The organism is Geodermatophilus sp. SYSU D00879, assembly GCF_054050375.1.
In genome coordinates this window covers 112,503-166,753 of sequence record NZ_JBJGZF010000001.1, presented here as the reverse complement: position 1 = coordinate 166,753, position 54,251 = coordinate 112,503, and the positions used below count along the sequence as shown (strand labels likewise).

Sequence of the window (54,251 nt, the reverse complement as noted above, 5' to 3'; positions counted from 1 at the left end):
CGAGATGCGCGGCGTCCTCACCCTGTTCGAGGGGGTGGCCACCGGCGCCGCCGACGGCTTCGCGCGGATGGCCGGCCGGCCCGCCGCCACGCTGCTGCACCTGGGCCCGGGCATGGGCAACGGCCTGGCCAACCTGCACAACGCCCGCCGCGGCCGGACGCCGGTGGTGAACGTCGTCGGCGACCACGGCCGCTCGCACAAGCGGCTGGACGCGCCGCTGGAGTCCGACATCGACGCCCTCGCCGGCACGGTGTCCGGCTGGGTGCGCCGCTCGCTGGCCCCCGAGGACCTCGCCGCCGACGCCGCGGACGCCGTCGCGGCCGCCGCGCGCGGCCAGATCGCCACGCTGGTGCTGCCGGCCGACGTGTCCTGGTCCGAGGGCGCGGCCGTCGCGGAGCCCCTGCCGGTGCGGCCGCGGCCGCACGTGGCGCCGTCGGTCGTGGACGACACCGCCGCGGTGGTGCAGGCCGGCGAGCCGACCGTGCTGCTGCTCGGCGACGACGTCGTCGCGTCGGAGGCGGGGCTGCTGGCCGCGGCGCGGGTGGCCGCCGGCACCGGCGTCCGGCTGGTGGCCGAGACGTTCCCGGCGCGGATGGTGCGCGGCGCGGGGCTGCCCGCCGTCGGCAAGCTGCCCTACCCGCCGGAAGTGGCGATCAAGGCGCTGGCCGGCACCCGGCACCTGGTGCTGGCCGGCGCGACCTCGCCGGTGCACTTCTTCGCCTACCCCGGCGTGCCGGGCACGCCGGTGCCGGAGGACTGCACGGTGCACGTGCTGTCGGCGCCCGGTGAGGACGGCGTCGCGGCGCTCGAGGAGCTGGCCGCGAAGGTGGCCGCCGGCGCCGAGCCGGAGCTGCGCGAGGCCTCCCGGCCGGAGCTGCCGACCGGGCGCCTGACGCCGCGGGGGATCTCCGCGGTGGTCGGCGCGCTGCTGCCCGAGCGGGCGATCGTGGTCGACGAGGCGATCACCTCCGGGATCGGCGTCGTCGAGCTGACCGCGGGCGCCCCGCAGCACGACTGGCTCGCCCTGACCGGCGGCGCGATCGGCGACGGCCTGCCGATGGCGGTCGGCGCGGCGGTGGCCTGCCCCGACCGGCCGGTGCTCGTCCTGCAGGCCGACGGCAGCGCGATGTACACGCTGCAGGCGCTGTGGACGATGGCCCGCGAGCAGCTCGACGTCACCGTCCTGCTCTACGACAACGCGTCCTACGCGATCCTGCAGGGGGAGCTGGCGCGGGTGGGGGCCGCCGGCGGCGGGGAGCGGGCCGGGCAGCTGCTCGACCTGGGCGGCCCGGCGCTGGACTTCGTCGCGCTGGCCACCGGGATGGGCGTGCCGGCCACCCGCGCGGAGACCGCCGAGGAGCTGGCCGAGGAGCTGGGCACGGCGCTGCGCGAGCCCGGTCCGCACCTGGTGCAGGCGGTGCTCCGGCCCGGGGAGTAGGTGCGGGCTCACCCCCGCGGGGGAAGCACTCGCCGAATCCGTTCCAGACCGGTTCGTTTCGCGTCGATGTCCGGCGTGTGTCGGAGTGGACCGGGGGCGTCGGCGTGGACGCCGGCGTCGTGGGCAGGCGGCCGGTGGCCGTCGTCGCGTGCACCCTCCTGCTCGCGGTGGTCGCGCTGCAGGGGCTGCTGCACGGGACGGCCGGCGGCGCCGCGCTGTACTTCCTCGTCATCGGGCTGACCGTCGTCGCGGCGTGGGCCGGGGCGCACCGCGCGGGGCGGCGACCGGTCGCCGTCCTGCTCGCCCTCGGCGTCGGCCTGTCCGCCCTCGGGGACGTGCTCTGGCAGGTCCAGGCGTCCCTGACCGGCGACGGCGCGGCCGTCGGCGTCGCCGACGCCGTCTACCTGGGCAGCTACGTGGCCCTCGGCACCGGCCTGGCGCTCATGGCCCGCCGCCGGCACGCCGACCGCGACCTGCGGACGGCCGGCTGGATCGACGCGCTCGTCGTGTTCGTCGCCGCGCTGCTCCTCGTCTGGGAGCTGTCGATCGCCGCGACCGTGGAGGACGCGTCCCTCGGCCTCGGGACCCGGGTCGTGCTCGCGCTCTACCCCGCCCTCGACGCCGCGCTGATCGGCCTGGTCGTGCGGCTGCTGGCCACCCGCCGGCAGGGGGAGCGGACGCCGCTGGCCGTCGCCGCCGCGTGCTCGTGCTGGCTGGTCTCCGACGTCGCCTACCTGCTCGACGCCGACGCTGTCACCTTCGGCGGGTGGCTGGACTCCGGCTGGCTGCTCGGCAGCGCGCTGCTCGCCGTGGCCACCTGGTCGACCGCCCGCGGTGCCGTAGCGGCGGGTCCGGGCGGCGAGGATGGCCGGTCGGGGATGGCCCGGCTGGCCGTGTGCCTCGGGGCGCTGCTGGTGCCGCCGGTGACCGAGCTGGCCACCGACCTCGGCGGCGTCGAGGACGCCTCGGGCGCGATGGTCGTCGCGATGGTCGTGCTGACCGCGCTGGTCTTCGTCCGCGCCGCGCTGCTGCTGCGCGGCGAGGCCGCCGCCCGGGCGCTGGTGCGCTCGCGGGAGCGGTTCGCCGCCAAGCTCATCGCGCACTCCTCCGACGCGGTCCTCGTCGTCTCCCGCGACGGGCGCCTGCTCAGCGACCCCGCGCCGCTGGCCGCGCTGCTCGGGACTGTGGCCGCCGGCGTCACCACCGCCGCGGACGCCGTCCGCCTGGCCGGGGTGGACCCCGAGCTGACCGCCGAGCTGTTCGCGCGGGCCCTGGCCGGCGGCGGCGTCGTCGACGCCGAGCTGCCCGCCCGCCACCGCGGCGAGGACCGCTGGATCGGCATCCGGCTGGTCGACCTCGGGGACGACCCCGACGTCGGCGGCGTCGTCGTGCACGTGACCGACGTGACCGGGCGCCGACGCGCCGAGGAGGCGCTGGCCCACTCGGTGCTGCACGACGGGCTGACCGGCCTGGCCAACCGCGCGCTGTTCATCGACCGCGTCGGCCAGGCGCTGCGCCGCACGGTGCGCGGCGGCGGCTCGGCCGCGGTGCTCTCCCTCGACCTCGACGGCTTCAAGGCCGTCAACGACTCCCTCGGCCACGCCGCCGGCGACGCGCTGCTGCGCGAGGTGGCGGCGCGGCTGCGCGGCGCCGTCCGCGCCGACGACACCGTGGCCCGCCTGGGCGGCGACGAGTTCGCCGTGCTGGTCGAGCAGGCCGGCGCCGCCGACGACGAGGCGATGGTGACCGCCGCCCGCGTGCTCGACGTGCTCGCCCGGCCGGTGGCGCTGCCCGGCGGCCCGGTGACCGTGTCGGCCGGCGTCGGCGTGGCCGTCGGCCGCGGCGCGGTGGCCGGCGACGCGCTGGTCGGCGACGCCGACCTGGCGCTGTACGCGGCCAAGCTCGACGGGCGCGACCGCGTGCAGCGGTTCGAGCCCGGCATGCGCAAGGCGGCGCAGGCCGCCCGCGAGCTGGAGCAGGAGCTGCGCGGCGCGGTGTCCCGCGGCGAGTTCCGGCTGGTCTACCAGCCGGTGGTCGCCCTGGACGGCCGCCGGGTGACCGGCTTCGAGGCCCTGCTGCGCTGGGACAGCCCGCGGCTGGGCCCGGTGGGCCCCGACCGGTTCGTGCCGGTGGCCGAGGCGGCGGGCCTGATCGACGAGATCGGCGCGTGGGTGCTGCGCGAGGCGTGCGCGACCGCGGCGGCCTGGCGGCACCTGGGCGACACCACGATGGCGGTCAACGTGTCGGCCACCCAGCTGACCTCGCCGGACCTCCCCGGCTCCGTCGCCGCGGCGCTGGCTGCGAGCGGGCTGCCGGCCGGCGCGCTGGTGCTCGAGGTGACCGAGACGGCGCTGGTGGGCGACCCCGCGCGGGCCGCCGCGTGCCTCACCGCGCTGCGGGCGCTGGGCGTGCGGCTGGCGCTGGACGACTTCGGCACCGGCTACTCGTCGCTGGCCCACCTGCGGCAGTTCACCGTGGACGTGCTCAAGATCGACCGCTCGTTCGTCGGCGCGATCGCCGAGGGCGAGCCGCTGCCGGCGATCGTGCGCGGCACCATCGACCTGGGCCGCACGCTGGGCCTGGAGGTCCTCGCCGAGGGCGTCGAGCACGAGCACCAGGCGCGGCTGCTGGCCGAGGGCCGCTGCGACACCGCGCAGGGCTACCTGTTCGCGCGGCCGCTGGAGCGCTGCGACGCCGAGGCGCTGCTCCTCGAGCAGGCTCCGGCCCGCGCCGGGGTGCCCGCGATCGTGCCGCTGCCCCGCGCCGCGGGCGCTGACGTCCCCGGTCTGACGCCGGGGGAGGTCAGCCGGCCGCCCCGGGCGCGGGCTCGAAGGTGACCGTGACGTCGTCGACGCCGAGGGACCGGGCCAGCGTGGTGAGCATGTCGCGGGTGCCGTCCTCGGCGCGGTCGAGCAGGTCGCTGTCCGCCGCGGCGGACTCCAGCCGGCGCTCGGCCAGCGCGAACAGCTCGCTCTCGTCGGTCGGGTCGTCGGCGAACGCGTCGCCCAGCCGCTCCACGAGGCCGCGGTCGCGGTCGAGCACCCGGCTCTCGTCCGGGTCGATCCGCGCCTCGCCCAGCTGCGGGGCGGGCAGGGTGATGGTGGCGGCCGTGCCGTCGGGCGAGAGGTCGACGCTGTCCTCGCCGAGGCCAGCGAAGTCCACGTAGGCGTCGACGTCGCCGGTGGCGAGGAACTGCACCCGCTCGCCGCTGATCGCCGAGGGCACCCAGGCAGTGTCGCGCTCCTGGTCGACGACGACCTGGAAGGTGCCGGTGGCGGCGTGGTACTCGTCCAGGTCGGCCATGGCCAGCAGCAGCGGCCTCGTGCTGCGGTCGACGGTCTCCTGCTCGAACGGCGCGGTCCAGTCGGCGACCCTGTCGGCCACGACCACCCCGACCGGGACGACGACGGCGACGGCGATGCCGGCCTTGAGCCACCCGCGGCGGCTGCGGCGCGCCGGCGCGGCGGAGGGGGCGGGGACACGGGACGGGAGCAGGACCGGCATGCGCGATCTCCTCGCGGTCGTCGGGTGTGCTCCGTACAGCACCCCGGACGCCGGCTCTGTTCCCGGCGCCCCGGGTGCGCCGGCGCCGCACCCGGGGCGCCGGGACGCTGCGTCAGCGCACCCGCTCGACGCCCGTCCGCGGGTCACCCGGCCGGGTGGCGTGCGGCCGCGACCGCGCACGCGCTGTCCACAGATCGGCTGACCGGCCTCCCGCGGAACGCCTCCGTCTCCCTATCGTCCCGACGTCCCGAACGGGGTCGGGGCAGGTGAACGGGGGTGCGGTGCCGACTGCGACGAGTGCCCTCGAGGTCGTCGACGGCGAGGTGCGCGAGCTCATCCGGCGCCGCGGGCTCGACCCGTTCAGCGACCCCGCGCCGGTCCGCGTGCTGGTGCGCGACGTCGTCGCCGACTACTCCGAGCGGTCACTGACCTCGGCGCTGCCGCCGATCGGCGACCCCGAGTCGGTGGTCCGCGACGTCCTCGACCGGGTGGCCGGGTTCGGGCCGCTGCAGCGGCACCTGGACGACCCCCAGGTCGAGGAGGTCTGGGTCAACGAGCCGGGCCGGGTGTTCGTCGCCCGCCGCGGCCGCAGCGAGCTGACGACGACGATCCTCGGCGCCGGCGAGCTGGCCGACCTGGTCGAGCGGATGCTGCGCAGCTCCGGGCGGCGGATCGACATGAGCCAGCCGTTCGTCGACGCGGTGCTGCCCGACGGCTCCCGGCTGCACGTGGTCATCCCGGACATCACCCGGCGGCACATGGCGGTCAACATCCGCAAGTTCGTGCTGCGCGCGCACGGCCTCGACGAGCTGGTCGCCGCCGGGACGCTGACGGCACAGGCCGCCCGGTTCCTCGAGGCCGCCGTCGCCGCGGGCCTGAACGTGCTGGTCTCCGGCGGCACCCAGGCGGGCAAGACGACGCTGCTCAACTGCCTGCTCGCGGCGATCCCGGCGCGGGAGCGGGTGATCACCTGCGAGGAGGTGTTCGAGCTCCGCGTCCCGCTGCCCGACGTCGTCGCGATGCAGACCCGCCAGCCCAACCTCGAGGGCGCCGGGGAGATCCCGCTGCGCCGGCTGGTCAAGGAGGCGCTGCGGATGCGGCCCTCGCGGATCGTCGTCGGCGAGGTGCGGCAGGAGGAGTGCCTGGACCTGCTCATCGCGCTCAACTCCGGCCTGCCCGGGATGTGCACGCTGCACGCCAACAGCGCCCGCGAGGCCGTGGTGAAGATGTGCACGCTGCCGCTGCTGGCCGGGGACAACATCGGGCACGCCTTCGTCGTCCCGACCGTCGCGGCCAGCGTCGACCTGGTGGTGCACGTGGCCACCGAGGCCTCCGGCCAGCGCCGGGTGCGGGAGGTCGTGGCGGTGCCCGGCCGCGCCGAGGACGGCGTGGTCGAGCTGGCCGACGTCTTCACCACCCGCGACGGGCGGCTGGTCCGCGCCGAGGGCTTCCCGCCGCACGCCGAGCGCTTCGCCGCCGCCGGGTACGACCTGGCCGCGCTCCTCGGGACGCCGGCGTGGAGCTGACCGGCGCGCTGCTCGGGCTGCTGCTCGGCGTCGGCCTGCTGCTCGTCTGGCGCAGCGGGCCGCGGGCGCCGCAGCGGAGGACGACGCCCCGCCGGCCCGGGCGGCGGGCGCGGCTGCTGGCCGAGGCGGGCCTCACCGGGATCAACCCGGCGCAGCTGGCCGCGCTGCAGCTCGGCCTGGGGCTGCTGGCGCTCGTCGTCGTGCTGCTGACCACCGGCGCGGTGACGGTCAGCCTCGCGTTCGGCGTGTTCGCCGCGGCCCTGCCGCACGTGCAGGTGCGCCGGCTGGCCGCCCGCCGCCGGGCCGACCTGCGCGAGGTGTGGCCCGAGGTGGTCGACAACCTGGCCTCGGCAGTGCGGGCGGGGCTGTCGCTGCCGGAGTCCCTGGCGGCGCTGGCCACCCGCGGCCCGGAGGTGCTGCGCCCGCCGTTCGCCCGGTTCGCGGCCGACCACCGCTCCACCGGCCGCTTCGGTGAGAGCCTCGACCGGCTCAAGGCCGACCTCGCCGACCCGGTGGGCGACCGGATCGTCGAGACGCTGCGGGTCGCCCGGGAGGTCGGCGGCAGCGACCTCGGCCGGGTGCTGCGCACGCTGGCCGGCTTCCTCCGCGAGGACGCCCGCGCCCGGGCCGAGCTGGAGACCCGGCAGGGCTGGGTCGTGCAGGCCGCGCGGCTCGCCGTCGCCGCGCCGTGGGCGGTGCTCCTGCTGCTGGCCACCCAGTCGACGACGCTGGCCGCCTACGACTCGCCGCTGGGCACCGCGCTGCTGCTCGGCGGGGGCGTGGTCTGCCTGGTGGCCTACCGGCTGATGATGCGGATCGGCCGGCTGCCGCAGGACGTGCGGGTGCTCCAGTGACGCTGCTCGGGATGCTGCTGGGCGGTGCGGCCGCCGCCGGCGTGCTGCTCGTCGTCACCTTCGCGCCGCCGTTCCGCTCGGTGCGGCTGGTCGACCGGCTGGCGCCCTACGTGCACGACACCCCGCCGCCGTCGCGGCTGCTCGGGACGGCGACCGAGCCGGGTCTGCTCACGGCCGCGCGCAGGGTGTTCGGCCCGGTGGTGACCGACGGCGCCCGGTTCGTCGACCGCGTGCTCGGCGGCCGCTCCGCCGTCCGGCGCCGGCTCGACGCGCTCGGGAGCGACCAGACGGTGGAGGACCTGCGCGTCGAGCAGGTCGTCTGGGGCGGGCTCGGCCTGCTCGGTGCGGCACTGCTCGCGGCGCTCGGTGCGCTGCTGGCCGGCAGCGTCAACGTGCTGTCGGTGGCGCTGCTGTGCCTGGCCGGGCTGCTCGGCGGGGTGCTCGGCCGCGACTGGTGGCTGACCCAGCAGGTGCGCCGGCGCGAGGACCTGCTGCTGGCCGAGTTCCCGGTCGTCGCCGAGCTGCTGGCACTGGCCGTGACGGCGGGGGAGGGGCCGGCCGCGGCGATCGCCCGGGTCACCCGGCTGTCGGGCGGCGAGCTGGCCCGCGAGCTCGGGGGCGCGCTCGGGCGGGCGCGGGCCGGTGTCCCGCTGACGACGGCGCTGCAGCAGGTGGCCGACCGGACCTCGGTCGACGCGCTCGCCCGCTTCGTCGACGGCCTGCTCGTGGCCATCGAGCGCGGCACCCCGCTGGCGGAGGTGCTGCGCGCGCAGGCGGCCGACGTCCGCGAGGCCGGGAAGCGCCGGCTGCTCGAGGCCGGCGGCCGCAAGGAGATCGCCATGATGGTGCCGGTCGTCTTCCTGGTGCTGCCGGTGACCGTCCTGTTCGCCCTGTTCCCGGGGCTGATCAGCATCGTCTCGCTGGCGCGGTGAGCGCCGGTGCACAACGGAGGAGGACCACGGATGCGGGCGCTGGCCTGGCTGCTCACCCTGACCACGGCCCTGAGCGGGGCGGTGGCCGCCCGGCTGCGGGACGAGGACCCCGAGCGGGGCGACGTCCCCGGCTGGGTGATGATCACCGTGATGACGGCGGCCCTGGTGCTGGCCATCCTCGTGCCGTTCCGCGAGGCGATCGTGTCGGCGGTGCAGAACGCGCTGGCCTCCGTCACGAACGGTGGATGAGGAAGGACCTCGCTGCCCCCCACCGCTCGCACGCTCGCGGCGGGCCCCTGCAGCGAGGCCGTTCCAGCCGGTCGCCGAGGAGCGCGGCAGCGCCGTCGTCGACTTCGTGCTGGTGTCGGTGCTCGTTGTCGTGCTGCTGCTGGCGGTGCTGCAGGTGGCCGTCTACGTGCACGTCCGCAACGTGGTGACGGCGAGCGCGCAGGAGGGCGCCCGGTACGCGGCCAACGCCGACGTGCCCGCCGAGGCCGCGACCGGCCGGGCGCTGGAGGCGGTGGCGCGGGCGACCACGGTCGGCACCGCCGAGGGGCTGGTGTGCACCGCGGCCGAGGAGGTCGACGCCACCGGGCTGGTGCTGGTGAGCGTGCGCTGCAGCGGCGCGGTGCCGACGCTGCTGGCCGGGCTGGGTGACCTGCTGCCGCTGGACGTCACCGGGCGCGCGGTGGAGGAGGCCGCGTGAGGTGGCTGCGCGCCCGGCTGGGGCCCGGGGAGCGCGGGTCGGCGGTCGTGGAGTTCGTCTTCGTCGCGCTGGTGGTGTTCGTGCCGCTGGTCTACGTCGTCGCCGGGTTCTCGGCGGTGCAGCGCGGGGTGTTCGCCGCGACCGCGGCCGCGCGGGAGGCCGGCCGCGCGCTGGCCACCGCCCCCGACGCGACCACCGGGCTCGCGCGGGCGGAGCGGGCGGCCCAGCTGGCGGTGCAGGACCAGTCGGTGGACGCCACCGACGTGCGGCTGTCCTTCGCCCCGGCGGGCGCCGAGTGCGGGGCGGCGACCTACGCGCCCACGCTCGCGCCGGGTGAGGAGTTCTCCGTCTGCGCCACGGTCACCGTGCGGATCCCCCTGCTGCCGGAGTTCGTCGACGCCAACACCGCCACCGGCCGGTTCGTCGTCGAGACCGACCGCTACGTCGACCGCTGAGGACCGACCCGGCGGGTCAGCCCATCGTCTTCTGGCCGTCGATCGACTCGCGCAGGATGTCGGCGTGGCCGGCGTGCTGCGCGGTCTCGGCGATGACGTGCAGGAACACCCGGCGGGCCGTCCACCGGGCGCCCGGCTCGAACCAGGGTGCCTCCGGGAGCTCGTGGTCGACGTCCAGGTCGGGCATCGAGGCGATCACCTCGTCGGTGTGCCGCGCCACCTCCTCGTAACCCGCCAGCACGCTCTCCAGCGTCTCCCCGCGCTCGAGGTGCCAGTGGCGGCTGACGACGTCCGGCCCCCAGTTGCGGTGCATCGCCTCGGCTCCGCCCTCGGCGAAGCGCACCCACGACGCCTCGGTGCCCGCCACGTGCTTGATGAGCCCGGCCAGGTCCAGCGCGCTGACGGTCGGCCGCCGGGTCGCCTGCTCGTCGGTCAGGCCGCGGACGGTGAACCGCAGGAAGGCCCGGTGCCGCCGCAGCGACTCGATCAGGTCGGCCCGCTCGCGCGTGAGGGTGGTCGAACCGGTCATGGGATCGCCTTCCGTCGTCCTCCGGGGGGTCGGTGGCGACGCTAGGGGGAGGGGGCGCCGGATGGGACGGATCGGCATCCGCCGGCGTTCTCGGGGCAACGGAACTGTCACACCCGCGCCCTAACGTGCAGCTCACAGGCACAGGACGCGGAGGTCGCGATGAGCCCGACCATCACCAGCATCGACCAGATCGACCTCGACATCTCGGTCGCCTACATCGCGCTCGGCGTCGCCCGCACCTCGTGGGACCGGTGCCCGAGCGGGGAGAACGCCCGTGCCGTCGACGAGGCGGAGGCCTGCGTCAACCGCCTGCTCGACGAGCGTTTCGCCGCCCAGCAGTGACCTGCCGCGACGCGGCCCCGCTCCTGGAGGTCACGGCGTGGGCTGTTGCGGCCGGGAGACCAGCTGGGTGAGGAAGGGCGCGGCGAGGTCGAACACCGTGGTCATCAGGGCCGGTGGCTGCGCGTTGAGCGTGTCCTCCGCCAGGAGTGCGGCGAAGTCGACGGGCTGGGTGGGGAGACCGGCCCGGGCGAGGATCGCGAGGACCTCCGTCGCGATGATGCCGTAGCCGGACGTCGTCGGGTGCACGCCGTCGAGCCCGAACAGGCCGCCCTGCAGCCGTCCGGTGGCGTCGGAGCGGAACCACCGGGTGTCGAGGTGGGCGATGGGCGCCGGCAGGGGGTACGGGCGCCAGTCGTTGCGGGCGGCCGCCTCGTCGTCGGTCACGAAGCGACGGAAGGCGAGACCGTCGAGGATCCCGCACAGGTCGAGGAGGAACCAGTCCCGGCCCTGCCTGCGTGCGGCGCGGACGGCGTCGGCGATCGTGCCGTTGTACTGGTCGATCGCCGCGTCGACGGCCCGCGCCTGCTGGTGGGTCAGGTGGCGGTGCTTGGCCGGCCGGAAGTCCTCCTCGTCGACCCAGGGGTCGGTGTAGTAGGGGAAGTAGCGCGAGCCGGGGCGCCACTTCTGCCCGGGTGCGCGGGGGTTGACCCCCTTGGCGATCGGGCTGATCGTCACGTGCGGGACGTTCGCGAGGACGACGCGGCGGGCGCTGATCGCCTCGATCCTCCGGACCAGGCGGCCGTACTCCACGGCGAAGTGCTCCGGCCGCCAGACGTTGTAGGGCCCCTTCCTCCCGATGTCGTCGAAGCCCGCGCCCGACCAGCGGACCTGCTTGTCGACCACCGACCGGAGGGCGTTGTTCGAGCCGAGGGCGACGACGAGCGTGCCGATGCCGCCGCGGCGCCCGTGCTCGGCCGCGGCGTCGATCTGGGTGGCCGTGGCCCCGAACGGCGCGAGGACCGACCGGGCCGCGATGTCGTTGTCGTTGGAGGGGACGGCGCCGAGCAGCTCGTCGCGCGGCGGGCGGGCCGCGATGCGCTCGGCAGCACGCCTGGCCGTGTACGACAGGCAGTCCCGGAGGTCCCAGCCGTAAATGCCGACGTTCTCGTAGCGGAGGTCCGTGCGGGGCGGCCGGCTCCCCGGGCCGCTCTCCCACCACTCCTCGTTCTGGTCGGCGAGCCGCTGCAGCGCGAGCGGGAGGGCCACCACCTCCAGACCGCGGACGTGCCTGCCGAACCGCCGCTCGAGAAGGCGCAGCGCGCCCTCGATGTTGAACGGCAGACCGCCCAGCGGGCCGCCGTAGGCGGGCACCGTCAACCGGGCGGCCAGGCACCGGGCGACGAGGGCGGGCCAGGAGAGCTCGGTCCGGTGCACGGCCCCGCTGATCATGCCGTGGGTGAGTGAGTCCCCGATCGTGACGAGGGCGTGGGCCGGCTCGCCGGACGGTGGTCCGGCCACCGGCTGGAGGGCCACCTCGATGCCCAGGGTGGGATCGCCGTCCGCCTCCTGACGACGGTCGCCGACGACGACGTCCGGCGGCGTGTCCGGGTCCAGGAGTTCCGCTGGGAGATCCGGCATCCGGCGACCTCTCGTCTCCCGGGGCGTCGGCCGGCGGCCCCGACGGCGCCGACCGCATCACGAGCACCCTGTCCCGGCCCGCCCGCCGGTGGACAGGGCCCGAGGACCCCTTCGGGACCACGCCGTCCGTCGTCGGGATCGCTGCGGCTTGCCGCCGGGTGTGTACTCCTGGGCAGCAACCGCCGTCCGGTCGAGGGGGACCCGTGGCGATCGTCTGGTGCACGGATCGGGACCGCCAGGCCATGGCCGACGCTTGCGAGGAGCGCCGCGTGCTGGACGAGCTGACCGAGAGGTACACGGTGTACCGAGAGGTCGAGGGACCGCCGGTGACCGAGACGCTGCTGCGGCTCTTCGAGCGCGGCCTGCCCCTCGACCGTTCGCCCCGCAGGAGGGCGGAGGGCGAGGAGCGGTGACGACGACGCGCGGCGCCGTCCGCCTGGGGGCCGTCGCGCTCGGCGCCGTCCTCGTCTACGTGCTCGGCGTCGTCGTCCCGTACGTCGCCAACGGCCTGCACCACCTGCCGCTGGCCGAGGTCGCGGCCGGCCACCACGACCCGAAGGACCTGTGGCCGGCGACCCTGCCCTACGTCGGCGGGTGGATCCGCCTGGCCGGGGTGCTGTCCATGGCCCTCGTGCCGCTGATCCTGGCGTGCGTGCTGGTGGCGTGCGGCTTCGGTGTCGGCCGGACGCTCCGCTCGGCACCGCGCACGGCGCTCGCGCACGCCGCCGTCGCCGTGGCGTGCGTCGCCGTCCTGGCGTGGTTCCTCGGACCGACGGCGCAGGCGCTGGCAGGCTGGCAGATGGACTGACCGGCTACGCCGGGGGCTCGTAGCAGTCGAAGGTCTCGTGGTCGACGACCCGGCCGTCCCGGACGGTGAGCAGCGCGGCCACGTGCGCGAGGAGCTGCTGGCCGGCGCGGTAGGGGCCGGCGTCGACGCCGACGGTGCCGCGCCAGGTGGCCCGGACGGCGGCGCGGTCGCCGACGGTGAGCACCTCGTGCACGTCGAAGACCTGCTCCCGCAGCAGCCGCTTGCCCGCCCCGAACCCGGCCAGCGTCCCCTCCAGGTCGCGGACGGCGCCGCGCGGCGTGACGGCGTTCGGGTGCTCCACCACCCGCAGCCGCGCGTCGAGCAGCGGGCGCAGGTCGTCCTCTGTCGCGGCGAGGTCGGCGACGGTGGCGTAGTAGCGGCGGACGACCGTGGCGACGTCCGTGTCAGGAGTCGTGGTTGTCATGGCCGCAAGGTTGCACAACCATGGTTGTGTGTCCAGGCCCCCGGAGCTCGACCTCGCCTCCGTCCTCTCGCTGCTCGGCGCGGCCGTCGACGACGCCGTCCTGCAGGCGCTCGCCGGCACCGGGCTGCGGCGGGGACACGGCTACCTCGTGCAGCGCCTGCTGGCCGGGCCGGCCACCGCGACGGAGGTGGCCGCCGAGCTCGGCGTCAGCCAGCAGGCGGTGTCGAAGACGCTGGGGGAGCTGGCCGACCTGGGCTACGTCGGGCCGGCGGAGGACACGGGGGACCGGCGGCGGCGCCCGGTGGCGCTGACGCCGGCCGGGCGGCAGGTGGTGCGGGTGGCCCGGGAGACCCGCGCCGACGTCGACGCGCGGGTGCGCGCAGCGGTCGGTGACGAGCGGTTCGCGGCCTGCCGGGACGTGCTGCTCGACGCGCTCGACGTCCTCGGCCTGGGCGAGCAGGTGCGCCGCCGGGCGGTGCGGCCGCCCGACGGCGCGCTGTCGGGGTGAGGGCGGTCAGCCGCCCCAGGGCGCGTAGTCCGTGCCGCCTCCCAGCGCGGTGAGCACGAGCATCCCGGCGAAGGCGAGCACGATGAAGGTGATCACGATCGCGAAGAGCAGCCAGCCGCGCTCCTCGATGCCGCGCTTCTCCGGGGTGAGCGGGGTGGCCGGGTCGTCGGAGGGCCGCTGGGCCTGCTCGGCCGCGGCGGGCGGTCCGGCGACGGCGGGCTGCTCGACCGCGGCGGGCGGTCGCTCGACGGGGACGGTCATGGCGACTCCCAGGGGTGCGCCTCGGGCGCCGCGTGATCGGCGTCCGGACCGACGCTAGGACCGCCACCCGGCGCCGCGGAGGGTCCTTCGGCCCTGCTGCGGGGCCGTTCGGTCAGTACGGGTAGCCCGGACCGCCGGCCAGCTCGGTGAGCACGACCATGGCGCCGAAGACGACCGCGCCGAACAGGACGACCAGCAGCGCCCACACCGAGCCGCGCTCCCAGAAGGAGACCTCGGGGGTGCGGGCCGCGGGCCGGGCCTGCTGCTCGGCGACGACGGGACGCTCCTGCGCCAGGACGCTCATGACCACTCTCCGGTCGGCCGGCTGCGGGGCCGGGGCCCGGGCGCCTCGGGTGGCGCCCGTCCCGATACTCGGCCGGGCCGGTACGGCGGGACCGGGGTCGGAGGTCCCGATCCCGCGGGCCCGAGGACCCGGAACGGATCAGGCCCGCAACGCCGAGTCCCGCGCCGGGACATCGCCGCCGGCAGCTGACCCACATCTCCCGACACGTCCGCTCGTTGTGTTCCACGAGCGCGTGACCGGTGCGCGCCCGAACTGCGAGGAGACGCGACCGCCGATGACGAGGTCCCGACTGCTGACCGCCCTGACGGCGGCGCTCGCCACCGCCGCCGTCCTGCTGGGCACCGGCACCGCGAGCGCCGCCCCCGCGTCCACACCCGCCGGCGACACCGGCGAGTTCGCCCCGCTCGACCGGCCCGGTCCGCGGCTGTTGGTGCCGGGGGCCGACCTCGACGCGAGCCTGTCCTGCAACGGCTCCCTGCGCGGCCTGGCGCAGGACCCGATCCTGCTGGTGCCCGGCACGACCATGGACCCGCAGGTCGGCTTCGGCTGGAACTACACGCGCGCCTTCGACCGCAACGGCTGGCGCTGGTGCACGGTCACGCTGCCCTTCGACGCCACCGGCGACGTCCAGGTCGCCGGCGAGTACCTGGTGCACGCCATCCGCACGATGGCCCAGCAGTCCCGCCGCGACGTCGACGTCGTCGGCTGGAGCCAGGGCGGGATGGTGCCGCGCTGGGCGCTGCGGTTCTGGCCCGACACCCGCGCCCTCGTCGACGACCTCGTGGGCCTGTCGCCGTCCAACCACGGCACCGTGCTCTCCGGCGTCACCTGCGGGGACTGCAACCCGTCGTTCCACCAGCAGGCGATCGGCTCGCGCTTCCTGCAGGCGCTCAACAGCGGCGCGGAGACCTTCGCCGGCGTCGACTACACCGTCGCCTACACGCTGGCCGACGAGGTCGTCGTCCCCAACCTCCTGGCGCCGAGCTCGGCGCTGCGCACCGGCGACGGCGCGATCGCGAACATCGCCGTCCAGGAGGTCTGCCCCGCGAACGCGGCCGACCACTTCGCCATCGGCAGCTACGACGCCGTCGGCTACGCGATCGTCGCCGACGCGCTCACCCACGACGGGCCGGCGGTGCGCGCGCGGATCCCGCTGACCACCTGCCTGCAGCCGTTCCAGCCCGGCGTCGACCCGCTGACCTTCGCCACCGACCACGCCCGCTTCCTGGCCTACGCCGCCGACAGCGCGGGCAACGCGCCCGACGTCCCGGAGGAGCCGGCGCTCGCGCCCTACGCGTACCGCTGACCGGGACGGCCGCCCGGGGGACCGGGCGGCCGCCCCGCACGGGGTCAGCCGCCGCGCTCGACCTCGGCCTGGACGATGCCGCCGATCGCGGTGCGCAGCGCCTCGTTGGAGGTGTCGCCCTCGGCGAGCGCGGCGCGGGCGTCCTCGGGCAGCAGGGCCGCGTCGACGTCGTCGAGCCAGCTGACGTCGTCGCCGTTGCGGCGGCCCACCTGCAGCCCCTCCTCGCCCTGCCGCAGCACGTACGTCTCGCTGTCGATCCGGAGTGTCAGGTCGTCGCTCATGGGCGGGCCCCTACCCGGCGCGCGGCGGCGCACGCACCCGGAGGATGGCCGCCGTGGACGTCGTCGAGGTGGTCGTCACCGGGCCGGACGCCGACTGGCTGGCCGGCTACACGCGGACCCTGGTGGAGGAGCGGCTGGCCGCCTGCGGGCACCAGCTGAGCGCGATCCGGTCGGTCTACCGGTGGGCGGGGGAGGTGCACGACGAGCCGGAGGCCCGCGTGGCGCTGCACACCCGCGCCTCCCTGGTGCCGGCGATCGTCGCCCGCACCGCCGAGCTGCACCCCTACGACGTCCCGTGCGTCATCGCGCTGCCGCTGCTCGGCGGCGGCCCCGACTACCTGCGCTGGGTGGTAGCCGAGACACGCGAGCCCTAGGGCACGAGGACGAGCTTGCCGCGGACGTGGCCCTCGCGGCTGCGCCGGTACGCCTCGGCCGCCCGCTCGAACGGGTAGGCGCCGGCGACCGGCAGCTGCAGCCGGCCCTGCCGCACCAGCCCGGCGACCTGGGCCAGGCGGGGCGCCGCGCCGGCGCTGGACGTCGTCACGTGCACGCCGAGCTCACCGGCGCCGAAGTCGGCGATGGTGACCACCTTGCCGGGGTCGCCGGTGACCGCGACCAGCTCGCGCACCGACCCCCGCCCGGCGGTGTCGACCGCGCCGTCCACGCCGTCGGGGGCGAGCTCGCGCACGCGGTCGGCCAGGCCGGGGCCGTAGGTGGTCGGCAGCGCGCCGAGCGAGCGGACGAACTCGGCGTTGGCCGGCGACGACGTCCCGATGACGCCGAGCCCGCGGCTGACGGCGACCTGCACGGTGACGATGCCGACACCCCCGCTCGCGCCGTCGACGACCACCGTGCGGCCGGCGTCCAGCCCGAGCAGGTCGAGCACCCGGACGGCGGTCTCCCCGGACACGCCCAGCCCGGCGGCGACCTCGAAGGACACCTCCGGCGGCCGGGGCGCCCACGCGGTGAGGACGGCGTGCGCGGCGGCGGTCCGCCGGCCCAGGCCGAACACCGCGTCGCCGACCCGCACGCCGGTCACGCCCTCGCCGACCTCGTCCACCACCCCGGCGGCGTCCGCGCCGGGCACGGTCGGCCCGGGCGGCCGGTCGCCGCGGGCCAGCAGCCCGGTGACCAGCTTCCAGTCGATCGGGTTCACGCCGGCCGCGCGGACGGCGACCCGGACCTGCCCCGGCCCGGCGTGCGGCTCCTCCACCTCGGCGACGTGCAGGACCTCGGGCTCCCCGTACTCCTCGTACACGACGGCGCGCATCCCGCGCTCCTCCCGCTCGGCGGTCGACGTCGCGCTGCAACCGCCGTGACCGCGCGCACGTTCCCGCCGTCAGCCCGGCTCCCCCCGGAGCTCGCGCCGGGCGACGCCTCGCGGCTGCGCCGGCGCCGCGGCTCGCTCGTGCGGGGGGAGGTGCCCGGTGCCGGACCGGTCACCCGGGCGGCCGCTGCGAGGATGGCGGGCGTGACCCCGCCCGCCCGCGACACCACCGCCGTCCTCCGCGACCTCGGCGCCGCCCTGCTGGCCGCCGTGCCGGCCGACGCGGCCCGCGTCCGCTACCGCGCCACGGTGGTCGGCGACGTCCGGCGCGACCTGCTCACCGCCGGGCCCGCCGACGGGGAGCCGGTGCCGGTGCCGGCGACCGCCGCCGTCCGGACCGCCGTCGAGGAGCTCAAGCGGGTCATGTGGACGCCGGAGCGCGGCACCTGGCTGCAGACCGACATGACCCTCGACCGGGCCACCAGCCGGCTGCTGCCGATCTTCAACGCCGAGGCCGAGCCCGACGGCCCGCCGCTGCCGCGGGAGGCGCTGGTCGCCGAGCTGCGCGACCACCCGCGGCCGGCGGACGCCGTCCCCCGGTGGATGGCCGAGCGGATCGGCTGACCGCGCGCCCGGCGCCGCCGCCCGGCGGCGCACTACCCTGGATCGACGTGGCCGCTGACTTCTCCGTCGTCCTCGACGAACTCGACACGACCCTCTCGAGCATCGAGTCCGTCCTCGACGTCGACCGGCTCCGCCGCGAGGTGGCCGAGCTCGAGGAGCAGGCCGCCGCGCCGGACCTCTGGAACGACGTCGAGGCCGCCCAGGCGCTGACCTCCCGGCTGTCCTACCTGCAGGGCGACCTGCGGCGGGTCGAGGAGCTGCGCCGCCGGCTCGACGACGTCGGCGTGCTGCACGAGATGGCCGAGGAGGAGTCCGACGAGGCCACCGCGGCCGAGGCCGAGCGCGAGCTGGCCGCGCTGCGCAAGGAGATCGACGAGCTCGAGGTCCGCACGCTGCTCAACGGCGAGTACGACGCCCGCGAGGCGCTGGTGACCATCCGCTCGGAGGCCGGCGGCGTCGACGCCGCGGACTTCGCCGAGATGCTCATGCGGATGTACCTGCGCTGGGCGGAGCGGCACCGCTACCCGGTCGAGGTCTACGACACCTCCTACGCCGAGGAGGCCGGCATCAAGTCGGCCACCTTCGCGGTCAAGCAGCCCTACGCCTACGGCACGCTCTCGGTCGAGCAGGGCACCCACCGGCTGGTGCGGATCTCGCCGTTCGACAACCAGGGCCGCCGGCAGACGTCGTTCGCCGGCGTCGAGGTGCTGCCGGTCGTCGAGCAGACCGACCACGTCGACATCCCGGAGAACGAGATCCGCATCGACGTCTTCCGGTCCTCGGGCCCCGGCGGGCAGAGCGTGAACACCACCGACTCCGCCGTCCGGATCACCCACCTGCCCACCGGCATCGTGGTGTCCTGCCAGAACGAGAAGTCGCAGATCCAGAACCGGGCGGCGGCGATGCGCGTGCTCCAGGCGCGGCTGCTGGCCAAGCGGCAGGAGGAGCAGCGCGCCGCCATGGACGCGCTCAAGGGCGAGGGCTCCAGCTGGGGCAATCAGATGCGCTCCTACGTGCTGCACCCGTACCAGATGGTCAAGGACCTGCGGACCGAGCAGGAGACCGGCAACACCTCGGCGGTGCTCGACGGCGACATCGACTCGTTCATCGAGGCCGGCATCCGCTGGCGCCGTCAGCAGGAGACCGTCGCCGCCGGCTGAGGCGTCAGGTCGGTCACACCGCGGAGCGGTTCGCCGGGCGATCCCGCTGGGTAGGGCCGCGGATCAGGGAAACTGCTCCCGGTGCGTCTCCGCGCGAACCGACCATGGTGGGTCGCCGGGCAGGTACCGTGGCGCCTCGTGATCGAATTGCAACACGTCACCAAGCTCTACCCGGCCAGCTCCCGGCCGGCCCTCGATGACGTGTCGACGGAGATCGACAAGGGCGAGTTCGTCTTCCTCATCGGCTCGTCCGGCTCCGGCAAGTCGACGTTCCTCCGGCTGCTGCTCAAGGAGGACGACCCCACCCGCGGCACGGTCACCGTCAACGGCAAGACCCTCAACGGCATGAGCAAGTGGCAGGTGCCCAAGCTCCGCCGCACCATGGGCTGCGTCTTCCAGGACTTCCGGCTCCTGCGCAACCGCACCGTGGCCGAGAACGTGGCCTTCGCCCTCGAGGTGATCAACAAGCCGCACCGCACGATCAAGCGGGTCGTGCCCGAGGTGCTGGAGATGGTCGGCCTCGACGGCAAGGCCAGCCGGCTGCCGCACGAGCTCTCCGGTGGTGAGCAGCAGCGGGTCGCGATCGCCCGCGCGTTCGTCAACCGGCCGCTGGTGCTGCTCGCCGACGAGCCCACCGGCAACCTCGACCCGGAGACCAGCGAGGGGATCATGCTGCTGCTGGAGCGGATCAACCGCACCGGCACCACCGTGATCATGGCGACGCACGACTACCACATCGTCGACTCCATGCGCCGTCGCGTCATCGAGCTCAACGGCGGCCAGATCACCCGCGACCAGTCGCGCGGCGTCTACGGCGTCGGCCGCTGACGGTCGTCCCCCTCTACGACCTGCACCTCACGACAGGGAACCCATGCGCGTCAACTTCGTCCTCTCCGAGGTGGCCACCGGGCTGCGTCGCAACCTGACCATGACGGTCGCGATGATCCTGACCACGGCCATCTCGCTCGGTCTCATGGGCACCGGCCTGCTCATCGCCGGGATGATCTCCGACATGAAGGAGATCTACTACGACAAGGTGCAGGTCTCCATCTTCCTGGCCGACGGCGTCACCGACGAGCAGCGCAGCGCGATCGAGCAGCAGCTGTCGGACTCGTCGGAGGTGCAGAGCTTCATCTACGAGTCCAAGGAGGAGGCCTACGAGCGCTTCCGGCAGCAGTTCTCCCAGCAGCCCGAGCTGGTCGAGAACACCCCGCCGGACGCGCTGCCGGAGAGCTTCCGGGTGGAGCTGGTCAACCCCGAGCGCTACGAGGTCATCGCCGCGGAGTTCCCGAACGGGCAGAACGGCGTCGACCAGGTGCGCGACGAGGGCGACTTCCTCGACCGCCTGTTCAGCCTGCTCAACGGCGCCCGCAACGCCACGATCGCCGTGGCGGTGGTCCAGGCGCTGGCGGCGCTGCTGCTGATCTCCAACACGATCCAGCTGGCCGCGTTCAACCGCCGCAACGAGACCAACATCATGCGGCTGGTCGGCGCCTCCCGCTGGTACACCCAGCTGCCGTTCATCCTCGAGGCGGCGCTGGCCGGGCTCATCGGTGCGCTGCTCGCCGTCGGCGGCCTGGTGCTGACCAAGGTGCTGTTCGTCGACAAGACGCTGGCCGGGCCGATCAAGGCCGGGATCATCCCACCGGTCGACTGGGGTGCGATCGCCACGATCAGCCCGGTCATCGCCGCCGCCGGCGTCGGCCTGGCCGCGATCGCCGCCTACGTGACGCTGCGCCTGTACGTCCGGCTGTAGCGCGCACCCTCCCCGTCGAGATGCCGTCGTCTCGCACGCCCGCGGACCCCGGGGCGTACGAGATGGCGGCATCTCGCGCGTCGCGGGCCGGTGGCGGGTAGGGACGGGCCATGACGACGACGAGCGAGGCGCTGGGGCGGGCCGCGGATGTCGACGCCGGACGGGCCGACGTGCGGCCGGCGCTGCGGCGGCTGGGCGCGATCGGGGCGTTCGAGCGGGACGGCGACGACCCGACCGAGGCGCTGCTGGCCTCGGTGCGGATGGTCCGCGAGCTCGCGTCGGTGTCGCTGGCCACCGCGTTCGCCGCCTGGTCGCAGCGGATGGTGCTCGAGTACCTGCGCTGCTGCCCGCCGCCGGAGCCGCAGCCCGACCTGGTCGCGGGGCTGCGGGCGGGCACCGTCCCGGGGGCCACCGCCCTCGCCCCGGCGGTCGCCGACCTCGCCGGCACCGGCACGCTGCCGGTCACCGCCACCCGCGACGGCGCCGGCTGGCGGCTGTCGGGCACCGTCGGCTGGGCGTCCAACCTCTTCGACGACGCCGTCGTCGTCGCCCCCGCGCGCACCCCGGACGAGGGCCGCGTCGTCGTGCTGTTCCGGCTGACCGATCCCGGCGTGACGCCGACCGGGCACTTCGACCTGCTCGGCCTCAACGGCACCGGCACCGGCGGGCTGCACCTCGCCGGCGTCGCCGTCGGGCCGGGACGGGTGCTCACCGACGACCTCGCCTCCTTCATGGCGGTGTGCCGGCCGGCGATGCTGCTGCTGCAGACCTCGCTCGCCCTCGGCGTCGCCGACGCCGCGCTGGCCGCGGCGGCCGAGCACGTCCCCGGCGTCCTGCGGGCCGACGCCGACGCGCTGTCCGAGCGCCGCGACGACGCCGCCCGGCGGCTGGAGGACCTCGCCGGCGACCGGGTGGGCGTGGGCCCCGGCGACCTCGCCCGGCTGCGGCTGGCCGCCCTCGACGTCGCCGCCGAGGCGGTGCGGCTGGAGTCGGCCGTCAGCGGCGGGCCGGGCTACCTGGCCGCCAGCGACACCGCCCGGCGGGTGCGCGAGGTGGCGTTCCTGCCGGTGCAGGCGCCCACGTACGCGCAGCTCCGCCGCGAGATCACCGTGGCCGGGCACCGGCAGTAACCTGGGGACATGCCGCGTGAACAGGGGCGCAAGCTCATTGCCCAGAACAAGAAGGCGCGGCACGACTACTCGATCCTCGACACCTACGAGGTCGGCCTGGTGCTCACCGGCACCGAGGTGAAGAGCCTCCGCGCCGGCCGGGCGTCGCTGGTCGACGGCTTCGCCACCGTCGACGACGGCGAGGTGTGGCTCCAGCACGTGCACATCCCCGAGTACACGCAGGGGACCTGGACCAACCACGCCCCGCGCCGCAAGCGCAAGGTGCTCATGCACCGCGAGGAGATCGACAAGCTGATCGGCAAGACCCGCGAGGGCGGCCTGACGCTCGTGCCGCTGGACCTGTACTTCAAGGACGGGAAGGTCAAGGCCACGCTCGCGCTGGCCAAGGGCAAGAAGTCCTACGACAAGCGCCAGGACCTGGCCGAGCGCGACTCGCGCCGGGAGATCCAGAAGGCGTTCGGCCGCTACGTGAAGGGACGCCGTTGAGGGGCATCGCCTACGACCGGTTCGGCGGGTCGGAGGTCCTGACCCTGCGCGACGACCTGCCGGAGCCGCCGGTCGGCCCGGACACCGTGCTCGTCCGCACGCACGCCGCGGGGGTCAACCCGGTCGACGTCGGCATCCGCGAGGGGCACCTGGCCGGGGCCTTCCCGCACCACTTCCCGATCGTGCCCGGCTGGGACCTGGCCGGGACCGTCGAGGCGGTCGGGCCCGCGGTCCACGACCTCGCCCCCGGCGACGAGGTGTTCGGCTACCTGCGCCGCGACGACGTGCAGTGGGGGACCGCCGCCGAGCTGGTGCCCGCGCCGCAGCGCTGCGTGGCGCGCAAGCCGGAGTCGCTGTCGTTCGCCGAGGCCGGGGCGCTCCCGCTCGCCGGGCTGACCGCCTACCAGGCGCTCACCGAGGCGCTCGACGTCGGCGAGGGGGACCGCGTCCTGGTGCACCGCGCGGCGGGCGGGGTCGGCTTCTTCGCCGTCCAGATCGCCGTCGCGCTCGGCGCGCACGTCATCGGCACCGCCGGCCCGCGCAACCACGGCTTCCTCCGCGACGCCGGCGCCGCCGAGGTGCTCGACTACTCGGCCGGGCCGATCAGCGCGCAGCTGTCCGAGCCGGTCGACGCGGTGCTGGACCTCAACGGCGGCGACGCGCTCACCGACGCCCCGAAGCAGGTCCGCGACGTCGCCCGGCTCGTGAGCGTCGTCGACCCCGCGGTCAACGAGATGGGCGGGCGCTACGTGTTCGTCCGGCCCGAGCGGCACGACCTCGAGGAGCTCGGCCGGATGGCCGACGCCGGCCAGCTGCGGGTGTCCATCGCCCGGGCGTTCCCGCTGGAGCGCACCGCCGAGGCCCAGGACCTGGTGGCCGGCGGGCACGTGCGCGGCAAGGTGGTCGTGACCCTCCGATGAGCGTCCCGCCGCCGGTCGACGACGACGACGTCCCGCGGTTCTGGCGCGAGCTCGGCCTGCCCGGGCTGGTCGACGTGCACGTGCACTTCCTGCCGCCGCGGGTGCAGGCCAAGGTGTGGGCGTACTTCGAGGCGGCGGACACGCACTACGGCACCGGCTGGCCGGTGCACTACCGGCTGCGCGAGGAGGAGCGGCTCGCGGTCCTGGAGCGGCTCGGCGTGCGCGCCTTCCCGACGCTGCCCTACCCGCACAAGCCCGGCATGGCCACCTGGCTCAACGACTGGTCCTCCGACTTCGCCGACGCCCACCCGCAGGTGCTGCGCTCGGCCACGTTCTTCCCCGAGCCGGAGGCGCCGCACTACGTCGCCGAGGCGCTCGACCGGGGCGTGCGGGTGTTCAAGGTGCACGTGCAGGTGGGCGCCTTCGACCCGCGGGACCCGCTGCTGGACGCGGTCTGGGCGCGGCTGGAGGCAACCGGCACCCCGGTGGTCATCCACTGCGGCTCCGGCCCGCTGCGCGGCGAGCACACCGGCCCCGGGCCCGCGGCCGGCCTGCTCGAGCGCCACCCGCGGCTGCAGCTGGTCATCGCGCACCTGGGCATGCCCGAGTACCGGGACTTCCTCGACCTCGCCGAGCGGTACGAGCGGGTGCACCTGGACACCACGATGTTCGCCACCGCGTTCACCGAGCGGCTCATGCCGTTCGACCGCGCCGACCTGCCGCGGCTGGCCGCGCTGCGGGACAAGGTGCTGCTCGGCAGCGACTTCCCGTCCATCCCGTACCCCTACGCCGAGCAGCTGGCCGCGCTGGCCCGCCTCGACCTCGGCGACGACTGGCTGCGCGCGGTGCTGCACGACAACGGCGCCCGGCTGTTCGGGATCGGTGCCCGGTGATCCGGCTGACCGCCCCCGTCCTCGGCACGCCGGACCCGCGCGGGCTGGCCCGCTTCTACCAGCGGCTGCTCGGCTGGCCGATCCGCGACGACGGCGCCGAGTGGGCCACGCTGCGCCCCGACGACGGGAGCACCGGCCTGTCCTTCCAGCTCGAGCGCGACCACGTCCCGCCGGTGTGGCCGCCGGAGCCGGGCACCCAGCAGATGCAGGTCCACCTCGACCTGGAGGTCGACGACCTCGACGCGGGCTGCGCGCTCGCCGAGGAGGCCGGCGCTCGGCAGATCGGCGGCTACGACGACCCGCACGAGCGGGTGCGGGTCTACGCCGATCCCGCCGGCCACCCGTTCTGCCTGTTCGTGCGGGTCTGAAACCCGGTCGCCACCGGCGGGGGAGCCCGCCTAGCCTGACCGCCCGTGACCGACGTGCTCCCCGCCGACGTGACCGGCCTGCCCGGCGGGCTGACCGCCCGCCCGCTCACCCTCGACGACGCCCCCGCCGCGGCCGACCTGCTGGCGGCCGCCGAGGCCGTCGACGACACCGGCGAGCACGAGGACGCCGGCGACCTGGCCGAGTGGTGGGGCCGCGAGCTGGTCGACCTGCCCTCCGACGGCCGGGCCGTGGTCACCGGGGACGGCCGGCTCGTGGCCTGGGCGACGTCGATCTCCCAGCGCGGCGGCCGCGAGGCGTTGCGCGTCTGGACCGAGGGCCGGGTGCACCCGGACTGGCGCGGACGCGGCATCGGCCGGGCGCTGCTCGACTGGCAGGTGCGCCGCGGCACCGCGCAGCACGCGGCGTTCGCCCCGCCCGGGCTGCCCGGCCGGCTCGTCGCCAGCGCCTGGCCCGCGATGACCTCGCTGGAGCGGCTGCTGGAGCGCCGGGGCTTCGCGGTCGAGCGGCTGTTCGCCACCATGGAGCGCCCGCTCGACGCGCTGCCCTCCGTCGACGTGCCCGCCGGGATCGAGCTGGCGCCCTTCACCTGGGACCGCGACGACGAGGTGCGCCGCGCGCACAACGCCGCGTTCACCGAGCACCACGGCTCCACCGAGCGCGACGGGACCGCCTGGCGCACCTGGTTCACCGGCGTGAAGGCGTTCCGGCCCGACCTCTCGGTGCTGGCGCTGGCCGACGGCGCCGTCGCCGGCTACGTCCTCGCCTACGTGTACGAGGCCGACACCCGCGCCACCGGCATCCCCACCGTCCACTTCGGCCAGATCGGCGTGCTCCCCGGCGCCCGCGGGCGCGGCGTCGCGGGCACGGCCATCGCCGCCGCGCTCGCCCGCGCCGCGGCCGACGGCTGCCGCGCGGCCCGCCTCGACGTCGACACCGAGAACACCACCGGCGCGTTCGCCCTCTACGAGCGGGTCGGCTTCCGGGTCGCCCGCACCCACCACGCCTGGGCGTTCCCGGTCCCGCCGGTCGCCGGGTGAGGCGCCCGGCGCGGGAGGCGGACCTGCCGCTGGTCGAGGCGGCGGAGCGGGCGTACGTCCGGGACGTCGAGCCGGCGCAGGAGGCGGCCTGGACCGCCGCGCTGGACCGCAACCGGGCGCTGTGGCGGGAGAACCTGGCCCGCACCACCGTGCTCGAGGTGGAGGGGGAGCCCGCGGGGTTCGTCATGTGGACCCCGGACGACGGGGCCGCGCTGGTGGTGACCGTGCAGGTGCTGCCGCCGTTCCGCCGGCGCGGCCACGGGCGGCGGCTGCTCGAGGCGTGCGCCGCCGACGCCGCGGCCGCCGGCCTCGCCGAGGTCCGGCTCGGCGTGCACCGGGACAACCCGGCCCGCGCCCTCTACGAGTCCGCGGGCTTCGCGCCGGCGGGGGAGGACGGCGACAACCTGCTGTACCGCCGGGCGGCCCGGGCCGCTCGCTAGGGTCGCCGGCATGGTCACCGCCGATCAGCCCGTCCTGGACCCCGCCCTCGTCGGCCGCGCGCACCGCGCCGTCGAGCCGCTGCACAACCACGTGTACTTCGTGCCGGAGACCGACCAGCACCTGACGGCGATCGGCCTGCGGCCCGGGCGGATGGTCTACTTCGCCGGCCGCGCGGCGCCGATGGGCGCCGTCGGCCCGGGCGTGGTGACGGCGACCTTCTCCAACTTCTCCCCGGCGATCGTGGCGCGGCACGTCCCGCGGGCGTGGACGCTGGCCTCGCCCGCGCAGGTGGTGGAGGCCCGCTTCGCCTCCGCCCGCGCCTCGCTGACCCGGCTGCTCGGCGGCGAGGAGGCCGCGGCCGCGCCGGAGGTCGCCGAGCTCGGCGACCTGCTCGCCGACGCCTGCTCGGTGCTCACCGCCCAGGGGCGCCCGCTGTACGCCGGCCACGCCGACCTGCCCTGGCCGGAGGAGCCGGTCACCCGGCTCTGGCACGCCGCCACGCTGCTGCGCGAGTGGCGCGGCGACGGGCACGTGGCCGTCCTCGTCCGCCACGACCTGTCGGGCCTGGAGGCGCTGGTCACCCACACCGCCACCGGCCGCGGCTTCCTGCCCGCGTCGGCGAAGGCCACCCGCGGCTGGAGCGACGAGGACTGGGCCGCCGCCGCCGCGCGGCTGGCCGACCGCGGCCTGCTCGACGGCGACCGGCTCACCGAGGCCGGGCAGCGGCTGCGCGCCGACCTCGAGTCCGAGACCGACGCCCTGGGCACCACGCCGTGGGCGCACCTGGGCCCGGAGCGGACGACGCGGGTCGTCGAGCTCGGCAAGCGGCTGTCGGCCACGATCGTCGCCAACGGCGCCTACCCCTCCGGCGTCTTCGCCGGCCGGTGACCCCGCGACTGCCCGAGGCGCCCGGCGAGGGGCCGACGGCGGACCTGCTGCGCGCCCGGCGCGGCGGCGTCCTGTCCACCCTCGACCGGCTGCTGCTGCACAGCCCGCCGGTGGCCGAGGGCTGGAACGCGCTGCTCGGCGCGCTGCGCGGCGGCACCACGCTCCCCGCCGACCTGCGGGAGCTGGTGGTCCTGCGGGTCGCCGTCCTCGCCGGCGCGGCGTTCGAGTGGGCCGCGCACGAGCCGATCGCCCGCCGCGCCGGGCTGACCGACCTGCACCTGCGCGTGCTGCGCGCCGACGACGCCACCGCCGAGCCGGTGTGGACGCCGGCGCAGGCCGCCGTGCTGGCGTTCACCGACGCCTCGGCCCGCGCCGTCACCGTCCCCGACCCGGTGTTCGCCGCGGTGCGCGCGCACCTCGACGACCGCGGGGTCGTCGAGCTCACCGCCCTGGTGGGCGGCTACGCGATGGTCGCCCGGTTCCTCGTCGCGCTGCAGGTGCCACCGCCGGACGGGGAGGTTCCGGGCTGACCCCGTTCTCCCTATGGTGTGGCACAGGTCACGTCCCCGGGAGCTGTCATGACCACGACCGACCGTCCTCCGCAGCGCACCGACGTCGACGCCGCCTTCCGCGGCACGGCCACCTACCGCAGCCTGGGGGAGCAGCAGCTCAGCCCCGCCGAGGAGCGCTTCGAGAAGGGCCGCCGGACCGTCGGGCTGTTCCTCGCCCCGGTCGTGACGATCGTCTTCGCGCTGCTGCCGCTGGACCTGCCCCGTGACCAGCACCTGCTCGCCGCGATCCTGCTGGGCGTCATCGTCCTGTGGATCACCGAGCCGGTGCCCATCCCGGTGGGCGGCCTCATCGGCGTGGGCGCGATCGTCGTCCTCGGGGTGGTGCCGGCCGACGACGCGGTGGCGCCGCTCGGCTCGACGACGGTGTTCACCTTCATCGGCGCGTTCATCCTCGCCGCCGCGATGCTCAAGCACGGCGTCGCCCGGCGGTTCGCGATGGCGATCCTGTCGATGCAGTGGGTCGGCGCCTCGACCGCCCGGGTGATCATCGCGTTCGGGTTGATCACGGCGCTGCTGTCGGCGTTCGTCTCCAACACCGCCACCGTGGCGATGCTGCTGCCCACGGCGATCGGCATCCTCTCGGTGATCGCCAAGCTCATGCAGGACAAGGGTCTGGTCCGGCCGGACTTCGACCCGCTGCGGCTGCGGGTCGGCGTCGCGCTGATGCTCATGCTGGCCTACGGCGCGAGCGTCGGCGGGCTGATCACCCCGGTCGGCACGCCGCCGAACCTGATCGGCCGCGGGCTGATCGAGGAGGCGACGGGGGAGCGGATCGGGTTCCTCGACTGGATGCTCATGGCGCTGCCGATCTGCGCGCTCATGTTCGTCGCGCTGGCCGCGGTCCTGCTGCTGCTGAACCGGCCCGAGATCAAGCGGATCGAGGGCGTGCACGAGTACGTGCGGCAGGAGCGTGCCCAGCTCGGCCCGATCTCGCGGGCGGAGAAGAACACGCTGACCGCCTTCGGCATCACCGTCGCGTGCTGGATCTTCCCCGGCGTCATCGCGCTGGTTGCCGGCACCGACTCCGACGTCTACACGACGATCAGCGACCGGATGGACGAGGGCGTCATCGCCGTCCTCGGGGCGTCGCTGCTGTTCCTGCTCCCCACCGACTGGAAGCGGCGGGAGTTCACCCTCAACTGGTCCGACGCCGCGAAGATCGACTGGGGCACGATCCTGCTGTTCGGCACCGGGATCATCTTCGGCTCGCTGCTCGCCGACACCGGCCTGGCCGAGACGATCGGCAACAGCTCCGCCGACTGGCTCGGCCTGACCAGCACGTTCGCGATCACCGTGTTCGCGGTGATCCTGGCGATCGTCATCAGCGAGACGACGTCGAACACCGCCTCGGCCGCGGTCGTCGTGCCGATCATCATCCCGGTGGCGGTGGCGGCGAGCATCAACCCGTTCGTGCCCGCGCTGGCGGCGACCTTCGCGGCGTCGTTCGGGTTCATGCTGCCGGTGTCGACGCCGCAGAACGCCATCGTCTACGGCTCCGGCGTCGTGCCGATCACCAAGATGATCCGGTCGGGGATCTCCTTCGACGTCCTGGGCGCCCTGCTGATCGTGGTCCTGCTGCCGGTGATGGTGGACCTCGTCCTCAACGTCTGACGAGTGAACGGAGAGGGAAGTCTCCCTCTCCGGCGAGCCCGGGCACGCGGGGACGTGTCACGATGGACGACGGCCCGCGTGCTGGCGGGTGCCGGTCGACGGGGAGGAGGGCGAGCCGTGCGCAGCGAGCCCCCCAGTCCCAGTCCCGAGGCCCTCCCCGCCTAGGTACCGGTCGCGCCACGCGCGCCGGGCAGCGCTCGCGTGGAGGGCCTCCGCTGAGTCCCGCCACCCAGCGTCCCCCGGGAGCCCGTCATGGCCGACCGTCGCCTCGCGCCCCTCACCGCCCTGTCCACCCTCGGCCGCCGTCCGCGGCCGCAGGTGCTCCGGCCGGTGCCCACCCCGCCGCCGGCGCCGCCGCAGCCCGAGCGCCTGTCGCGCCTGGTCGACAACGCCGTCTACGCGAGCGGCCGGCGCATCGCCACCCCGCCCTCGGCGGAGGAGAGCCACGACTGGCTGACCGAGGGCTTCGACGACCGGCTGGTGTGGCTGGGCCTCTACCGGCCCGAGCCCGCCGAGCTGGGGGAGCTGGCCGAGCAGTACGACCTGCCCGAGCTCGCCGTCGAGGACGCCATCCAGGCCCACCAGCGGCCCAAGTTCGAGCGCTACGGCGACACGCTGTTCGTCGTCCTCAAGGCCGCGCGGTACCTGGACGCGGCCGAGGAGGTCGAGTTCGGCGAGCTGCACCTGTTCCTCGGCCGGCAGTTCGCGATCACCGTCCGGCACGCCGAGTCGCCGGACCTGGCCCGCGTGCGGCGGCGGCTGGAGAGCGAGCCGGCGCTGCTGGCCAAGGGCAGCGAGGCGGTGCTGTACGCGATCCTCGACGCCGTCGTCGACGGGTACTCGCCGGTGGTCGCGGGCCTGGCCAACGACATCGACGAGATCGAGACCGAGGTCTTCCGCGGGGACCCCGGCGTCTCGCGGCGCATCTACGAGCTGTCGCAGGAGGTGCTGGAGTTCCAGCGGGCCGCCCAGCCGCTGACCGGGATCCTCGCCGCCATCACCGCCGGGTTCGACAAGTACGGCGTCGACGAGGAGCTGCGCAGCTACCTGCGCGACGTCGCCGACCACGTCACGCAGGTCAACGAGCGCATCGAGGCCTTCCGGCTGCAGCTGCGGGACATCCTCACGGTGAACGCGACCCTGGTGGCGCAGCGGCAGAACGACGAGATCCGCGAGCTGACCGAGGCCTCGATCGCGCAGGGCGAGGAGGTCAAGAAGATCTCCGCGTGGGCGGCCATCCTGTTCGCGCCGACGCTGGTGGGCACGGTCTACGGGATGAACTTCGACGACATGCCCGAGCTGTCGTGGCACCTGGGCTACCCGTTCGCGCTGGTGCTGATGCTGGGCGTGAGCCTGACGCTGTACGCCGTCTTCAAGCGGCGCGACTGGATCTGAGGACCGGCACCGGCTGTCGATCATCGGCTGCGTGCACGACGCCACGCCGTCGCCCGGCGTGTCGAGCGGCAGGGACCCGATGATCAACGCGCCAGGACGCCGAGGGAACAACACGGTGGCCGGCCCGGTTACGATGGGTGCACAACTACACAGGGGGTGAATGGTCTCGACTGCGGTCGGGTGACCAGGGGAAGCGAGCCGAGGAAGCCGACGATGAGCTCGTTAACCACGCGTCGGAAACAACACAAGCGCCGACAAGAGTCAGCGCGCGTACGCCCTCGCTGCCTGATCAGCGAAGGTGACGCTGTCAGCCCGGGTTCCGTCATCGGCTCGGGGTCTGGCATCAGCTAGATGACTCACCGTGCGTGCCGGTCGCGGGCGTGCACGGGACACCTCACAGCGACTGGGCCCGTCATCCCGACGTGTTCGTGCGATCGGGAGGGTCGAGCAGAGGCAGAGCGGACTGCGCTCGGAGAAGCCCTGGTGATGCGTCGCAGGACGCGGGTTCGATTCCCGCCACCTCCACCCACCCCCCGAGGCCCTGGCGAGGTGCCGGGACCCCGGTCGGCGAAGAGGCCGAGGGCCACCGCGACAGCGGTGGCCCTCGGCCTCTTCGCCTCCACTCACGTACTGGACCACCCGCTCCAGCGTTCGACGCTGACGACGACCAGCGGGCCGGCCGGTGGCTGGGCGCGGTACTGGGGATACCGCTCCGCGAGTGCGGCCAGGCCCGGGTGGCCGGTGGCCGGATCGTCGACGACGACGCCGACCCCGTCGGCGCGCACCCACCACAGCCGGCTCCACTCCTCCTCGTAGTGGTCGACCAGCAGGGCGCACCGGGGCTCACGGCGCAGGTTGGTCAACCGCTGCAGCCGTGTCGTCCGCTTGGGTTTGGCGTCGACGGCCAGCCAGACGGTGTCGCCGGACGCCGCGAACACGACCGGGACGAGGTGAGGAGCACCGTCGGGGCGGACGGTCGCCAGGCGGGCGACAGCGGCGGACGCGAAACGCTCGCGGAGCTCCGCCGTCCCCACCGGTGGGTCAGGTGCCGACGGCAGTCGTGGCGCGACTGGCGACCTCGAAGAACGTCTCGAGCTCACGGCGGACGTCCGGTCCGCACGGCTGGAAGACGATCTCGGTGACGCCGCGGTCGGCGAGCTCGCCGAGCCTGCCGCGGACCTCCTCCCGCGTCCCGCTGAGCGTGGCCGATCCGAGCAACGAGGAGCCCCCCGCGTCCCACGCCGCCCGGTCGGCCTCGTTGAGCTCGACGCAGTGACCCGTGTGCACGGCGATGTGCCGGAGCTCCTCCGGGGTCCGGTCCACCACCTCGTTCCAGGCCTCCCCGCCTGCCAGGCCGGCCACGGCCGCCTGCCCGCCGAACTCGTACGCGCCGTGCCACGCGAGTGCGGTGCCGGGACCGCCCGCGAGGCGGACCCGTTCGGAGGTCGGGTCCTCGCCCTCGTCGAGGACGGTGCCCCAGGCCAGGTACGAGACCCTCGAGAACTCCCGGGCGAAGTCGGGGAGCTGCAGTGTCGCGTACAGGCCGTCAGCCAGCTCCCGGGCGACCCCGGCGCCCTTCGGGCCCAGGGCGCTGATCAGGACGGGCACGTCGATCGGTCGCGCCGGCGCGTGACCGGCCGGGTGGAGCATCTGCATCCGGGCGCCCTCCCACTCGACGACCTCACCGCGCAGCAGCCCCCGGTAGGCCCGGATGTACTCCGCCATGAACGCCCACGTGATGGCTCCGTAGCCCATGGCCCGACGCCCGGAGAAGCCGGTCCCGAAGGCGACCTCGACCCGGCCGGGTGCCAGCGCCGCGAGCATCGCCGTCGCGGCGGCGTTCACCATGGGATGCCGCAGCGAGGGGACCAGGACGCCGGGCCCGAGGCCGATGCGGGTGGTGCGCTCCGCGGCGAGCGCCAGGCACATCCACACGTCGGGACTGTTCTGCGGGGTGTCGTAGAGCCACGCCCGCGCGTAGCCGAGTTCCTCCGCGAGGGCGATGTTCTCGTGCGAGTCCAACGCGGTCGGAAAGGCGACCGAGACGTCCATGCTCTTCCCCCTGTGCTGACGACGGTGTCGCGGACTTCCGAGGTCCGGAACGTGTTCTCTGCCTACGGGCGGCCGGCGTGCGGCACCTCGACCCGGCAGGAGCGCAGCTGCGCCTCGCGCGCGGCACTCCGCGCGGTGCGGTCGAAGTCCGGCGCGGTGCAGAGGAACAGCGTGCGGCCGTCGTTGCCGCCGAGCATGCAGGCGAACACGCCGGTGCCGACGGGCAGCTCCTCCAGGACCTCGCCGCCTTCCCGGATGCGCAGCACCCGGCCGGCGAGCGCGTCGGCGACCCACAGCGCGCCCTCGGCGTCCAGGCCGCAACCGTCCGGCGCGACGGCCAGTTGCCCGAGTGCCGCCTGCAGGTCGCGGTCGGTCGGTAGCTCCCCGAACGACGCCCACACCCGCCGGTTCCCCAACGTGCCGTCGGCACCGACGTCGAACGCGGTGATCCGGTTGCCGAACGTCTCGTCCACCAGCAGGACGCCGTCGTCGGTGATCACGCTGCCGTTGGGGAACCACACGTCGTCGGCCACCTGGGTCACGGCCCCGTCGGGGTCGACGCGCAGCAGGACGGCCGGTGCGACCGGTGCGCCGGCCATCAGGTCGAAGCCGAAGTTGCCGACGAACGCGCGGCCCTGCTCGTCGACGACCATGTCGTTGGGCTCGCCGGTGACGTGTGCGGACAGGTCCGCGTGTGTCACGAGCGATCCGTCGGGCTCGCGGCACAGCAGCCGCGCGTCGTGCTGGGAGACGACCAGCAGCCGGCCGTCGGGCAGCCACCCGAGTCCGGACGGCTGGCCCGGCACCTCCGCCTCGACCCGGAGGTCGCTGCCGTCCTCGCGGGCCGAGAGCACCTGGTGGGTGTAGAAGTCCGACACCCAGATCCGGCCCTCGTGCCAGCGCGGGCACTCCAGGTAGGACAGACCGTCCAGGACGGTGCTGATCTCCCGCATGGCTCACCTCGCCGCCCTCGGTGCGCGGGAGCCTAGCCCCGGGGCCGACCTCTCCGGGGCGCCGGGCCACGCGGGTGTCGGCTGCCGGCCCTCGACAGCCGGGCGCGGCGCGACGGCGTGCGCGGATCCGCGGCGCTCCTGTCGACGCCTGGACGGGGGAGGTCAGGCGGCCCCGTTCCACGCCCGCGCCCGCGGGATCCACCCCCGGACGTTGCGCCGGTACTCCCGGTACTCGTCGCCGTACTCGAGCTCCAGCGTCGGCTCCTCGTAGCCCCGCACGAACAGCACCACCGCGAGGAGCACGACGCCCGCGTAGAGCAGGGCGCCCACGCTCCCGAACAGCAGCGCCTGCCCGAGGACGATCGCGAGCACCGCCAGGTACATCGGGTTGCGCACGTACCGGTACGGCCCGACGACGACGAGGTGGCCGGTCGGCACCAGTGGTGCGGGCGTCCCGTCGGCACGGGCGAAACGGACGAACGCGTCGAGCAGCACGAGGACCCCGCTCAGGATCACGACGGCCGCCACGATCGCGACCGGGGAGGCCCAAACGCCCGTCCACGGGATCCGCCACCCGGTGATCAATCCCGGGACCAGTCCGGCCACCACGCCGGGTGTGAGCACGAGGAACACGAGCGTGCCGGCCCAGGCCCGGACGCGCACGCGCTCCACGTGCGGAGCGTAGCCACCGCGCCCGGCACGCGGTCCGGTCCCGATTCCGCCCCGGTGCCGCGCGCGCGATGGCCTGTCGGGGCGGCGGGGGCGCTCCCATACTCGGCTCGTGGCCCGGCCAGACGTGCCACCCGGGCGCGTCCGTCGGTCGCCAGGCGGAACTGCCGGTCTGGCCGACCCCTGGACCGTGCGGGACGCGCGGGTCACGTGTCCGTCGCCCCGGCCCCGGCGCCGGCCGCCGCCGGGACGGCTCCCGAGTGTCCAGGGAGGCAGAGATGGCACACAGAGTTCCGCGGAGCAGGACGGCGCTGGCTGTGGGCCTCGGCGCGCTGCTCGCACCCGTGCTGTTCACGGGCGCCGCAGCCGCCCACCCCGGCGACGGTGGAGGGGACCGGATCGCGCCGATCCCGCCGGTCGCCCCCGTGCAGTCCACGCTCCTGGCGAGGGGCTCGGCGGGGGAGTTCGCGATCTCGGACGAGCGGACCGGCTTCCACCTGCGGGCGGAGCGGCCGACGGACCTGGCGATGGTCCGGGTCACCGTGCCGCCACACAGCTCCACCGGCTGGCACACCCACGCCGGGCCGTCCACGGCCGTCGTGGCGAGCGGGGCGGTGCGGCTGATCGAGCCCGAGGACGGCCACGGCTGCACGGACGAGACCCACCGCGCCGGGACCGCCTGGGTGCACCCGGCGCACGTCCACGACGTCGCCAACGACGGCGCGCAGCCCGCCATCGTCTACCTCACCTACTACCTGCCGGCCGGGGCGAGCCCGGCCCTGGTTCCCGCCGACCGGCCGCACGGCTGCTGATCGCGGGAACGGACGGGGTCCGGGAGGCGTCGCGCCTCCCGGACCCCGTGCCCGCCGGGCAGGACGCCCGGCCCTGTCCGGCAGGCCGGGGAGCGAGGACAGTGGCCCCTGCGGCGATGCCGCAGGGGCGCCGCCGCCTGCTCGAGAGAGGAGTGGTGGCATGTACGCCCGCACCACCACCGTCCGCGGCGAGCCGCAGCGCGTCGACCACGGCATCGCCTACGTGCGCAACGAGGTGCTGCCCGTCATCCGGCTCATGGACGGGTTCGTCGGCCTCTCGATGCTCGTCGACCGGGACGCCGGCCGCTGCATCGTCACCTCCGCCTGGGAGGACGGGAGGGCGATGCGCTCCAGTGCCGCGCGCGTGCACCCGATGCGTGTGCAGCTGGTCGGGATCTTCGGCGGGGAGCCGGAGGTCCAGGAGTGGGAGATCGCGCTGGTGCACCGCGCGCACGAGACCCACGACGGCGCCTGGGCCCGGCTCACCTGGACCCGGGGCGACGCCGCGGACACCGACCGGACGCTCGACCTCTTCCGCACGACCACGCTGCCGCGGATCGAGCGGATGCCGGGCTTCTGCAGCGTCAGCGTCCTCGCCGACCGCGACAGCGGCCTGTCCGTCGGCACCGTCACCTTCGACGACCGCGGCGCGCTGGAGGCCTCGCGGGAGCAGGCCCGGTCGATCCGCGAGGACGCCGTCCGGGCGATGGGTCGGGACGTCGTCGACGTCGCCGAGATGGAGCTCGTCCTCGCCCACCTGCGGGTGCCCGAGACCGTCTGACCGGCCCGCCGCGCGGGCCGGGAACGAGTTCCCCGGCCGGGAGGCGCCGGGCGGCGCCGGGCGGCGTAGCGTGGACCCGTGCCCGGATCGGGTCACGCCGGCTCCCCCCGGAGCCGTGGTGCACGAGGTCACGTCTGCGTCCTCCACGACGACGTCGCGGAGTTCCGACGCCGCGTCGTCGCCTTCTTCGCCGAGGGGCTGCGCGAGGGCCTGCGCGTGGTCTACGTCGGCTCCGGGTCCCCCGAGGGAGCGGCGGAGGACCTCGCCGGGCTCGGGGACCTCGACCGGCTGCAGCGCGACGGCGCCCTCCAGGTCCTGACGTTCGGCGACGTGTACGGATCCGGCGGTCCGGTCCGGGCCGACGAGGTGGTGCGGCACTGGGCGGCGGCGACCGAGCGGGCTCTGGCCGACGGCTTCCGGGGGCTGCGGGTCAGCGCGGAGGGCTCCGAGCTGCTCCGCCCTCCGCGCCAGCGGGACGCCTTCGCCCGGTACGAGTTCCTCGTGGGGCGGTACATGGCCGACCACCCGATGTCGGCCCTGTGCGGGTTCTCGACCGACCTCGGGATCGACCTCGTGACCGAGTTCGCCGCGCTGCACGCCCCTGATCCGTCCGGGCAGCCGGCCCTGGGGGTCTGCGCCCACACCGACGGCGCGCTCGGCCTCACCGGGGAGACCGACCCGGTCGCCGTCACCGCGCTCGGGCGGGTGCTGGCCCGCCTGGGGCCGGGGGCCGACACCGGGACGCTGGTCGTCGACATGGGCGACGTCGAGTACGTCGACCACCGGTTGCTGCGGGCCCTCGACGACTACGTCCGGAGTACCGGGGTACGGCTGACCATCAGATCGACCCCGCCGTTCGCGGCCCGGCTGATGGACCTGTTGCCGGCGTCCTACCTGCGGCCCGCAGACGTGGGAGCGGAGTCATGAGAACGGGTGCCGCACACGGCGTGACCGGGAACTTCCACGAGGCCGGCTTCTACTCGTCGGACGAGGAGTTCCTGGCGCTCATCGTGCCCTTCGTGACCCAGGGGACCGCCGTCGGCGAACCGGTCGTCATCGGGTACGACACCCGCAAGTGCGACCTCCTCCGGGCGGCGCTGCCCGGGCTGGACGGGGTCACCTTCATCCAGGACGCGAGCCTCTACGCCTCGCCCGCGCGCGCCATCGAGGCGTACCGGCAGCAGTTCGAGCAGCACGTGGCCGCCGGCGCGGGGCAGGTCCGGATCGCCGGCGACGTCCCGCACGAGGGCAACGGCGGGCGGTTCGAGGGCTGGGACCGGTACGAGTCGGCGGTCAACGTCGTCTGGCAGGACTACCCGGTCTGGAGCCGCTGCCTGTACGACGCCACCACCGTGCCGGACGCCGTGCGCGAGGTCGTCGGCCGCACCCACCCCCGCCTGGTCACCCCGGACGGCGGCGCCGGCGCCAGCCCGCGGTACCAGGACGTCGCCGTGTTCGAGGGACTGCCGCCGGCCGCCGACCCGCTCGAGCGCACGGCGCCGGTCGTCGACCTGACCGACGTCTCGCTGAAGCAGACCCGGCGCCGCGTCCGCGACGCCGCGCAGGGCCTGGTCGGCGCCACGGCGCTCGACGAGCTGCTGTTCGCGCTGTCCGAGGCCGTCGTCAACGCGCAGCTGTACGGCCGGCCGCCCACCACCGTCCGGGCCTGGACCGGGGGCGGCCGCGTCGTCGTGCGCGTGCACGACACCGGCCCCGGGCCCGCCGACCCCCTGACCGGTCTCGTCCCCGCCCCCGACAGCGCGGCCGGCTCCGGGCTCGGCCTGTGGCTCAGCTGCCGGCTCACCGAGGTCGACGTCGCGCTCCTCACCACCGACGGCTGCACCGTCCGGCTGCGCACCGGCCCGCCGCCGCCCGCCGCGGAGGAGGCCGACGACGGGCCGGTGCTGCGCCCCGGCACGGCGCGCGGCAGGCCCCACGGCCCGGGCGCCGTCCACGCCGTCGACGGCGACGGATCGTCGTTCTGCGGGGACGTCCCCGCGACCCGGCTCGACCGGGTCGGCGACCGCTCCTGGTCCGACGTGCCGCCCGGCGAGCGGTGCCGGCAGTGCGAGCTGCTGCTGGACCACCACGGCCTCGTCTAGCCGCGCCCGGGGGACAAGGGCCCTGGTGGGTGCCGGGGAGCCGCCCTACGTTCGGGGCGGCCGAGGAGGCGGCCACCGAGCGCGGCCGAGGAGGCGTCCCATGGACAGCCCCTACCGAGGTCAGGCCGACGTCCACGTCCTGCCCACCAACCTCTCCCTGCCGGGGATCGGCGTCCTCCCGATCAACGCCTACCTGATCACGGCCGAGGAGCCGGTCCTCGTCGACAGCGGCATCGCCGTCGACGCGGACCAGTTCCTCGACGCGGTCAGCTCGATCGTCGACCTGCGGACCCTGAAGTGGGTCTGGCTCACCCACGACGACGCCGACCACACCGGCAGCGTCCAGCGGATCATGGAGGCGGCGCCGAACGCCACGCTGGTCACCCACGCGTTCTCCGCGCTGCGGATGTCGACGTGGTGGCCGGTGCCGATGGAGCGGGTGCACGCCATCCGGGCCGGCGACGAGATCCACGTGGGGGACCGCACGCTCACCGCCGTCGCCCCGCCGCTGTTCGACAACCCGATGTCCCTCGGCGTCCTGGACCGCTCCACCGGGGCGCTGTTCACCGTCGACGCCTTCGGGGCGCTGCTCCCGGAGCCCACGCAGGACGCGGCCGACGTGTCCCCGGAGGCCCTCGCCGGCGGCATGATCGGCTGGGCCACCTCGGACTCGCCCTGGGTGCACCTCACGGACGAGGCCGAGTTCGGCCGGGTCCTCGACCGCGTCCGGCAGATCCAGCCCCGGCGGATCTTCTCCTCGCACCTCCCCGTCGCCAGCGGGACGGAGCTGGAGGAGTTCCTCCACGTGCTGGCCCAGGTCCCCACCGCCGAGCGGTTCGTGCCGCCGGACTCCGAGCAGTTCGCCGACATGATCAAGGCGATGGCGGAGGCGCAGCGCGCCGGCGGGCAGGCCCCCGCGACCGCGGCGGCGACCGCCCCGCAGGGATCGGGCGTGTCCCCGCCGACGCCGCGACGGCCCAGCTCGCCGGCGGGCGAGACCGTCCCAAGCCGGTAGCCGCACCCGAGGGGGGCCCGTGGCCGCGGGACCCCCGGGCGGCCCCGGCCGGCGGCCGGGTCCCTCGCGCCCGGCCCGGTACCGCGGGACCATGCGCGGCGTGGGCCGGGAGGTGGACGTCCGTACCGAGACGGTCATCGGCCGTCCCCGGGCAGAGGTGGCCGCCTACGCCGGGGACCCCACGAACGCCCCCGGGTGGTACGCGAACATCGACTCGGTCGACTGGCGGACCGCGCCACCGGTGGCGGTCGGGTCCCGGATGGACTTCGTCGCCCGCTTCCTCGGCCGCCGGCTCGCCTACACCTACGAGGTCACCGAGCTGGTGCCCGGTGAGCGGCTGGTCATGCGGACGGCGCAGGGGCCCTTCCCCATGGAGACGACCTACACCTGGGAGGCGCTGGACGACGGCCGGACCCGGATGACGCTGCGCAACCGCGGCCGGCCGCACGGGTTCTCCCGCTGGGCGGCGCCGCTCCTGGCCGGGGCCGTCCGCCGGGCCAACCGCGCCGACCTCGCCCGGCTGCGGGCGGTGCTGGAGGCGCGCTGACCGAGGTCAGGCCGGGACCGGTACCGGCAGGGCGGACCCGGGCCGCGCGGGGGACGCCGGCTGCCGGAAGCCCCGGGCGATCAGGTACACGGCGAGACCCGTCTCCCAGACGGTGACCGGGACGGCGCAGAGGAACCCCCACACCGAGACCTGCTCGTAGACGCCGAACAGCACGGCGGTCGACGAGAGGAACACCAGCGGCCCGCCGACCAGGCCGGTCGCCGCGATCCACCGCGGCGCCAGGCCGCCCCGGTGCACCAGCACGGCCAGCAGCAGCGTGTTGACGCCGATGACCAGGCCGGGGCCGACGAGGAACGTCGCGTCGTGCAGCGCCACCAGCCCGCGGGCGACGGGGACCGGCGACGCGTCGTCGTCGGCCGACCTGAGCGTGACCACCGCCAGCACGCTGACGATCCCCACGACGATCACCGCCGCCTCGAGCAGCCGCCCGCAGACGTAGCCGAGGGCCAGCGCCCGGCCGTGCCGCTCGACGACCGGGTGGGCCGCGACCGCGGTGCCGATGCAGGACGCGGCGAGCAGGACCTCCAGCAGCGCCCCCCAGCGCACCTGCGTGTCCGCGCCCGCGCCCAGCACGTACCCCGGGTCGCCGAGCAGCGGCTGGTACAGCGCCAGCGCCGCGACCGCGCTGACCGCGGCGACCAGGAAGAACACGCCCGTGACGACGGCGGCTCCGCGGGACTCCCTCATGACTGCTGCTCCCTCCCTTGGTGGTGTACGGCGTACACCGACGGCGGGAACGTTATGGTGTACGGCGTACACCCGTCAAGCAGGGGAGGTCGGATGGCGCGGGAGCCGCTCAACCGGGCGCGGGTCCTCGCGGCCGCGGTGGCGCTGGCCGACGAGGCCGGCCTGGGCGCGGTGAGCATGCGGCGGCTGGCCCAGGAGCTCGGCGTCGTCCCCATGGCGCTGTACAAGCACGTCGCGGACAAGGACGAGCTGCTCGACGGGATGGTCGACGCCGTGATCGGGGAGTTCGAGGAGCCCGCCCCGGGCTCGGCCTGGCGGACCGCGGTGCGGCAGCGGCTGCTCTCCGCCCGCCGGGCCGTGCTGCGGCACGCCTGGGCGCGGCAGGCGATCGAGTCGCGCACCCACCGGACGCCCGCCGTCCTCGGCCACATGGACGCCGTCGCCGGCACCTTCCGCGCCGGCGGGTTCTCCGTGGACCTCACCCACCACCTCATGCACGCTCTCGGCAACCGCATCTGGGGCTTCAGCCCCGAGCTGTTCGAGGAGCCGCGCGACGACGCCGCGCCCGAGCCCACGCCGGAGGAGCGGCAGGCGATGGCGGCGGAGTTCGCGCGGCGGTTCCCGCACGTGCTGGAGATCGCCACGGCGGCCGCCGGCGGCGACCTGTCCGGCGTCGGGCAGGGCTGCGACGAGGACTTCGAGTTCGCCTTCGCCCTGGACCTGCTGCTCGACGGCGCGGAGCGGCTGCACGCGCGCGGCTGGCGCAGCTCGCCGTCCTGACGGGTGCGCGGCGGCTCAGGCGGCGAGCAGCTGGTGGACCAGCCGGATCGCGATCGAGCCCTCGCCGACGGCGGAGGCCACACGCTTGACCGACCCGTGCCGGACGTCGCCGGCCGCGAGGACGCCGGGGAGGCTGGTCTCCAGCGGCAGCGGGGGACGGCCGAGGGCGCGGACGGCGCCGGCGCTCACGTCCGGCCCGGTCATGACGAAGCCCGCGGGATCGCGCTCGACGGCCGGCGGCAGCCAGTCGGTGTGCGGCCGGGCGCCGATCATGAGGAACAGCGCCTGGGCGTCCACCGTCTCCTCTGCGCCGCTCGCGCGGTCCCGCAGCACGAGGTGGTCCAGCCGGCCGTCGCCGCCCCCGCCGACGACCTCGGTGCCGGTCCGCACCTCGACGCCGGGGGTCCCCTCGACCTGGCGCACGAGGTAGTGCGACATCCCGGCGTCCAGCGACGCCGCCCGCACCACGAGCGTGACCCGCTTCGCGAACCGCGCCAGGTACAGGGCCGCCTGCCCGGCCGAGTTGGCGCCCCCGACGACGTAGACCTCCTCGCCCGCCACCAGCGGGGCCTCCGACGCCGCGGCGCCGTAGGAGACGCCGGCCCCGCGCAGCGCCTCCAGCGACTCCACCCCGAGGCGGCGGTAGCTGGCGCCGGGCGCGAGGACCACCGCGCGGGCCACCACGACCCCGCCGGTGTCGAGCGTGACGACGATGCCGTCGGACTCCCGCGCCAGGTCGGTGACCTCCTGCATGAAGGCGAACCGGGCGCCGAACAGCCAGGCCTGCTCGTAGGCGCGGCGCGCCAGCTCCCCGCCGGTCACGCCGCGGGGGAAGCCCAGGTAGTTGCGGATCGCGGAGCTGGAGGTGGCCTGACCGCCGATGCTGCCGGAGTCGACGACGATCGTGCGCAGCCCCTCGGAGGCGCCGTAGACGCCGGCGGACAGGCCGGCGGGCCCGCACCCGACGATCACCAGGTCGTACCGGTCGCCGGACGGGTCGATCGCCGTCCCCGCCGACCGCGCGATGTCGAGGTCGGTGGGGTCCTCGAGGACCGTCCCGTCGGGCATGACCAGCAGCGGCAGCCGGCGCTCCCGTGCGTCGGCGAGCAGGACGCGACCCTCCGCGGAGTCGGCCAGGCAGAAGCGGTGCGGCATGGCGCAGCGGCCGAGCACCTCCCGCAGCTCGTACGCCCGGCCGGTCCAGGTCTCGCCGACGACGTCGATGGTGTGCGGCGCGCGGCGCCGCGCCTGCGCCCACGCGAGCAGGAAACTCGACACCGCCTGGTGGAACTGCTCGTCCGGCGGCGGCGCCGGGCGCACCACGTAGTGGTCGATGCGCCCCCGGGCGATCGCCTCGAGGACCGCGTCCCCGGTCCCCGGGTCCCCGACGTGCGCCCACGGGACGAGCAGGGCGCGCTCGGCGTGCGGGAACCGGCCGCGCACCTCCGCCAGCAGCTCCGTGCCGGAGGCGCCCCCGACCGTCTCGCCCGCGAGCACCAGGGCGACCTCCTCGCCGGCGCCCGCGAGCTCGTCGAGCAGGGCGAGCGCCTCGCCCGCCGACCCCCGGCACAGCACGCGGTAGTCCCGCTCGTACCGGCTGCACAGCTCCCGCTCGACGGCGCCCAGCAGGGCCGGGTCGTCGACGGCGATCAGCACCGGACCGCTCATGCGCGCGCAGCGTAGGGAGCCGGCACCCGCGCGGCCCAGGGTCGAGGGACCCGGGACCGGCCGGAGTCAGTCGTGCGGCGCGCTGAGCCGGCGCGGCAGGCAGGCGTTGGTCAGCTCCGCGCCGTGCAACTGGGGGTAGGTGGCCGAGCACCAGGCCTCGACGTCGGCCCGCCCGGCGAACGCGGCGTCGACCACGGTGATCCAGTACGGGTCGCCGTCGGGTGCGGTGGAGCGCCGGCCGAAGTCGGTGCCCTGCAGCACGTACAGCGCCGACGGGTCGGTCACCGTCGCGAGCCCCGCCTGGCTCTCGGCGAGGACGTCGACGGCGGAGAAGGTGTGCGAGCCGTCCTGCGCGGTCTGCAGCGGATCGGTGATACCGACGTCCTTGGACGCGAGCTGGGCGACCCACCGGCCGTCGAGCGGCACCCGGGCCAGCGACTCGTCCCGCAGCGCCGCGAGCTCGGCCAGCGCGCGGGTCTCGGCGTCGGGTTCGCCGGCGTCCTCCCGCGGCTCGGCGGCCGCGGCGGTGCTCGGCGCGGGCTGCTGGGCGCCGGGGGCGCACGGCGGCAGGTCGCCGGGCACCGGGGCGGGGGTGCACGGGCCGGTGTCGACGCGGGCGGCGACGCCGGTCCACCACGAGGTGGCGCGAATCGCGCCGGCCCACGACAGCGAGACGTGCACGTGGTCGGTGTGCGGGCTGGCGCCGTCGTAGGGCCGCCACCCCCTGGCCGGCGACCAGATCTCGTGGTCCCAGATGACGTACATGACGCCGAGCCGCCGCGCCGCGTAGGCGGGCTCCCCGTCGGGTCCGGGCGCCGTCAGCCACGCCAGGAACTCCGCGGCGACGGCTCGCTGCGCCGGCACGCCCGCATCGAGCATCCAGTCGAGCGCACGGCCCTCCTTGTGCTCGCTGGGCCCGCCGACGGCGCACTCGCGGGAGATCCCGACGCTGCCGGCGCCGTAGTGGGCCAGCAGCGCGTCGGCCAGGTCGAGAGTGCCGGGCTTGGGCGCGGGGTCGCAGACCGCCTGGGCGACGTAGGGGGCCGGCGCCTCGACCGCCGGCGGTGCGGCCGCCGGGGGCGTCGGCCCCGTCGCGGCCGCGGAGGCAGGGGACGCGGGCAGCAGCGCCGCCAGGCCGGATGCGAGGACGGCGCCGACCAGGGTGCGGCGCCAGGGGATCGGGGTCGGGTACACAGCGTCCTCCACAGTCTCGGGAGTCCGGCGCGGCTCATCCCAGGGGGCGGCGCGGCGGCGGTCCAGCCCCCAGCCGCCCCGGTCCCGGCTCGGCGGCGTGGCGGCACGCCCCGCACGCGCCACGCGCACCAGGAAGCGGCCGCTCTGCGCCGGGGCGTCCGTGAGCACCACGGCCGGCACCCCCGTGAGGTGGTTGTGCACCATGCCCCGGAGGGCGCCCGCGCGGTCGTGGTGCCGCGCCCGGCCCGCGAGGGGTGGGCGACTCGTCCCGGCCGACGTCCGCCTGCTCCACGTGCACCGCGTTGCACAGCGGCTCGAAGACCCGATCGGGAAAGCGCAGCGCGACGATCCTCCGGACCGGCTCGTCGGACGGGAAGCGGTCGATCCGGCAGGTCCGCGGCCTCGGCAGCCGGGTCCGCAGCAGCTCGTCGGGCTCCCGCGCCGAGGACGGGTCGGTGCCGAACGGTTTCTCCACCGCCAGGGCGTCCGAGCCGCGCGGACCCGCGCCGGCCAGGGCGGTCAGCACGGCCGGGGAGCAGGCCCGGCGGGAGGGCAAGCTGCACCGGCGTGTCCGGGTGCCCGTCGGCGACCAGCCGCCGGATGTCCGCGGGGTCGGTCGCTTCCGCGGCGCAGTGGTCCAGCCCCGGGGGCGATGCGTGCGTGGGACTCCGCGCTGGACGGGTCGGTGCCGGCCGGGCCGAGACCGTCAGCCGCGGGCCAGCCGCCCGGGCGCCGGCGAGCTCCGCGCCAGCCGGCTGGTGAGGTCACTGGAGGCTCCGAGGACCACCATCCGCCCGATCACGTCGCCAACGCCGCGGCCTCAGCCGCCCAGATGCCCTCGACCAGCCGGTCGGCCGCGCGCAGCCCGTCCAGCCAGGCGCGGGCATTGCCCGGAACGGTGCCATCAGGATCTCGTGGGCGCGGCGCCAGAGGGGGTCGTCGGTGTCCGAGGAGAGCAGCCCCGACCCTGCGCCCTCGTCGCGCAGCTGGGCCACGCCCCCAGCGACCAGCTCGTCGTACCGCGTGTCGTCGCAGACCTCGGCGACCAGGACCAGCCGCGTCGCGCCGGGCATGGTGAGCCGGAGGATCGGCCCGTACTCCCGCGCCATGTCCAGCAGCTCTCGAACGGGCCGGCGCTGTCGGTGTCCAGGGCGTTGCCCAGCGGCGGCAGGCGGTGCGGGCCGCGGGGATCTCGTCGATGCCGACGGTGGCGGTCACGACGCCGCTCCGGTCGGCCGGCGCACGAGCAGCCGGGTGCTCAGCAGCAGCACCCAGACGGGGAACACCAGCAGGACGGCGGGGTGGAAGGTGGTGCTCACCAGCAGGGCGGTGGCGGCCAGGTAGCTCACGAGGACCTGCCAGCGCGCGAGCGTGCCGGCGCGCTGGGCCAGGGCGGTCGTGGTGATCATGTACATGCCGGCGGCGCGCACCCCGTAGACGAACACGAGCGTGTAGCCGGTGGCCGCCAGGCCGCGGGCCACCTCCGGGTCCAGCGCGGCGGCGCCGGAGAACTGGACCACCAGGGCCGGGGCGCCGGCCGCGGCGGCGCCGGCGAAGAGCATCGCCACGAACAGCACGCAGGCCGCCAGGTGCAGCCAGTGGGTGACGTCGGCCCACCAGTCCGCCCGCCGCATCTGGAGCAGCATCCGCGTGGCGGTCATGTGCCACAGCGCCGCGATCCCCGCGAACGGGACCAGGTAGAGGCCGACCGCGACCATCTCGTCGGCACCGCCGGCGTAGAAGTCCTGGTACTCCCGGTCGGAGGCGGTGAGCTCCGGCACCCTGCTGACCAGCAGCACCGACGCCACGAGCAGCAGGGCGAACACCACGCCCGACAGCCCGGCCTCGCGGAGGTGGGGCGACCGGGCGGGGGTGCCCGTGCCGCCGTCGGTGTCCGCCGTCCCTGGTGCGCCCCGTGGTCGTGTGTGGACCCGCATGGTCGCCTCCGGCGACCGCGGCTGCCGGTCGACGGTGTGCCGCCGGCTCGGGGGAAGCCGCGGATCGACGGTGCCTACACCCCCGGACCCGGCCCGGCCAGGGGCCTCCGCCCGGCCGGCGACACGGCCGGGACCGTCGCGCCTGTCGTGACGTCGCGTCCGTGCGCCTGCACGCCCGGTCCCGTGGGCCGCCGGTCAGGCGTCGCCGGGCACCCGCTGCCCGGCGCCGGGCGTCCGCGGGGAGCGCGCCGGGCCGTCCCGCAGGGGGGCGGCCTGCAGCGTGTCCAGCGACCGGTACATGCCGACGGCGACCGCGCCGAGCGCGACGAACCCCTCGTCGTCGGCCGCCGCCGACTCGCGGAGCAGCGCGGTGAGCCGCCGCAGCGCGGCGCCGGCCTCGCGGACCGCGTCGTCCCCGGCCCCCGCGGGAGTGGCGGCGGCGCTCACCACCAGGGCGAGGCCGTCGAGCGCGTCGGCGAGCAGCCAGCCGGTCCCGCCGTCGATGCGGTCGATGCCGCGGCGGTCCGGGGGCAGGTGGGCCACGAGCGTGGTCAGGTCGTCGACGAGGACGGCGACCCGGTCCAGGGCCCGCGACTCCTCCCGGACCCGCGCGGCGGTGCCACCCCAGCGCCGGGCCCGCGGGTTGGCCCGCCGGGCGCGCTCGACGACGGCCTCGGCGGCGCGCATCCGGTCCAGCGCGGCGTCCAGGTCCCGCCGGGGCCGCATCCACGCCCCCGGCGCGGGCAGCTCGCCGTGCCGCAGCCCGCCGGCGATGTCGTGCAGGTGCCGGGCCAGCAGCGCCCGGGTGGTCGCGATCGCCCGGACGGCCGCGGTGAGCTGCATCGGGGGGAACAGCACGGTGGTGACCAGGACGCCGGTCGCCGCGCCGAGCAGCGTCAGCCCGGCGTAGGCGACGGCGTAGCGCGCGGGGTCGGCCGCCGTCCCGACGGTGAGCATGAGGACGGCGGCGAAGCTCACCCAGCTCGCGTGCTCCTGCAGCACCCGCCACTGCTCGACGCCCACCGCCAGCGCGACGATCAGCGCGATGGTCAGCGCGCCGGGCAACGCCTCGGCGGTGAGCTGGTGCACCGTGACGCCCAGGCCGAAGCCCAGCAGGATGGCCAGCACCGTCCGCCAGGCCGCGGCCGCGGAGTCGGCGACCGTCGGGTGCACCGCGATGACCGCGCCGAGCGGCGCGTAGTACGCGTACGAGGTGAACGGCGGCGGCAGCAGGACCGCCACCTGCCACGCGAGCGCGGCGGCCAGCGCCGCCCGCACCGCGCGCTGCACCCAGGGCCGCAGCAGCAGCTCGCCCGTCCGGGCCCCCGTCCCCGGGATCCGCACCGCGGTGCGGCTACCCGCCCGGCCGCGCCCGGGCGGCGGGTTCCGCGCCGTCGCCCGCGGGCGCGGGCCCGGCAGTGTCGCCCGCGGGCGCGGGCCCGGCCGTGTCGCCCGGGGGCGGGTGCCCGGCCGTGTTCCCGGTGACCCGCACCGACGGGACCCCCGGCGTGTCGTCCCCGCCGGCCTCCACGACCAGCGCGAAGTCCTCGCCGTGCCGGCTGATGCCGTCGACGACGGCCTGCTCGACCGCCTCCACGGCGTAGGTGCGGCGCAGCACCATGGGGTCGGTGCGCACGTCCTTGGCGAGCGAGACGGCCAGGCCGACCATGACCAGCGCGAAGGGCAGCGCCGCGATGATCGTCAGGTTCTGCAGCCCGGTGAGCGCCTCGCCGCCGCCGACCAGCAGCATGACCGCCGCGACGGCGCCCATGACAACGCCCCAGAACACCACCGTCCCGCGGCGCGGCCGCAGTGTGCCCCGCTCGGACAGCGAGCCCATGACGATCGAGGCGGCGTCGGCCCCGGAGACGAAGAAGACCGCCACCAGCACCATGACCAGCACCGTCGTGGCGGTGGCCAGCGGGTACCGCTCGAGCACGCCGAACAGCTGCCCCTCGGAGGTGGCCTGCCCGGCGACGTCCGCGCCGGACCGCTGCGCGGCGATGCCGGCCCCGCCGAAGACGACGAACCACACGAGGCTCACCGCGCTCGGCACCAGCAGGACGCCGGAGACGAACTGGCGGATGGTGCGGCCGCGGCTGATCCGGGCGAGGAACAGGCCGACGAACGGCGTCCACGAGATCCACCAGGCCCAGTAGAAGACCGTCCAGCCGCGCAGCCACTCCGCCGTCGCCGGGCCGCCGCTGGCCTCGGTGCGGGCGGCCATCCGGGCGAGGTCGGCGACGTAGCTGCCGACCGCGCCGGGGACCAGGTTGAGGATCAGCACGGTCGGCCCGGCCACGAACACGAACACGGCGAGGACGACGGCGAGCACCATGTTGACGTTGGACAGCCACTGGATGCCCCGGGCGACGCCGGAGACCGCGGACGCGACGAACGCGGCGGTCAGCACGGCGATGATCCCGACCAGGACGCCGTTGCCGACCTCCCCGGCCCAGCCCAGGATCTCCACGCCGCTGCCGATCTGGAGCGCGCCCAGGCCCAGCGAGGCCGCCGAGCCGAACAGCGTGGCGAAGATGGCCAGGACGTCGACGACCCGGCCGGCCCAGCCCTCGGTGCGGCGCCGGCCGAACAGGGGCTCGAACGCCGCGCTGACCAGCTGCCGGCGGCCGCGGCGGAACGTGCCGTAGGCGATGGCCAGCCCCACCACGGCGTAGATCGCCCAGGGGTGCAGGGTCCAGTGGAACAGGGTCGTGGCCATGGCGGTCTGCACGGCCTCGGGGGTCTCGGCGGCCACCGTGCGCGGTGGCGGGGTGACGTAGTGCGCGAGCGGCTCGGCGACGCCGTAGAACATCAGCCCGATGCCCATCCCGGCGCTGAACATCATCGCGATCCACGAGACGGTGCGGAACTCCGGCGTCTCGTCGTCGCGGCCGAGCGGGATGCGGCCGTACCGGCTGGCCGCCAGCCACAGCACGAAGACGACGAACGCCGAGGCCAGCGTCACGAACAGCCAGCCGAGGTTGGACTCGATCCAGACCAGGGCGCTGCTGCTGGCCGAGCCGAGGCCGGCCGGGCTGACGAACCCCCAGGCGACGAACGCCAGCGCCAGGACCGCGGCGACGGTGAAGACGACGCGGTCCAGGCGGCCGTGCGCGTCGGCCGCCGGGGGAGGGGGCTCGGCGATGGCGGGGTGCGGGTCTGCGGGGGACGGGACGAGGGCCGGTCCGGCCTTCCCGTCCGGGTGTCCTGACGGTGCGGTGGGGATCACTGGTCTAGGTCCGCGCAGGCGCGGACGTCCCTCCGTTCGGTCGGCTGCTGAGGGACCGTGTCCCCGGCGGGAGAGGAGTGCGCGCACGGTCAGCACGCGGGCCCGCGGTCCCAGCCTCGGTGCAGCCCGCCGGAGTCGCAATCCGGGACCGCCGCAGCCGGGCGGGATGACGCGGACCGGGCGGGATGACGCGGACCGGGCGGCGGGTTGTTGAACTCGCAAGCACATCGCCCCTGCACGAGGAGAGCGCCCGCATGACCACCTACGCCGTCACCGGAGCCACCGGCCACCTCGGCCGCCGCGCCGTCGAGGAGCTGCTCGACCGCGGCGTCCCGGCGTCCGACGTCGTCGCCGTCGTCCGCCGTCCCGAGGCCGCCGCCGACCTGGCCGGCCGCGGCGTCCAGGTCCGCCACGGCGACTACTCGCGGCCGGACACCCTGCCCGCGGCCCTGGCCGGCGTGGACCGGCTGCTGCTGGTCTCCGGCAGTGAGCCGGGGCAGCGGGTCGCCCAGCACCAGGCCGTCGTCGACGCGGCGGTGGCCGCCGGGGTGCGGCGGGTCGTCTACACGTCGATCGCGCACGCCGACACCTCGGCCAACCCGCTCGCCCCCGAGCACCGCGGGACCGAGGAGGTGCTGCTCGAGGCGGACGTCCCGGCGACCGTCCTGCGCAACAGCTGGTACCTCGAGAACTACACCGCGCAGCTGGACCGGTACCTCGCCACCGGGGAGATCGTCGGCGCCGCGGGGGAGGGCCGGGTGTCGATCGCCCCGCGCGCGGACTACGCCGCCGCGGCCGCGGCCGCGCTGCTGGCCGACGAGGAAGGCACCGTCGTCCTGGAGGTCGGCGGGCCCGGCGTGACCCTCGCCGAGCTCGCGGCCGCCGTCACCGAGGCCACCGGGACGACGGTCCGCTACCGCGACCTGTCGGCCGACGAGCTCGTCGCGACCCTGCAGGGCGCCGGCCTCGACGCCGGCACCGCCGGGTTCGTCGCCGCGATCGACACCTCGATCGCGAACGGCGAGCTCGACACCGGCGAGGCCGACCTCGCCGCCCTGCTCGGGCGGCCGGTGACCCCGCTCGCCGACGCCGTCCGCGCCGCCCGCGCCTGAGCCCCGCGGCCGCCCGGGTCGGCCCCGGGCGGCCGCCGGCTCCGCCGCGGGGAGCGGCGACGACTCAGTCCGCGGGCACCGAGTGGTGCTCGTGGGTGACCAGCCAGCGCCCGTCCACCCGGCGCAGGCCCACGGTCAGCCGCACGTCGAAGCCCTCGGTGCCGGCCGCGCCGACCCGCAGCAGGCCGTGCGCGAAGGCGACGCCGTCCCCGGCGACCACGGTCAGCCCCGAGACGTCGAACAGCCCCTCGCCCTGCGCGTCCCAGAACAGCCGCCACTGCCGCAGGTAGTCGCCGATCCCGGTCACCACCATCGGCGGCGGGACGTCGAACAGCACGACGTCGTCGGTGTGCACCGCGGTCACCGCGTCGACGTCGGCGCGCCGCACGGCCTGCGCCCACGCCGCCAGCACCCGGCGGACCTGCACCTCGTCGGAGTCCATGCAGGGCAGACCACCCGGGGCCGCCGATCTCATCCCCCGGGGTGAGGTCCGCCGCCCGCCTGCACCGCGTCCGTGCCGGTGCCGATCCCCGGGGCATGAACCCGATCGCGTGCCGCGCCGTGGCGCAGGCCGGCCTGGTCGCGGCCACCGCCTCGGCCGACGACGAGCGCCCCTGGCCGCTGCTGCTGGTGGCCGGCTGGCACACCACCGCCGCCGACCTCGTCCTGTCCGACGCCCGCCTGGCCGCCGACCTCGCCGCCCTGCCGGTCTGACCGTGTCCCGGCCCCGCCGGGGTCGTTGAGCCTCCCGTGATCCCGGACAGCGCCCGCACGGCCGCCCGCCGCGCCGAGGACGTGCTGGCCTGGGCCCCGAGCGGCCGGATCGCCGTCCCGGTCATCGTCGCGCTGGTCGTCGTCGCCGACCTGGTCGGCGTCGGCACCGTCACCCTGCTGCTGCTCGGCGTCTCCGACGACGGGGACGACGCCGGCCGCGGCCCCACCCTGCTCGCCGCGCTGGCCTACCTGCTCGTCGCGCTGCCCGCGGCCACCCTCGCCGGGCTGCGCCGCCAGCGGGCCACCACCGCCTGGCTGCTCGCCGGCCGCGACCCCACCCCCGCCGAGGCGGCCCGCGCGCTGCGGCTGCCGGTGGACGCCGCGCTCATCGCCGCCGTCGTGTGGCTGGCCGGCGCGGTCCTCGCCGGCGCCGTCGCGGCGGTCACCTTCCCCGATCCGCTGGTCGGCCTGCGGGTCGGCGTCGTCGCGCTGCTCGGCGGCGCGGTCACCGCCGGCGTCGTCTACCTGCTCGTCGCCCGCGCCGCCCGCGCGCTCACCACCCGCGCGCTGGCCGCGCACCCGCCGGCCGGGCGGCTCGCCCTCGGCGTCCGCCCGCGCCTGCTGCTCACCTGGGGCCTGACCAGCGCGGTCCCGCTGCTCGGCGTCGTGCTGCTGTTCGCCGACCCGAGCAACCCCGTCGGGCCCAGCCGCACCGCCGTCGTCTTCCTCGCCGTCGTCGCCGTGCTCGTCGGCGGGCTGGCCACCCTGCTCACCGCCCGCGCGGTCGGGCAGCCGCTGCGCGACCTGCGGCAGGTGGTGCAGCGGGTCGGCGCCGGCGACTACACCGCGAGCGTGACCGTCGACGACGCCGGGGAGATCGGGCTGCTGCAGGAGGGCGTCAACACGATGGCCGCCGGCCTGGCCGAGCGGGAGCGGCTGCGCGACCTGTTCGGCCGGCACGTCGGGACGACGGTCGCCGCGCGGGCGCTGGCGGAGGGCGCCTCGCTGGGCGGGGAGCTGCGGCCGGTGGCGGCGCTGTTCGTCGACGTCGTCGGGTCGACCGCGCTGGTGCGGCGCACCGGCCCGGAGGGGATGGTCGGCCTGCTCAACCGGTTCTTCGCCGTGGTCGTCGACGCGGTCGAGGCCGAGGGCGGGCTGGTGGACAAGTTCGAGGGCGACGCCGCGCTGTGCGTGTTCGGCGCCCCCACCGGGCACCCGGACGCCTCCGGCGCCGCGCTGCGCGCCGCCCGACGGATCTGCGACGACGTCGCGCGCGCCGGGGAGGTCGACGTCGGCGTCGGCGTGGCCTGCGGGCCGGTGTGGGCCGGGCAGGTGGGCACCGCCAGCCGGCTGGAGTACACGGTGATCGGCGACCCGGTGAACGAGGCCGCACGGCTCACCGAGCTGGCCAAGGACCGGCCGGGGCGGGCGGTGGCCAGCGAGGCCGCCGTCCGGGCCGCCGGCGGCGGCGAGGCCGTGCACTGGGTGCCCGACGCCGAGGTGGAGCTGCGCGGCCGCGGCGAGCCGACCCGCACCTACGTGCGCGCGAACACCTGACCGTCGGGGCCGTGCGAGCGGACGACGACGAGCACGTCCTCGCTCTGCAGCGTGCCGATCAGCGGGTCGTCGAAGCGCAGCGTGCGCCCGCCGCGGGTCACCGACAGCACGATGTCGCGCAGGTCGCGCGGGCCCAGGCCGACCTCGCCGGAGGACACCACGCGCTGGGAGAGGTCCAGGCCCTGGCCGCCGGTGAGCAGGTCCTCGACCACCGAGACCACCCGGGGGCTGTCGGTGGACAGGCCCAGCAGCCGGCCCGACGTCGCCGAGGTGGTGATGACGGTGTCGGCGCCGGACTGGCGCAGCAGCTGCGCGTTCTCCTCCTCGCGCACGGAGGTGGTGATCGGCACGCTCGGGTTGAGCTGCCGGACGGTGAGGGTGATGAGCACCGAGGCGTCGTCGCGGTTGGCCGCCACGATCACCGCGCGGGCCCGCTCGACGTGCGCGCGGCGCAGCACGTCGGTGCGCCCGGCGTCGCCGACGATGCCGGTGAGGCCGATCGAGTTGGCCTCGTCGATGGCCCGCTGGTCGCCGTCGACGATGACGATGTTCTCCAGCGGCGTGCCGGTGGCCCGCAGCGAGCGGACGGCGCTGCGGCCCTTGGTGCCGTAGCCGCACACGATGACGTGCTGACGCACGCGGGACCTCCAGCGTCGGATCCGGAACTCCTCGCGCGAGCGCGCGGTGAGCGCCTCGAGCGTGGTGCCGATGAGGACGATCAGGAACATGACGCGCAGCGGCGTGATGAACAGGATGTTCACCAGCCGCGCGCCCTCGGTGATCGGCGTGATGTCGCCGTAGCCGGTGGTCGAGAGGGTGACCGTGGAGTAGTAGATCGCGTCGAGCAGCGAGATACCGATCTCGTCGCCGTCGCGGTAGGCGTCGCGGTCCAGCCAGACGATGAACACGGTCAGGGCGAGGAAGAACGCCGCCAGCACGACCCGCTGCCACACCTGGCGGACCGGGGACTGCTCGACGTGCGCGATCTGCACCCCGGTGTGCGGGTCGTCGCCCGGCCCGTGTCCGCCCATCACGTCCGGCGACGATAGCGAGCAGGGGCGGTGCGCACCGGGATGCCGGCGCGCACCGCCCCGATCGGGTCAGCCGCCGGCCACCGCCTCGCGCTCGCGGGCGGCCAGCTCGCGCTTGAGGACCTTGCCCGCCGCCGACACGGGGATGGCGTCGATGAAGACGACGTCGCGCAGCCGCTTGTAGTGGGTGACCCGGTCGTTGACCGCGGCCATCACCGACTCGGCGGTCAGCGCCGCCCCGGCGTCGTCGGCCTTGCGGACGACGTAGGCCACCGGCAGCTCCCCGGCCGCCTCGTCGGGCCGGCCGACGACCGCGGCGCCGGCCACGCCCGGCACGCCGAAGAGGATCTCCTCCAGCTCGCGGGGGAACACGTTGTAGCCCTTGTAGAGCAGCATGTCCTTGGTGCGGTCGACGATCGCCAGGAAGCCGTCCTCGTCGAGGATCCCGACGTCGCCGCTGTGGAACCAGCCGTCGGCGTCGATCGCCTCCGCGGTCGCCTCGGGCCGGTGCGCGTAGCCGCGCATGACCTGCGGGCCGCGGATGCACACCTCGCCGCGCTCGCCGGCGGGCAGTGGGTCCCCGCCGCCGAGCGGCCGGATGGTGATCTCGGTGTCGAAGATCGGCACGCCGACGGTGCCGGCCTTGCGGGTGCCCGAGCGGAACGTCGGGTTGCCGGTGGCCATCATCGTGACCTCGGTCAGGCCGTAGCCCTCGCCGATGACCGCGTTGGGCAGCAGCGCCTGCAGCCGCTCGATCAGCGACACCGGCAGCGGCGCGGCGCCGCTGGACACGCCACGGACGTGCGACCAGTCCTGCTCGGCGAACGCGGGCACCTGCAGCAGCGCGACGAACACCGGCGGGGCGCCGCCGATGCTGGTCACCCGGTACCGCTGCGCGTCCTCGACGTACTTCACCGGGTCGAAGCGCATGTGGATCACGGTGGTGGTGCCGCCCATGACCATGCCGTTGAGGTAGCCGATCGCGCCCATGGCGTGGAACCACGGCGTCAGGTTGATCAGCACGGCCTCGCCGAGCCGGGTCGGGCACTCGTCCTCGCCGA

60 protein-coding genes and 1 other RNA gene (2 of these 61 cut by a window edge) are annotated in these 54,251 nt (G+C 75.6%); 40 read left to right on the top strand and 21 right to left on the bottom strand.

From position 1 onward, the window contains the following. Nucleotides 1–1,438, top strand: the 3' portion of a protein-coding gene (locus tag ACI79B_RS00850) for an acetolactate synthase large subunit (protein WP_456926210.1). 113 nt of this gene lie to the left of the window's left edge; 1,438 of the gene's 1,551 nt are visible here — the last part of the coding sequence; its start codon lies off the left edge, out of view; it ends in the stop codon at nt 1,436–1,438. Nucleotides 1,439–1,515: 77 nt separating this feature from the next. After that, nucleotides 1,516–4,275 carry a putative bifunctional diguanylate cyclase/phosphodiesterase gene (locus ACI79B_RS00845; protein WP_456926209.1) on the top strand — a complete coding sequence of 920 codons (2,760 nt, stop codon included), beginning with the start codon at nt 1,516–1,518 and terminating at the stop codon, nt 4,273–4,275. On the opposite strand, the gene ACI79B_RS00840 is transcribed toward ACI79B_RS00845, so the two are convergent. Continuing rightward, nucleotides 4,241–4,942 carry a DUF4230 domain-containing protein gene (locus ACI79B_RS00840; RefSeq protein ID WP_456926208.1) on the bottom strand — a complete coding sequence of 234 codons (702 nt, stop codon included), beginning with the start codon at nt 4,940–4,942 and terminating at the stop codon, nt 4,241–4,243. The two genes, ACI79B_RS00845 and ACI79B_RS00840, sit on opposite strands and share 35 nt — an antisense overlap. 281 nt (nt 4,943–5,223) lie before the next feature. Here ACI79B_RS00840 and ACI79B_RS00835 point away from each other — a divergent pair, with 281 nt between their 5' ends. The 6 genes from ACI79B_RS00835 to ACI79B_RS00810 are packed head-to-tail and all read left to right on the top strand — an operon-like array spanning nt 5,224 to nt 9,415. Beyond that, complete coding sequence (locus ACI79B_RS00835) at nt 5,224–6,468, top strand: CpaF family protein (protein ID WP_456926207.1); 1,245 nt, start codon at nt 5,224–5,226, stop codon at nt 6,466–6,468. Next, nucleotides 6,459–7,322, top strand: coding sequence for a type II secretion system F family protein (locus tag ACI79B_RS00830; RefSeq protein ID WP_456926206.1), 864 nt, complete (start codon nt 6,459–6,461; stop codon nt 7,320–7,322). Before ACI79B_RS00835 ends, ACI79B_RS00830 begins: the two co-directional genes overlap by 10 nt. After that, nucleotides 7,319–8,254 (top strand): type II secretion system F family protein, encoded by a 936-nt coding sequence (locus ACI79B_RS00825; protein ID WP_456926205.1) that lies wholly within the window; start codon nt 7,319–7,321, stop codon nt 8,252–8,254. Before ACI79B_RS00830 ends, ACI79B_RS00825 begins: the two co-directional genes overlap by 4 nt. Before the next feature lie 30 nt (nt 8,255–8,284). After that, on the top strand, nt 8,285–8,503 hold the full coding sequence (locus ACI79B_RS00820; protein WP_456926204.1) for a hypothetical protein: 219 nt from the start codon (nt 8,285–8,287) through the stop codon (nt 8,501–8,503). After that, nucleotides 8,496–8,960: a TadE/TadG family type IV pilus assembly protein gene (locus ACI79B_RS00815; protein ID WP_456926203.1), complete on the top strand. Its 465-nt coding sequence runs from the start codon at nt 8,496–8,498 to the stop codon at nt 8,958–8,960. Before ACI79B_RS00820 ends, ACI79B_RS00815 begins: the two co-directional genes overlap by 8 nt. Further along, nucleotides 8,957–9,415, top strand: a complete 459-nt coding sequence (locus tag ACI79B_RS00810) for a hypothetical protein (protein ID WP_456926202.1) — start codon at nt 8,957–8,959, stop codon at nt 9,413–9,415. Before ACI79B_RS00815 ends, ACI79B_RS00810 begins: the two co-directional genes overlap by 4 nt. Before the next feature lie 16 nt (nt 9,416–9,431). Here ACI79B_RS00810 and ACI79B_RS00805 read toward each other — a convergent pair whose 3' ends face one another. Beyond that, nucleotides 9,432–9,944, bottom strand: a complete 513-nt coding sequence (locus ACI79B_RS00805; protein WP_456926201.1) for a DinB family protein — start codon at nt 9,942–9,944, stop codon at nt 9,432–9,434. 159 nt (nt 9,945–10,103) lie between these two features. On the opposite strand from ACI79B_RS00805, the gene ACI79B_RS00800 reads away from it, so the two are divergent. Next, entirely contained in the window at nt 10,104–10,286 is a 183-nt protein-coding gene (locus ACI79B_RS00800) for a hypothetical protein (RefSeq protein ID WP_456926199.1), read from the top strand. A 30-nt stretch (nt 10,287–10,316) separates the two neighbouring features. Here ACI79B_RS00800 and ACI79B_RS00795 read toward each other — a convergent pair whose 3' ends face one another. Next, nucleotides 10,317–11,864, bottom strand: a complete 1,548-nt coding sequence (locus ACI79B_RS00795; RefSeq protein ID WP_456926198.1) for a hypothetical protein — start codon at nt 11,862–11,864, stop codon at nt 10,317–10,319. A gap of 242 nt (nt 11,865–12,106) precedes the next feature. Here ACI79B_RS00795 and ACI79B_RS00790 point away from each other — a divergent pair, with 242 nt between their 5' ends. Together ACI79B_RS00790 and ACI79B_RS00785 are read left to right on the top strand one after the other, a co-directional pair. Next, entirely contained in the window at nt 12,107–12,277 is a 171-nt protein-coding gene (locus ACI79B_RS00790) for a hypothetical protein (RefSeq protein WP_456926197.1), read from the top strand. After that, on the top strand, nt 12,274–12,672 hold the full coding sequence (locus ACI79B_RS00785; RefSeq protein ID WP_456926196.1) for a hypothetical protein: 399 nt from the start codon (nt 12,274–12,276) through the stop codon (nt 12,670–12,672). The genes ACI79B_RS00790 and ACI79B_RS00785 overlap by 4 nt, the downstream gene beginning before the upstream one ends. A 4-nt stretch (nt 12,673–12,676) precedes the next feature. Here the strand turns inward: ACI79B_RS00785 and ACI79B_RS00780 are convergent, their stop codons facing one another. Next, on the bottom strand, nt 12,677–13,096 hold the full coding sequence (locus ACI79B_RS00780; protein ID WP_456926195.1) for a nuclear transport factor 2 family protein: 420 nt from the start codon (nt 13,094–13,096) through the stop codon (nt 12,677–12,679). A gap of 28 nt (nt 13,097–13,124) precedes the next feature. Here ACI79B_RS00780 and ACI79B_RS00775 point away from each other — a divergent pair, with 28 nt between their 5' ends. Further along, the gene (locus ACI79B_RS00775; protein ID WP_456926194.1) at nt 13,125–13,604 is read left to right on the top strand and encodes a MarR family winged helix-turn-helix transcriptional regulator; all 480 of its coding nucleotides are present in this window, start codon (nt 13,125–13,127) and stop codon (nt 13,602–13,604) included. A gap of 6 nt (nt 13,605–13,610) precedes the next feature. Here the strand turns inward: ACI79B_RS00775 and ACI79B_RS00770 are convergent, their stop codons facing one another. Beyond that, nucleotides 13,611–13,865: a hypothetical protein gene (locus ACI79B_RS00770; RefSeq protein ID WP_456926193.1), complete on the bottom strand. Its 255-nt coding sequence runs from the start codon at nt 13,863–13,865 to the stop codon at nt 13,611–13,613. A 112-nt stretch (nt 13,866–13,977) separates the two neighbouring features. Next, nucleotides 13,978–14,169, bottom strand: a complete 192-nt coding sequence (locus tag ACI79B_RS00765) for a hypothetical protein (protein WP_456926192.1) — start codon at nt 14,167–14,169, stop codon at nt 13,978–13,980. 274 nt (nt 14,170–14,443) lie between these two features. Between ACI79B_RS00765 and ACI79B_RS00760 the strand changes: the two genes are divergently transcribed. After that, the gene (locus ACI79B_RS00760) at nt 14,444–15,475 is read left to right on the top strand and encodes a lipase family alpha/beta hydrolase (protein WP_456926191.1); all 1,032 of its coding nucleotides are present in this window, start codon (nt 14,444–14,446) and stop codon (nt 15,473–15,475) included. A gap of 44 nt (nt 15,476–15,519) precedes the next feature. On the opposite strand, the gene ACI79B_RS00755 is transcribed toward ACI79B_RS00760, so the two are convergent. Next, on the bottom strand, nt 15,520–15,756 hold the full coding sequence (locus tag ACI79B_RS00755) for a hypothetical protein (RefSeq protein WP_456926190.1): 237 nt from the start codon (nt 15,754–15,756) through the stop codon (nt 15,520–15,522). 44 nt (nt 15,757–15,800) lie between these two features. On the opposite strand from ACI79B_RS00755, the gene cutA reads away from it, so the two are divergent. Further along, nucleotides 15,801–16,130: a divalent-cation tolerance protein CutA gene (gene cutA / locus ACI79B_RS00750; RefSeq protein ID WP_456926189.1), complete on the top strand. Its 330-nt coding sequence runs from the start codon at nt 15,801–15,803 to the stop codon at nt 16,128–16,130. Here cutA and ACI79B_RS00745 read toward each other — a convergent pair. Beyond that, on the bottom strand, nt 16,127–17,026 hold the full coding sequence (locus ACI79B_RS00745; RefSeq protein WP_456926188.1) for an NADP-dependent oxidoreductase: 900 nt from the start codon (nt 17,024–17,026) through the stop codon (nt 16,127–16,129). The genes cutA and ACI79B_RS00745 overlap by 4 nt on opposite strands. Nucleotides 17,027–17,227: 201 nt before the next feature. Between ACI79B_RS00745 and ACI79B_RS00740 the strand changes: the two genes are divergently transcribed. The 16 genes from ACI79B_RS00740 to ssrA all read left to right on the top strand — a co-directional run bounded on the left by ACI79B_RS00740 (nt 17,228) and on the right by ssrA (nt 30,854). Beyond that, on the top strand, nt 17,228–17,647 hold the full coding sequence (locus ACI79B_RS00740; protein ID WP_456926187.1) for a hypothetical protein: 420 nt from the start codon (nt 17,228–17,230) through the stop codon (nt 17,645–17,647). A gap of 47 nt (nt 17,648–17,694) precedes the next feature. Next, nucleotides 17,695–18,807 (top strand): peptide chain release factor 2, encoded by a 1,113-nt coding sequence (gene prfB, locus ACI79B_RS00735; protein ID WP_456926186.1) that lies wholly within the window; start codon nt 17,695–17,697, stop codon nt 18,805–18,807. A 138-nt stretch (nt 18,808–18,945) separates the two neighbouring features. Then, the gene (gene ftsE, locus ACI79B_RS00730; RefSeq protein ID WP_456926185.1) at nt 18,946–19,635 is read left to right on the top strand and encodes a cell division ATP-binding protein FtsE; all 690 of its coding nucleotides are present in this window, start codon (nt 18,946–18,948) and stop codon (nt 19,633–19,635) included. A gap of 43 nt (nt 19,636–19,678) precedes the next feature. Continuing rightward, nucleotides 19,679–20,563 carry a permease-like cell division protein FtsX gene (gene ftsX, locus ACI79B_RS00725; protein ID WP_456926184.1) on the top strand — a complete coding sequence of 295 codons (885 nt, stop codon included), beginning with the start codon at nt 19,679–19,681 and terminating at the stop codon, nt 20,561–20,563. A gap of 110 nt (nt 20,564–20,673) precedes the next feature. Next, nucleotides 20,674–21,693, top strand: a complete 1,020-nt coding sequence (locus tag ACI79B_RS00720; RefSeq protein WP_456926183.1) for a hypothetical protein — start codon at nt 20,674–20,676, stop codon at nt 21,691–21,693. Nucleotides 21,694–21,702: 9 nt separating this feature from the next. After that, nucleotides 21,703–22,179 (top strand): SsrA-binding protein SmpB, encoded by a 477-nt coding sequence (gene smpB, locus ACI79B_RS00715; protein ID WP_387986096.1) that lies wholly within the window; start codon nt 21,703–21,705, stop codon nt 22,177–22,179. Further along, nucleotides 22,176–23,099 carry an NADP-dependent oxidoreductase gene (locus tag ACI79B_RS00710; RefSeq protein WP_456926182.1) on the top strand — a complete coding sequence of 308 codons (924 nt, stop codon included), beginning with the start codon at nt 22,176–22,178 and terminating at the stop codon, nt 23,097–23,099. Before smpB ends, ACI79B_RS00710 begins: the two co-directional genes overlap by 4 nt. Then, complete coding sequence (locus tag ACI79B_RS00705) at nt 23,096–23,992, top strand: amidohydrolase family protein (RefSeq protein ID WP_456926181.1); 897 nt, start codon at nt 23,096–23,098, stop codon at nt 23,990–23,992. Before ACI79B_RS00710 ends, ACI79B_RS00705 begins: the two co-directional genes overlap by 4 nt. Then, a complete protein-coding gene (locus ACI79B_RS00700; RefSeq protein ID WP_456926180.1) occupies nt 23,989–24,360 on the top strand; it encodes a VOC family protein in 372 nt (123 codons plus the stop codon). The genes ACI79B_RS00705 and ACI79B_RS00700 overlap by 4 nt, the downstream gene beginning before the upstream one ends. Nucleotides 24,361–24,405: 45 nt before the next feature. Further along, nucleotides 24,406–25,419 (top strand): GNAT family N-acetyltransferase, encoded by a 1,014-nt coding sequence (locus tag ACI79B_RS00695; protein ID WP_456926179.1) that lies wholly within the window; start codon nt 24,406–24,408, stop codon nt 25,417–25,419. Continuing rightward, the gene (locus ACI79B_RS00690) at nt 25,416–25,859 is read left to right on the top strand and encodes a GNAT family N-acetyltransferase (RefSeq protein ID WP_456926178.1); all 444 of its coding nucleotides are present in this window, start codon (nt 25,416–25,418) and stop codon (nt 25,857–25,859) included. The genes ACI79B_RS00695 and ACI79B_RS00690 overlap by 4 nt, the downstream gene beginning before the upstream one ends. A 10-nt stretch (nt 25,860–25,869) precedes the next feature. Beyond that, nucleotides 25,870–26,748, top strand: coding sequence for an SCO6745 family protein (locus tag ACI79B_RS00685; RefSeq protein ID WP_456926177.1), 879 nt, complete (start codon nt 25,870–25,872; stop codon nt 26,746–26,748). Further along, the gene (locus ACI79B_RS00680) at nt 26,745–27,278 is read left to right on the top strand and encodes a carboxymuconolactone decarboxylase family protein (protein ID WP_456926175.1); all 534 of its coding nucleotides are present in this window, start codon (nt 26,745–26,747) and stop codon (nt 27,276–27,278) included. The genes ACI79B_RS00685 and ACI79B_RS00680 overlap by 4 nt, the downstream gene beginning before the upstream one ends. A 48-nt stretch (nt 27,279–27,326) precedes the next feature. Then, nucleotides 27,327–28,931, top strand: coding sequence for an SLC13 family permease (locus ACI79B_RS00675; RefSeq protein WP_456926174.1), 1,605 nt, complete (start codon nt 27,327–27,329; stop codon nt 28,929–28,931). Nucleotides 28,932–29,183: 252 nt separating this feature from the next. Further along, nucleotides 29,184–30,326: a magnesium and cobalt transport protein CorA gene (locus ACI79B_RS00670; RefSeq protein WP_456926173.1), complete on the top strand. Its 1,143-nt coding sequence runs from the start codon at nt 29,184–29,186 to the stop codon at nt 30,324–30,326. Nucleotides 30,327–30,478: 152 nt separating this feature from the next. Next, nucleotides 30,479–30,854, top strand: a transfer-messenger RNA (tmRNA) gene (ssrA, locus tag ACI79B_RS00665). 95 nt (nt 30,855–30,949) lie between these two features. Here ssrA and ACI79B_RS00660 read toward each other — a convergent pair. The 4 genes from ACI79B_RS00660 to ACI79B_RS00645 form a co-directional block, all read right to left on the bottom strand. Next, nucleotides 30,950–31,360 (bottom strand): TIGR03668 family PPOX class F420-dependent oxidoreductase, encoded by a 411-nt coding sequence (locus ACI79B_RS00660; RefSeq protein ID WP_456926172.1) that lies wholly within the window; start codon nt 31,358–31,360, stop codon nt 30,950–30,952. A gap of 7 nt (nt 31,361–31,367) precedes the next feature. Next, nucleotides 31,368–32,378: an LLM class flavin-dependent oxidoreductase gene (locus ACI79B_RS00655; protein WP_456926171.1), complete on the bottom strand. Its 1,011-nt coding sequence runs from the start codon at nt 32,376–32,378 to the stop codon at nt 31,368–31,370. A 62-nt stretch (nt 32,379–32,440) separates the two neighbouring features. Next, on the bottom strand, nt 32,441–33,331 hold the full coding sequence (locus tag ACI79B_RS00650) for an SMP-30/gluconolactonase/LRE family protein (protein WP_456926170.1): 891 nt from the start codon (nt 33,329–33,331) through the stop codon (nt 32,441–32,443). 162 nt (nt 33,332–33,493) lie between these two features. Next, a complete protein-coding gene (locus ACI79B_RS00645) occupies nt 33,494–34,003 on the bottom strand; it encodes a methyltransferase family protein (RefSeq protein ID WP_456926169.1) in 510 nt (169 codons plus the stop codon). Nucleotides 34,004–34,278: 275 nt separating this feature from the next. Here ACI79B_RS00645 and ACI79B_RS00640 point away from each other — a divergent pair, with 275 nt between their 5' ends. The 6 genes from ACI79B_RS00640 (at nt 34,279) to ACI79B_RS00615 (ending at nt 39,257) form a co-directional block, all read left to right on the top strand. Further along, nucleotides 34,279–34,812, top strand: coding sequence for a hypothetical protein (locus ACI79B_RS00640; RefSeq protein ID WP_456926168.1), 534 nt, complete (start codon nt 34,279–34,281; stop codon nt 34,810–34,812). Nucleotides 34,813–34,972: 160 nt separating this feature from the next. Continuing rightward, nucleotides 34,973–35,593 carry a hypothetical protein gene (locus tag ACI79B_RS00635; protein ID WP_456926167.1) on the top strand — a complete coding sequence of 207 codons (621 nt, stop codon included), beginning with the start codon at nt 34,973–34,975 and terminating at the stop codon, nt 35,591–35,593. A 78-nt stretch (nt 35,594–35,671) separates the two neighbouring features. Beyond that, entirely contained in the window at nt 35,672–36,520 is an 849-nt protein-coding gene (locus ACI79B_RS00630) for an MEDS domain-containing protein (protein ID WP_456926166.1), read from the top strand. Between the two features lie 20 nt (nt 36,521–36,540). Further along, a complete protein-coding gene (locus tag ACI79B_RS00625) occupies nt 36,541–37,695 on the top strand; it encodes an anti-sigma factor RsbA family regulatory protein (RefSeq protein ID WP_457000044.1) in 1,155 nt (384 codons plus the stop codon). A 100-nt stretch (nt 37,696–37,795) separates the two neighbouring features. Continuing rightward, nucleotides 37,796–38,710, top strand: a complete 915-nt coding sequence (locus tag ACI79B_RS00620; RefSeq protein WP_456926163.1) for an oxygen-binding di-iron domain-containing protein — start codon at nt 37,796–37,798, stop codon at nt 38,708–38,710. A 100-nt stretch (nt 38,711–38,810) separates the two neighbouring features. Further along, nucleotides 38,811–39,257 carry an SRPBCC family protein gene (locus ACI79B_RS00615; protein WP_456926162.1) on the top strand — a complete coding sequence of 149 codons (447 nt, stop codon included), beginning with the start codon at nt 38,811–38,813 and terminating at the stop codon, nt 39,255–39,257. A gap of 6 nt (nt 39,258–39,263) precedes the next feature. Here ACI79B_RS00615 and ACI79B_RS00610 read toward each other — a convergent pair whose 3' ends face one another. After that, nucleotides 39,264–39,965: a DUF4386 domain-containing protein gene (locus ACI79B_RS00610; protein WP_456926161.1), complete on the bottom strand. Its 702-nt coding sequence runs from the start codon at nt 39,963–39,965 to the stop codon at nt 39,264–39,266. A gap of 93 nt (nt 39,966–40,058) precedes the next feature. Between ACI79B_RS00610 and ACI79B_RS00605 the strand changes: the two genes are divergently transcribed. Further along, the gene (locus ACI79B_RS00605) at nt 40,059–40,745 is read left to right on the top strand and encodes a TetR/AcrR family transcriptional regulator C-terminal domain-containing protein (protein WP_456926160.1); all 687 of its coding nucleotides are present in this window, start codon (nt 40,059–40,061) and stop codon (nt 40,743–40,745) included. Between the two features lie 15 nt (nt 40,746–40,760). Here the strand turns inward: ACI79B_RS00605 and ACI79B_RS00600 are convergent, their stop codons facing one another. From ACI79B_RS00600 to ACI79B_RS00580, 5 genes are all read right to left on the bottom strand, one after another. Further along, nucleotides 40,761–42,413 (bottom strand): FAD-dependent oxidoreductase, encoded by a 1,653-nt coding sequence (locus ACI79B_RS00600; protein ID WP_456926159.1) that lies wholly within the window; start codon nt 42,411–42,413, stop codon nt 40,761–40,763. A 66-nt stretch (nt 42,414–42,479) separates the two neighbouring features. Then, entirely contained in the window at nt 42,480–43,607 is a 1,128-nt protein-coding gene (locus ACI79B_RS00595; RefSeq protein ID WP_456926158.1) for a hypothetical protein, read from the bottom strand. 1,214 nt (nt 43,608–44,821) lie between these two features. After that, on the bottom strand, nt 44,822–45,436 hold the full coding sequence (locus ACI79B_RS00590) for a hypothetical protein (RefSeq protein ID WP_456926157.1): 615 nt from the start codon (nt 45,434–45,436) through the stop codon (nt 44,822–44,824). 303 nt (nt 45,437–45,739) lie between these two features. Next, a complete protein-coding gene (locus tag ACI79B_RS00585; RefSeq protein WP_456926156.1) occupies nt 45,740–46,888 on the bottom strand; it encodes an FUSC family protein in 1,149 nt (382 codons plus the stop codon). 10 nt (nt 46,889–46,898) lie between these two features. Beyond that, complete coding sequence (locus ACI79B_RS00580; RefSeq protein ID WP_456926155.1) at nt 46,899–48,776, bottom strand: BCCT family transporter; 1,878 nt, start codon at nt 48,774–48,776, stop codon at nt 46,899–46,901. 254 nt (nt 48,777–49,030) lie between these two features. Here ACI79B_RS00580 and ACI79B_RS00575 point away from each other — a divergent pair, with 254 nt between their 5' ends. Then, nucleotides 49,031–49,888 (top strand): NAD(P)H-binding protein, encoded by an 858-nt coding sequence (locus ACI79B_RS00575; RefSeq protein ID WP_456926154.1) that lies wholly within the window; start codon nt 49,031–49,033, stop codon nt 49,886–49,888. 64 nt (nt 49,889–49,952) lie between these two features. Here ACI79B_RS00575 and ACI79B_RS00570 read toward each other — a convergent pair whose 3' ends face one another. Then, nucleotides 49,953–50,330, bottom strand: coding sequence for a YybH family protein (locus ACI79B_RS00570; RefSeq protein WP_456926153.1), 378 nt, complete (start codon nt 50,328–50,330; stop codon nt 49,953–49,955). A 95-nt stretch (nt 50,331–50,425) separates the two neighbouring features. On the opposite strand from ACI79B_RS00570, the gene ACI79B_RS00565 reads away from it, so the two are divergent. Together ACI79B_RS00565 and ACI79B_RS00560 are read left to right on the top strand one after the other, a co-directional pair. Further along, nucleotides 50,426–50,602: a hypothetical protein gene (locus ACI79B_RS00565; RefSeq protein WP_456926152.1), complete on the top strand. Its 177-nt coding sequence runs from the start codon at nt 50,426–50,428 to the stop codon at nt 50,600–50,602. A 36-nt stretch (nt 50,603–50,638) separates the two neighbouring features. Then, complete coding sequence (locus ACI79B_RS00560; protein WP_456926151.1) at nt 50,639–52,159, top strand: adenylate/guanylate cyclase domain-containing protein; 1,521 nt, start codon at nt 50,639–50,641, stop codon at nt 52,157–52,159. Here ACI79B_RS00560 and ACI79B_RS00555 read toward each other — a convergent pair. Continuing rightward, entirely contained in the window at nt 52,138–53,190 is a 1,053-nt protein-coding gene (locus ACI79B_RS00555) for a potassium channel family protein (protein ID WP_456926483.1), read from the bottom strand. The genes ACI79B_RS00560 and ACI79B_RS00555 overlap by 22 nt on opposite strands. A 69-nt stretch (nt 53,191–53,259) precedes the next feature. Beyond that, on the bottom strand, nt 53,260–54,251 hold the 3' portion of the coding sequence (locus tag ACI79B_RS00550; RefSeq protein ID WP_456926150.1) for a class I adenylate-forming enzyme family protein. Its footprint extends 766 nt past the window's final position; the window shows 992 of its 1,758 coding nt (coding positions 767–1,758); the start codon falls outside the window, past its right edge — the gene reads right to left on this strand; it ends in the stop codon at nt 53,260–53,262.

Excerpts from the sequence above, each read along its gene's own strand:
- ACI79B_RS00840 (WP_456926208.1), bottom strand. The coding sequence starts at position 4,942 with ATGCCGGTCCTGCTCCCGTCCCGTGTCCCCGCCCCCTCCGCCGCGCCG.
- ACI79B_RS00820 (WP_456926204.1), top strand. The coding sequence starts at position 8,285 with ATGCGGGCGCTGGCCTGGCTGCTCACCCTGACCACGGCCCTGAGCGGG.
- ACI79B_RS00805 (WP_456926201.1), bottom strand. The coding sequence starts at position 9,944 with ATGACCGGTTCGACCACCCTCACGCGCGAGCGGGCCGACCTGATCGAG.
- ACI79B_RS00800 (WP_456926199.1), top strand. The coding sequence starts at position 10,104 with ATGAGCCCGACCATCACCAGCATCGACCAGATCGACCTCGACATCTCG.
- ACI79B_RS00795 (WP_456926198.1), bottom strand. The coding sequence starts at position 11,864 with ATGCCGGATCTCCCAGCGGAACTCCTGGACCCGGACACGCCGCCGGAC.
- ACI79B_RS00790 (WP_456926197.1), top strand. The coding sequence starts at position 12,107 with ATGGCCGACGCTTGCGAGGAGCGCCGCGTGCTGGACGAGCTGACCGAG.
- ACI79B_RS00780 (WP_456926195.1), bottom strand. The coding sequence starts at position 13,096 with ATGACAACCACGACTCCTGACACGGACGTCGCCACGGTCGTCCGCCGC.
- ACI79B_RS00770 (WP_456926193.1), bottom strand. The coding sequence starts at position 13,865 with ATGACCGTCCCCGTCGAGCGACCGCCCGCCGCGGTCGAGCAGCCCGCC.
- ACI79B_RS00765 (WP_456926192.1), bottom strand. The coding sequence starts at position 14,169 with ATGAGCGTCCTGGCGCAGGAGCGTCCCGTCGTCGCCGAGCAGCAGGCC.
- ACI79B_RS00760 (WP_456926191.1), top strand. The coding sequence starts at position 14,444 with ATGACGAGGTCCCGACTGCTGACCGCCCTGACGGCGGCGCTCGCCACC.
- ACI79B_RS00755 (WP_456926190.1), bottom strand. The coding sequence starts at position 15,756 with ATGAGCGACGACCTGACACTCCGGATCGACAGCGAGACGTACGTGCTG.
- cutA (WP_456926189.1), top strand. The coding sequence starts at position 15,801 with ATGGCCGCCGTGGACGTCGTCGAGGTGGTCGTCACCGGGCCGGACGCC.
- ACI79B_RS00745 (WP_456926188.1), bottom strand. The coding sequence starts at position 17,026 with ATGCGCGCCGTCGTGTACGAGGAGTACGGGGAGCCCGAGGTCCTGCAC.
- ftsX (WP_456926184.1), top strand. The coding sequence starts at position 19,679 with ATGCGCGTCAACTTCGTCCTCTCCGAGGTGGCCACCGGGCTGCGTCGC.
- ACI79B_RS00720 (WP_456926183.1), top strand. The coding sequence starts at position 20,674 with ATGACGACGACGAGCGAGGCGCTGGGGCGGGCCGCGGATGTCGACGCC.
- smpB (WP_387986096.1), top strand. The coding sequence starts at position 21,703 with ATGCCGCGTGAACAGGGGCGCAAGCTCATTGCCCAGAACAAGAAGGCG.
- ACI79B_RS00705 (WP_456926181.1), top strand. The coding sequence starts at position 23,096 with ATGAGCGTCCCGCCGCCGGTCGACGACGACGACGTCCCGCGGTTCTGG.
- ACI79B_RS00685 (WP_456926177.1), top strand. The coding sequence starts at position 25,870 with ATGGTCACCGCCGATCAGCCCGTCCTGGACCCCGCCCTCGTCGGCCGC.
- ACI79B_RS00675 (WP_456926174.1), top strand. The coding sequence starts at position 27,327 with ATGACCACGACCGACCGTCCTCCGCAGCGCACCGACGTCGACGCCGCC.
- ACI79B_RS00670 (WP_456926173.1), top strand. The coding sequence starts at position 29,184 with ATGGCCGACCGTCGCCTCGCGCCCCTCACCGCCCTGTCCACCCTCGGC.
- ACI79B_RS00655 (WP_456926171.1), bottom strand. The coding sequence starts at position 32,378 with ATGGACGTCTCGGTCGCCTTTCCGACCGCGTTGGACTCGCACGAGAAC.
- ACI79B_RS00650 (WP_456926170.1), bottom strand. The coding sequence starts at position 33,331 with ATGCGGGAGATCAGCACCGTCCTGGACGGTCTGTCCTACCTGGAGTGC.
- ACI79B_RS00640 (WP_456926168.1), top strand. The coding sequence starts at position 34,279 with ATGGCACACAGAGTTCCGCGGAGCAGGACGGCGCTGGCTGTGGGCCTC.
- ACI79B_RS00635 (WP_456926167.1), top strand. The coding sequence starts at position 34,973 with ATGTACGCCCGCACCACCACCGTCCGCGGCGAGCCGCAGCGCGTCGAC.
- ACI79B_RS00620 (WP_456926163.1), top strand. The coding sequence starts at position 37,796 with ATGGACAGCCCCTACCGAGGTCAGGCCGACGTCCACGTCCTGCCCACC.
- ACI79B_RS00610 (WP_456926161.1), bottom strand. The coding sequence starts at position 39,965 with ATGAGGGAGTCCCGCGGAGCCGCCGTCGTCACGGGCGTGTTCTTCCTG.
- ACI79B_RS00605 (WP_456926160.1), top strand. The coding sequence starts at position 40,059 with ATGGCGCGGGAGCCGCTCAACCGGGCGCGGGTCCTCGCGGCCGCGGTG.
- ACI79B_RS00600 (WP_456926159.1), bottom strand. The coding sequence starts at position 42,413 with ATGAGCGGTCCGGTGCTGATCGCCGTCGACGACCCGGCCCTGCTGGGC.
- ACI79B_RS00575 (WP_456926154.1), top strand. The coding sequence starts at position 49,031 with ATGACCACCTACGCCGTCACCGGAGCCACCGGCCACCTCGGCCGCCGC.
- ACI79B_RS00570 (WP_456926153.1), bottom strand. The coding sequence starts at position 50,330 with ATGGACTCCGACGAGGTGCAGGTCCGCCGGGTGCTGGCGGCGTGGGCG.
- ACI79B_RS00565 (WP_456926152.1), top strand. The coding sequence starts at position 50,426 with ATGAACCCGATCGCGTGCCGCGCCGTGGCGCAGGCCGGCCTGGTCGCG.
- ACI79B_RS00555 (WP_456926483.1), bottom strand. The coding sequence starts at position 53,190 with ATGGGCGGACACGGGCCGGGCGACGACCCGCACACCGGGGTGCAGATC.